At 37.9% G+C, this 57,671-nt stretch carries 50 protein-coding genes and 1 pseudogene (2 of these 51 cut by a window edge); 19 read left to right on the top strand and 32 right to left on the bottom strand.

From position 1 onward, the window contains the following. The 3 genes in view from Q4597_RS17975 to Q4597_RS17965 are tightly spaced (at most 24 nt apart) and all read left to right on the top strand, a layout consistent with a single transcriptional unit that may run on beyond the window. Positions 1–119, top strand: partial view of an efflux RND transporter periplasmic adaptor subunit gene (locus Q4597_RS17975; RefSeq protein ID WP_303407457.1) — the 3' end only. It extends 964 nt beyond the left edge of the window; the window shows 119 of its 1,083 coding nt (coding positions 965–1,083); the start codon falls outside the window, past its left edge; it ends in the stop codon at positions 117–119. A 24-nt stretch (positions 120–143) separates the two neighbouring features. After that, positions 144–3,392 (top strand): efflux RND transporter permease subunit, encoded by a 3,249-nt coding sequence (locus tag Q4597_RS17970; protein WP_215912687.1) that lies wholly within the window; start codon positions 144–146, stop codon positions 3,390–3,392. Positions 3,393–3,395: 3 nt separating this feature from the next. Beyond that, on the top strand, positions 3,396–4,823 hold the full coding sequence (locus Q4597_RS17965) for a TolC family protein (protein WP_303407456.1): 1,428 nt from the start codon (positions 3,396–3,398) through the stop codon (positions 4,821–4,823). Positions 4,824–4,907: 84 nt separating this feature from the next. Here the strand turns inward: Q4597_RS17965 and Q4597_RS17960 are convergent, their stop codons facing one another. Together Q4597_RS17960 and Q4597_RS17955 are read right to left on the bottom strand one after the other, a co-directional pair. Then, a complete protein-coding gene (locus Q4597_RS17960; protein ID WP_303407455.1) occupies positions 4,908–5,822 on the bottom strand; it encodes an SMP-30/gluconolactonase/LRE family protein in 915 nt (304 codons plus the stop codon). Next, complete coding sequence (locus Q4597_RS17955) at positions 5,822–6,664, bottom strand: sugar phosphate isomerase/epimerase (RefSeq protein ID WP_303407454.1); 843 nt, start codon at positions 6,662–6,664, stop codon at positions 5,822–5,824. The genes Q4597_RS17960 and Q4597_RS17955 overlap by 1 nt, the downstream gene beginning before the upstream one ends. Positions 6,665–6,763: 99 nt before the next feature. Here Q4597_RS17955 and mazG point away from each other — a divergent pair, with 99 nt between their 5' ends. The 5 genes from mazG to Q4597_RS17930 all read left to right on the top strand — a co-directional run bounded on the left by mazG (position 6,764) and on the right by Q4597_RS17930 (position 11,442). Next, positions 6,764–7,546: a nucleoside triphosphate pyrophosphohydrolase gene (gene mazG, locus Q4597_RS17950; protein ID WP_215912691.1), complete on the top strand. Its 783-nt coding sequence runs from the start codon at positions 6,764–6,766 to the stop codon at positions 7,544–7,546. A 70-nt stretch (positions 7,547–7,616) separates the two neighbouring features. Beyond that, the gene (locus tag Q4597_RS17945) at positions 7,617–8,987 is read left to right on the top strand and encodes an MATE family efflux transporter (RefSeq protein WP_303407453.1); all 1,371 of its coding nucleotides are present in this window, start codon (positions 7,617–7,619) and stop codon (positions 8,985–8,987) included. 1 nt (position 8,988) lies between these two features. Then, positions 8,989–9,216: a hypothetical protein gene (locus tag Q4597_RS17940; RefSeq protein ID WP_215441783.1), complete on the top strand. Its 228-nt coding sequence runs from the start codon at positions 8,989–8,991 to the stop codon at positions 9,214–9,216. 5 nt (positions 9,217–9,221) lie between these two features. Continuing rightward, positions 9,222–9,797 (top strand): phosphatase PAP2 family protein, encoded by a 576-nt coding sequence (locus Q4597_RS17935; RefSeq protein WP_303407452.1) that lies wholly within the window; start codon positions 9,222–9,224, stop codon positions 9,795–9,797. Beyond that, positions 9,787–11,442, top strand: coding sequence for a glycosyltransferase family 39 protein (locus Q4597_RS17930; protein WP_303407451.1), 1,656 nt, complete (start codon positions 9,787–9,789; stop codon positions 11,440–11,442). The genes Q4597_RS17935 and Q4597_RS17930 overlap by 11 nt, the downstream gene beginning before the upstream one ends. A gap of 17 nt (positions 11,443–11,459) precedes the next feature. Here Q4597_RS17930 and Q4597_RS17925 read toward each other — a convergent pair whose 3' ends face one another. Genes Q4597_RS17925 through Q4597_RS17915 form a run of 3 tightly spaced genes read right to left on the bottom strand, consistent with a single transcriptional unit; the run spans position 11,460 to position 14,070 of the window. Next, positions 11,460–12,422, bottom strand: a complete 963-nt coding sequence (locus Q4597_RS17925) for a glycosyltransferase family 2 protein (RefSeq protein WP_215441786.1) — start codon at positions 12,420–12,422, stop codon at positions 11,460–11,462. A gap of 41 nt (positions 12,423–12,463) precedes the next feature. Further along, positions 12,464–13,507: a methylmalonyl Co-A mutase-associated GTPase MeaB gene (gene meaB, locus Q4597_RS17920; RefSeq protein WP_303407450.1), complete on the bottom strand. Its 1,044-nt coding sequence runs from the start codon at positions 13,505–13,507 to the stop codon at positions 12,464–12,466. A gap of 2 nt (positions 13,508–13,509) precedes the next feature. After that, positions 13,510–14,070 carry a DUF2911 domain-containing protein gene (locus Q4597_RS17915; protein WP_303407449.1) on the bottom strand — a complete coding sequence of 187 codons (561 nt, stop codon included), beginning with the start codon at positions 14,068–14,070 and terminating at the stop codon, positions 13,510–13,512. A gap of 154 nt (positions 14,071–14,224) precedes the next feature. Here Q4597_RS17915 and Q4597_RS17910 point away from each other — a divergent pair, with 154 nt between their 5' ends. Continuing rightward, complete coding sequence (locus Q4597_RS17910; protein ID WP_215441789.1) at positions 14,225–14,650, top strand: organic hydroperoxide resistance protein; 426 nt, start codon at positions 14,225–14,227, stop codon at positions 14,648–14,650. Positions 14,651–14,707: 57 nt separating this feature from the next. On the opposite strand, the gene Q4597_RS17905 is transcribed toward Q4597_RS17910, so the two are convergent. The 3 genes from Q4597_RS17905 to Q4597_RS17895 form a co-directional block, all read right to left on the bottom strand. Continuing rightward, on the bottom strand, positions 14,708–15,613 hold the full coding sequence (locus Q4597_RS17905; protein WP_303407448.1) for an aldose epimerase family protein: 906 nt from the start codon (positions 15,611–15,613) through the stop codon (positions 14,708–14,710). A gap of 185 nt (positions 15,614–15,798) precedes the next feature. Beyond that, on the bottom strand, positions 15,799–16,398 hold the full coding sequence (msrA, locus tag Q4597_RS17900) for a peptide-methionine (S)-S-oxide reductase MsrA (protein WP_303407447.1): 600 nt from the start codon (positions 16,396–16,398) through the stop codon (positions 15,799–15,801). 207 nt (positions 16,399–16,605) lie between these two features. Continuing rightward, positions 16,606–17,619, bottom strand: a complete 1,014-nt coding sequence (locus Q4597_RS17895; RefSeq protein ID WP_303407446.1) for a malectin domain-containing carbohydrate-binding protein — start codon at positions 17,617–17,619, stop codon at positions 16,606–16,608. A gap of 521 nt (positions 17,620–18,140) precedes the next feature. Here Q4597_RS17895 and Q4597_RS17890 point away from each other — a divergent pair. Beyond that, entirely contained in the window at positions 18,141–18,380 is a 240-nt protein-coding gene (locus tag Q4597_RS17890; protein ID WP_303407445.1) for a hypothetical protein, read from the top strand. A gap of 653 nt (positions 18,381–19,033) precedes the next feature. After that, positions 19,034–19,273: a hypothetical protein gene (locus tag Q4597_RS17885; protein ID WP_303407444.1), complete on the top strand. Its 240-nt coding sequence runs from the start codon at positions 19,034–19,036 to the stop codon at positions 19,271–19,273. 512 nt (positions 19,274–19,785) lie between these two features. Here the strand turns inward: Q4597_RS17885 and Q4597_RS17880 are convergent. The 11 genes from Q4597_RS17880 to Q4597_RS17830 all read right to left on the bottom strand — a co-directional run bounded on the left by Q4597_RS17880 (position 19,786) and on the right by Q4597_RS17830 (position 33,973). After that, on the bottom strand, positions 19,786–21,000 hold the full coding sequence (locus Q4597_RS17880; RefSeq protein WP_303407443.1) for a sensor histidine kinase: 1,215 nt from the start codon (positions 20,998–21,000) through the stop codon (positions 19,786–19,788). A gap of 130 nt (positions 21,001–21,130) precedes the next feature. Next, a complete protein-coding gene (locus tag Q4597_RS17875; RefSeq protein ID WP_303407442.1) occupies positions 21,131–22,522 on the bottom strand; it encodes a Gfo/Idh/MocA family protein in 1,392 nt (463 codons plus the stop codon). An 80-nt stretch (positions 22,523–22,602) separates the two neighbouring features. Further along, on the bottom strand, positions 22,603–23,811 hold the full coding sequence (locus tag Q4597_RS17870; RefSeq protein ID WP_303407441.1) for a sensor histidine kinase: 1,209 nt from the start codon (positions 23,809–23,811) through the stop codon (positions 22,603–22,605). Between the two features lie 245 nt (positions 23,812–24,056). Then, positions 24,057–25,049: a sensor histidine kinase gene (locus Q4597_RS17865; protein WP_303407440.1), complete on the bottom strand. Its 993-nt coding sequence runs from the start codon at positions 25,047–25,049 to the stop codon at positions 24,057–24,059. 515 nt (positions 25,050–25,564) lie between these two features. After that, positions 25,565–28,927, bottom strand: a complete 3,363-nt coding sequence (secA, locus tag Q4597_RS17860; protein WP_303407439.1) for a preprotein translocase subunit SecA — start codon at positions 28,925–28,927, stop codon at positions 25,565–25,567. 198 nt (positions 28,928–29,125) lie between these two features. Beyond that, positions 29,126–29,350 carry a DUF2795 domain-containing protein gene (locus Q4597_RS17855; protein ID WP_013994285.1) on the bottom strand — a complete coding sequence of 75 codons (225 nt, stop codon included), beginning with the start codon at positions 29,348–29,350 and terminating at the stop codon, positions 29,126–29,128. A 171-nt stretch (positions 29,351–29,521) separates the two neighbouring features. Then, on the bottom strand, positions 29,522–30,106 hold the full coding sequence (locus tag Q4597_RS17850; RefSeq protein ID WP_303407438.1) for a cob(I)yrinic acid a,c-diamide adenosyltransferase: 585 nt from the start codon (positions 30,104–30,106) through the stop codon (positions 29,522–29,524). 54 nt (positions 30,107–30,160) lie between these two features. Continuing rightward, positions 30,161–30,319 carry a hypothetical protein gene (locus tag Q4597_RS17845; RefSeq protein WP_289041253.1) on the bottom strand — a complete coding sequence of 53 codons (159 nt, stop codon included), beginning with the start codon at positions 30,317–30,319 and terminating at the stop codon, positions 30,161–30,163. Positions 30,320–30,346: 27 nt separating this feature from the next. Beyond that, a complete protein-coding gene (locus Q4597_RS17840; RefSeq protein ID WP_303407437.1) occupies positions 30,347–30,850 on the bottom strand; it encodes a hypothetical protein in 504 nt (167 codons plus the stop codon). 62 nt (positions 30,851–30,912) lie between these two features. Then, a complete protein-coding gene (locus tag Q4597_RS17835; protein ID WP_303407436.1) occupies positions 30,913–32,790 on the bottom strand; it encodes an ABC-F family ATP-binding cassette domain-containing protein in 1,878 nt (625 codons plus the stop codon). Positions 32,791–32,794: 4 nt separating this feature from the next. After that, the gene (locus tag Q4597_RS17830; protein WP_215441804.1) at positions 32,795–33,973 is read right to left on the bottom strand and encodes a DUF4105 domain-containing protein; all 1,179 of its coding nucleotides are present in this window, start codon (positions 33,971–33,973) and stop codon (positions 32,795–32,797) included. A gap of 103 nt (positions 33,974–34,076) precedes the next feature. On the opposite strand from Q4597_RS17830, the gene Q4597_RS17825 reads away from it, so the two are divergent. Further along, complete coding sequence (locus tag Q4597_RS17825) at positions 34,077–34,820, top strand: phosphatidylcholine/phosphatidylserine synthase (protein WP_289063130.1); 744 nt, start codon at positions 34,077–34,079, stop codon at positions 34,818–34,820. Positions 34,821–34,822: 2 nt separating this feature from the next. On the opposite strand, the gene lptB is transcribed toward Q4597_RS17825, so the two are convergent. From lptB to Q4597_RS17810, 3 genes are all read right to left on the bottom strand, one after another. Beyond that, a complete protein-coding gene (lptB, locus tag Q4597_RS17820; RefSeq protein ID WP_194524294.1) occupies positions 34,823–35,563 on the bottom strand; it encodes an LPS export ABC transporter ATP-binding protein in 741 nt (246 codons plus the stop codon). 90 nt (positions 35,564–35,653) lie between these two features. After that, positions 35,654–36,508 carry a twin-arginine translocase subunit TatC gene (tatC, locus tag Q4597_RS17815; protein WP_303407435.1) on the bottom strand — a complete coding sequence of 285 codons (855 nt, stop codon included), beginning with the start codon at positions 36,506–36,508 and terminating at the stop codon, positions 35,654–35,656. After that, a complete protein-coding gene (locus tag Q4597_RS17810) occupies positions 36,508–37,473 on the bottom strand; it encodes an SIS domain-containing protein (RefSeq protein WP_303407434.1) in 966 nt (321 codons plus the stop codon). The genes tatC and Q4597_RS17810 overlap by 1 nt, the downstream gene beginning before the upstream one ends. A 256-nt stretch (positions 37,474–37,729) precedes the next feature. Between Q4597_RS17810 and recQ the strand changes: the two genes are divergently transcribed. Then, a complete protein-coding gene (gene recQ / locus Q4597_RS17805) occupies positions 37,730–39,940 on the top strand; it encodes a DNA helicase RecQ (protein ID WP_215912711.1) in 2,211 nt (736 codons plus the stop codon). A 79-nt stretch (positions 39,941–40,019) separates the two neighbouring features. Here the strand turns inward: recQ and Q4597_RS17800 are convergent, their stop codons facing one another. From Q4597_RS17800 to Q4597_RS17770, 7 genes and pseudogenes are all read right to left on the bottom strand, one after another. After that, positions 40,020–41,072 (bottom strand): LD-carboxypeptidase, encoded by a 1,053-nt coding sequence (locus tag Q4597_RS17800; RefSeq protein ID WP_303407433.1) that lies wholly within the window; start codon positions 41,070–41,072, stop codon positions 40,020–40,022. Positions 41,073–41,161: 89 nt separating this feature from the next. Next, positions 41,162–42,493: a carboxypeptidase-like regulatory domain-containing protein gene (locus tag Q4597_RS17795; RefSeq protein WP_303407432.1), complete on the bottom strand. Its 1,332-nt coding sequence runs from the start codon at positions 42,491–42,493 to the stop codon at positions 41,162–41,164. Between the two features lie 192 nt (positions 42,494–42,685). Continuing rightward, on the bottom strand, positions 42,686–43,417 hold the full coding sequence (gene rluF / locus Q4597_RS17790) for a 23S rRNA pseudouridine(2604) synthase RluF (protein WP_303407431.1): 732 nt from the start codon (positions 43,415–43,417) through the stop codon (positions 42,686–42,688). A gap of 89 nt (positions 43,418–43,506) precedes the next feature. After that, positions 43,507–44,730 (bottom strand): DUF3999 family protein, encoded by a 1,224-nt coding sequence (locus tag Q4597_RS17785; protein ID WP_303407430.1) that lies wholly within the window; start codon positions 44,728–44,730, stop codon positions 43,507–43,509. After that, positions 44,714–46,989: pseudogene (locus tag Q4597_RS17780) on the bottom strand (DUF2339 domain-containing protein). The gene Q4597_RS17785 and the pseudogene Q4597_RS17780 overlap by 17 nt, the downstream one beginning before the upstream one ends. A 246-nt stretch (positions 46,990–47,235) precedes the next feature. Then, a complete protein-coding gene (locus tag Q4597_RS17775) occupies positions 47,236–48,378 on the bottom strand; it encodes a serine hydrolase (RefSeq protein WP_303407429.1) in 1,143 nt (380 codons plus the stop codon). Positions 48,379–48,415: 37 nt separating this feature from the next. Further along, a complete protein-coding gene (locus Q4597_RS17770) occupies positions 48,416–48,667 on the bottom strand; it encodes a hypothetical protein (RefSeq protein WP_215441814.1) in 252 nt (83 codons plus the stop codon). 265 nt (positions 48,668–48,932) lie between these two features. Between Q4597_RS17770 and Q4597_RS17765 the strand changes: the two genes are divergently transcribed. From Q4597_RS17765 to Q4597_RS17740, 6 genes are all read left to right on the top strand, one after another. Further along, complete coding sequence (locus Q4597_RS17765) at positions 48,933–49,823, top strand: peptidyl-prolyl cis-trans isomerase (protein ID WP_303407428.1); 891 nt, start codon at positions 48,933–48,935, stop codon at positions 49,821–49,823. After that, entirely contained in the window at positions 49,774–51,264 is a 1,491-nt protein-coding gene (locus Q4597_RS17760) for a peptidylprolyl isomerase (protein ID WP_408065845.1), read from the top strand. Before Q4597_RS17765 ends, Q4597_RS17760 begins: the two co-directional genes overlap by 50 nt. A gap of 4 nt (positions 51,265–51,268) precedes the next feature. After that, positions 51,269–52,222 (top strand): MoxR family ATPase, encoded by a 954-nt coding sequence (locus Q4597_RS17755; protein ID WP_303407427.1) that lies wholly within the window; start codon positions 51,269–51,271, stop codon positions 52,220–52,222. Between the two features lie 184 nt (positions 52,223–52,406). Continuing rightward, positions 52,407–54,680 (top strand): aconitate hydratase, encoded by a 2,274-nt coding sequence (locus tag Q4597_RS17750; RefSeq protein WP_303407426.1) that lies wholly within the window; start codon positions 52,407–52,409, stop codon positions 54,678–54,680. Positions 54,681–54,757: 77 nt separating this feature from the next. Then, positions 54,758–55,315 carry a TlpA disulfide reductase family protein gene (locus Q4597_RS17745; protein ID WP_303407425.1) on the top strand — a complete coding sequence of 186 codons (558 nt, stop codon included), beginning with the start codon at positions 54,758–54,760 and terminating at the stop codon, positions 55,313–55,315. A gap of 89 nt (positions 55,316–55,404) precedes the next feature. Further along, entirely contained in the window at positions 55,405–55,869 is a 465-nt protein-coding gene (locus tag Q4597_RS17740; protein WP_303407424.1) for a TlpA disulfide reductase family protein, read from the top strand. A 4-nt stretch (positions 55,870–55,873) separates the two neighbouring features. Here the strand turns inward: Q4597_RS17740 and Q4597_RS17735 are convergent, their stop codons facing one another. The 3 genes in view from Q4597_RS17735 to Q4597_RS17725 are tightly spaced (at most 11 nt apart) and all read right to left on the bottom strand, a layout consistent with a single transcriptional unit that may run on beyond the window. Beyond that, a complete protein-coding gene (locus Q4597_RS17735; protein ID WP_303407423.1) occupies positions 55,874–56,329 on the bottom strand; it encodes a sterol desaturase family protein in 456 nt (151 codons plus the stop codon). Beyond that, entirely contained in the window at positions 56,330–57,169 is an 840-nt protein-coding gene (locus Q4597_RS17730; RefSeq protein WP_215441822.1) for a phytoene/squalene synthase family protein, read from the bottom strand. An 11-nt stretch (positions 57,170–57,180) separates the two neighbouring features. Next, positions 57,181–57,671, bottom strand: the final stretch of a protein-coding gene (locus Q4597_RS17725; protein WP_303407422.1) for an NAD(P)/FAD-dependent oxidoreductase. It continues 967 nt past the right edge of the window; 491 of the gene's 1,458 nt are visible here — the last part of the coding sequence; its start codon lies beyond the right edge, outside the window; its stop codon occupies positions 57,181–57,183.

The raw sequence follows: 57,671 nt of genomic DNA, 5'->3' as shown, positions 1-57,671 counted from the left end.
CCAAAAACGATAAAGTAATGCTGGAAGGTATTCGGTTGGTAAAGGAAGGAAGTCACATAGAGCCAGATTTCATGGCGCCTAAGAAACAATTGGCCCTTCTTGATCTCTATGCAGAGTAATATCCAATCTTAAATACCAAAAATATGTTCAGTAAATTTATAAAACGGCCAGTTCTGGCTATTGTAATTTCGGTAATTATTGTTTTTGTGGGACTCTTGTCCATTAAGCAATTACCTATATCACAGTTTCCACAAATTGCCCCTACAACGGTAAATATTTTTATAGCATACCCAGGAGCAAGTGCGGATGTATTGGTGAAATCTACCCTAATACCTATTGAAACGGCAATCAATGGTGTGCAAGACATGCGTTACATTGCGTCTGATGCCACCAGTGCCGGAGAAGGTACCTTACGTATCATTTTTGAGCCTGGTACCGACCCGAACGAAGCGGTTGTTAGGGTAAAGACCCGGGTGGATCAAGTAATGCCTTTGTTACCGCCATTGGTGCAAAGAGAGGGGGTTATTATTACCCCGGTACAACCAAGTATGTTAATGTATGTGAATCTTTTTAGTAGCTCTAAAAAGAACGATGAAAAGTTCCTGTACAATTATGCGTATACCAAAATAGTTCCGGAGCTTCAACGTATAAAAGGCGTTGCCAGTGCAAAGATATTGGGTAGTAGAAAGTATGCCATGCGGGTTTGGTTAAAACCTGACCGTATGCGGGCGTACAATATTTCCGCAGAAGATGTCCTCGAGGCTATGGATGAGCAAAGTGTTATTGCGCGGCCCGGTCGTTTAGGGCGTAGTTCGGGTAAAAAATCCCAAGCGTTGGAATATGTGCTCACTTATGAGGGTAGGTATAATGAGGCAGACCAGTACAAGGATATTATTATAAAGGCAAATGAAGATGGTGAAATACTTACTTTAAAAGATATTGCGGATGTAGAATTAGGGAGTGAATTTTTTGATATTTATTCTAATTTGGACGGGAAACCCTCGGCATCGGTAGTTCTCAAGCAAACTTTTGGAAGTAATGCCAGTGATGTAATAGATTCCGTAAAGGATAAATTAAAAGAGCTAAAGGAAAACTTGCCGCCGGGCATAGACTATCAAATAAGTTATGATGTTTCTAACTTTTTGGATGCCTCAATAGAGCAAGTTGTGCATACCTTACGTGATGCTTTTATCTTAGTGGCCATTGTTGTGTTTCTTTTCTTGGGCGATTGGCGTTCCACTCTTATTCCTATCATTGCGGTGCCCGTTTCTTTGATCGGGGCATTCTTTATCATGCAGCTTTTTGGACTGTCAATTAACTTAATAACTCTCTTTGCCTTGGTATTGGCAATTGGTATTGTGGTAGATGATGCCATTGTTGTGGTAGAGGCCGTTCATGCAAAGATGGAAGAAGAACACCTAAACCCGTATCAAGCGGTTAAACAGGTGATAGGTGAAATTGGAGGAGCTATTATTGCCATTACCATGGTTATGGTATCCGTATTCGTTCCTATTTCTTTTATGACAGGGCCTGTTGGGGTATTTTACCGCCAATTTAGTATTACCATGGCCGGTTCCATTATTATATCCGCCATTGTTGCGCTTACACTTACTCCGGTGTTGTGTGCCATGATATTGAAGAACAATCACGGAGTGCCAAGAAAAAAATCACTTGTTGATAGGTTTATAGATTGGTTCAATAGAGGGTTTGAAAAACTCACGGGCAGATATGTAAACGTACTTAAATATATAGTGAATAGGCGAGTGGTTACTTTTGGAATTCTGATCGCTTTTTGTGCGGGTATATTTTTCACGAACGAAACCTTACCTGCAGGTTTTATACCAAACGAAGATCAGGGTACCATTTATGCCATTATTCAAACGCCACCAGGAGCCACATTGGAGCGGACTAATGATGTAGCTCATAAACTTCAGGCAATGTGCGAAGAAATGGATGCTGTAGAGTCCGTATCATCATTGGCCGGTTACGAAATTATGACCGAAGGTCGTGGTTCCAATGCGGGTACCTGTCTTATAAACTTAAAACCATGGTCGGAAAGGCATGAGTCGGTACATGAAGTAATGGAAGAACTTGAGGAAGAAAGTAAGAACCTTGGGGCAGTTATTGAGTTTTTTGAACCGCCCGCAGTACCAGGTTTTGGTTCTTCCGGTGGATTTTCTATGCGTCTTTTGGATAAAACGGATAATACAGATTATCATGAATTTGAAAGAATAAACAATGAATTTATGGATGCCCTAAGCAAAAGGGAAGAACTTACCGGGCTCTTTACTTTTTTTGCGGCCAATTACCCTCAGTATGAACTTGTGGTAGATAATAAGGCGGCAATGCAAAAAGGGGTGTCTATTGGTAAAGCCATGGAAAACCTGAATATTCTAATTGGTAGTACCTATGAACAGGGTTTCATAAAGTACGGACGTTTCTTTAAAGTGTACACACAGGCCGCTCCGGAATATAGGCGTATGCCATCTGATCTTGAACAGCTTTTTGTAAAGAACGAAAAAGGGGAGATGGTACCTTATTCGTCATTTATGAAACTTGAAAAACGTTTAGGTCCAAATGAAATTACGCGTTATAATCTATATAATTCCGCAGCTATAAGGGGTCTGCCGGCTCCAGGCTATACCAGTGGAGATGCAATTAAGGCCATTCGTGAGGTAGCGGAAGAGAGTTTGCCCAATGGCTTTGATATTGCTTGGGAAGGCCTTTCCTATGACGAAGCGGGCAGAGGTAACGGCTCAATTTACATATTTCTAGTTGTACTGATTTTCGTTTACTTGGTATTAGCGGCTCAATATGAGAGTTTCCTATTGCCATTGGCGGTTATTCTATCCCTTCCTGTTGGTATTTTCGGGTCTTTTCTACTCCTGAAAGCTATGGGATTGGCAAATGATGTGTACGCTCAAATTGGTTTGATCATGTTAGTTGGTCTTTTGGGTAAAAATGCGGTATTGATCGTAGAGTTCGCAGTTCAGAAAAGACGTGAAGGCGCTACAATACTTGATGCGGCCATTGAAGGTGCAAAAATGCGTTTCAGGCCTATCTTAATGACTTCTTTTGCCTTTGTAGCCGGGTTGATCCCACTAGTTATAGCAACTGGTGCCGGTGCCATTGGTAACCGTACCATAGGTGGTTCGGCTATGGGTGGTATGCTATTGGGTACACTTCTAGGGGTTCTTGTAATTCCCGGGTTGTATTTTGTTTTTGCAAAAATGGCAGACGGTCGTTCATTGATAAAAGATGAAAACAGCGAGCCTTTTACAGAAGGGCTGATCAGAACTTCGGAAGAGGAAAATGTTACTCAAGAGCAAGTAAGCCAGCTGCGTAGAATGCTCAAGAAAATCCTATCGCGAAAGAAAAATCCAAAAAATTAAAAGATGATAAAACATATTAAGACCCTGGTCTCCATTTGTGCGGTACTGCTAGTGCATTCTTGTGTGCCAACTAAAACGGTACGTGAAGCTGATGCCTCCGTTCCCGAGCAGTATTCGGGGGAGATGAATGATACGGTAAATACGGCCACGGTAAAGTGGAGAGATTATTTTAAGGATGAAAATTTGACGTCCCTCATTGATGTTGCATTGCAGAACAACCAGGAGCTCAACATTGTGTTACAGGAAATAGCAGTAGCACAAAGCGAGGTGAAGGAGAAGAAAGGGGAATACCTTCCTTTTGTTGACCTGAAAGCTGGTGGCGGACTCGAAAAAGTGGGTCGGTATACGAGTCAGGGTGCAAGCGATGCGAATAATGATATTAGGCCTGGAGAGGAATTTCCGGAGCCTTTAGGCGATTTCTTACTTGAAGCGCGAGCTGATTGGGAGATAGATGTGTGGCATAAACTTAGAAATGCAAAAAAAGCCGCGGTCATGCGGTACCTCTCTTCGGTGGAAGGCAAGAATTTTATGGTAACCAATCTCATTTCCGAAATAGCTAATGCCTATTATGAATTATTGGCCTTGGACAATCAAATGGCTATCGTAAAGCAGAATATTGGTATTCAGAGCAATGCTTTGGAAATTGTGAAACTTCAAAAGGCCGCCGCTAAAGTAAATGAGTTGGCCGTTAAGAAGTTTGAGGCCGAAGTTTTGCATACCAAGAGCCTTCAGTTTGAGATTCAACAGGAAATTGTTCAGAAGGAAAACGAAATCAATTTTCTTTTAGGCCGATATCCACAACCTATAGCAAGGAATTACAGCGGGTTTGAAACCTTGGTTCCGAAAACGGTTCAGCTTGGGTTGCCTTCTCAGCTGTTGGCCAATCGTCCTGATATAAAACAGGCAGAACTGGATCTAATGGCTGCCAAACTAGATGTAAAAGTGGCCAAGGCCAGATTTTATCCTTCTTTGGGCATATCTGCGGGAATAGGTTTTCAATCCTTTAAAACGGAGTATTTATTGGAAAGCCCAGAATCTTTGATTTACTCTGTATTTGGTGAATTAACAGCGCCTCTCATCAACAGAAATGCAATAAAGGCGGCATATACAGGTGCCAATGCAAAACAGTTGCAAGCGGTCTACAATTATGAACAGACCATTTTAAATGCTTATGTTGAGGTAGTAAATCAATTAGCGAAAATAGATAATCTGGAAAAGAGCTATGATTTAAGGTCAAAAGAGGTTGATGCTCTAACCGCATCTATAGATATCTCAAACCGACTTTTTAGATCTGCCAGAGCGGATTATATGGAAGTACTTATGACCCAGCGTGACGCGTTGGAAGCAAGAGTAGAGCTTATTGAAACCAAACAAAAGCAGATGAGTGCCGTGGTAAATGTATACCGTGCTCTTGGTGGCGGGTGGAATTAGCGTTTAAAATCCCCTACTTATTTTTACCTGTAAAAGCCATTTCACACTAGTGTGAAATGGCTTTTTTTTATAACATACCTGGGACTATCGTACGCCGTTTACGTTCATTTCTAAGGTATAGGCAGAGTCCATTGCGGTAATGAACAGTGTTTTTTGTTCGGGACCTCCAAAAGTTACATTGGCTGTCCAGCTCTCTGGAACATCAATATGTTCTATTTGTTCGCCTTTTGAGTTGAACACAGTAACTCCGTCTCCGGTAAGATAAACGTTTCCTTGGTTGTCCAAGGTCATGCCATCGGAGCCCATATCGGTAAATAACTTTTTGTTGGTTAGGTTTCCGTTCGCTTCAATGGTATAAGAGTAGGTTTTTTTGGCTCCATTGTCGGAAACATATAAAGTTTTGCCATCCGGCGAACCTATAATTCCGTTGGGTTGTTCAAAATTATCATCGGCTACAATGCGCGGAACGGAATTCCCTTTTGGTAAATAATATACACGCCGGGCAGATTGTTCCGGCTCGGTATGTTTCCACCAAGATCTTTTATAAAAAGGATCGGTAAAGTAAATACCCCCATTTAAATCTACCCAAAGGTCATTAGGGCCGTTCAGCTTTTTTTCTTCGTAGTCATCAATTAGAACGGTCACTTTTTTATCCGGGGCTATGCTCCAGAGCTCGTTCTTTTCATCGGCTGCAGCCAAAAGATTGCCATCATGGTCAAAATAGAGTCCGTTGGCACGCCCGGAGGGCTTCATGTAGTCGGAAACGGTATTAGTTATGGCATCCCATTTCACGATACGGTCATTGGGCTGATCCGTAAAATAGATGTCACCATTTTTATCAACTGCCGGACCTTCCGTAAATTTATATTCATCGGAGACCAAAGTTAATTCGGCATCTTTAGCTATGATATTTTTGGATAAATTTTGCTGCCCCTTACAGGAGGATAGTGCCAGTATAGCGGCAACTGAAAACAGTAAGGGTATAGATATATTTTTCATTAGTATAGTGTTTTTAGAAAGTTCATGTTATGCTTCATACTTTTCATAGGAGTGCTGGCATATTCTTCTTGTTCTATAAAAATATGTTCAACACCGGAGTTTGATTTGTGTTTCATCATAGTGGCAATATCAAGACTGCCTTTACCAAATTCCGTACTTACCTTTTCGTGCATGTTCATATCCTTTAAATGCCATAACTGAAACCGTTTAGGGTACTTTTTAAAATAGTGCAATGGGTCTTTTTGAGCAACAATAACCCATCCTAAGTCCAGCTCCATATGAACAAGGTCTGGATCAGTGTTGTCCATGAGAACATCATAGAGTACTTCGCCTTTATGGGATTCAAATTCGTACTCGTGGTTGTGGTACCCAAATTTTAGACCAAGTTTTTTACAGGCTTTTCCGGCTTGGTTGAATGCGTCGGCCACTTTTTTGTAATTATCAATATTTTGCCCTTTGCTAGGTAGGGAAGAACAAATAACATACTCTTGACCTGATTCCACAGCTTGCCGCATGGTATCGTCAAAATTTTTGTCCAAAGCAACGTGTCCACTACAGAGTTTCATGCCCAAGCTATTACAGGTGTTTTTCATTTCCTTTGGAGAAAGCCCGTAATAGAGTCCCTCTTTGCTTCTTGCCGATTCTATTTTTTTAATACCGATAGCCGCAATTTGTTCCAAGGTTCCCTTGGCATCTTTGGCCATTTCATCACGAAAGGTATAAAGCTGTACGCCATACGCTTCATCAGGTATTTTGGAAAAGCCCATTGTTGGCATTATTAAGCTTCCGGCAGTGGCCAATCCGGACTGCTTTAAAAATTTTCTTCGGTTTATATTGGTCATAATCGGGTAGGGATAAATCTTAGTAAAGACTTCTAAAATACTCTAAATTTTCGACACGTTAAAGGGAGGGTCTTTGTACTTTTACGCAAATTTTCAGCCATGAATACAAGACAGCAGAAATTGGAAGCGTTTGATCGTTTGTTGACCATAATGGATGAACTACGTGAGCAGTGTCCGTGGGATAAGAAACAGACCATGCAAACCTTACGTCATTTAACTATTGAAGAGACCTATGAACTTGGCGATGCTATTCTTGAAGATGATTTGGAAGAGGTTAAAAAAGAACTTGGCGATGTATTATTGCACATTGTTTTTTATTCAAAAATTGGAAGTGAGACCAATGACTTTGATATAGCCGATGTTTGTAACGAAATATGCGAAAAGCTCATTAACAGGCACCCCCATATTTATGGTGATGTAAAGGTTACCAATGAGGAAGATGTAAAACGGAACTGGGAAAGCATAAAACTTAAAGAGGGAAAGGGCAAAAAGAGTGTCTTGGAAGGCGTGCCCAAAGGTTTGCCGGCCTTGGTTAAAGCAAGTCGTATTCAAGAAAAAGTGGCAGGTGTTGGTTTTGACTGGGAAAAGCCGGAACAGGTTTGGGAGAAAGTACAGGAAGAACTTGCCGAGTTACGGGAAGAGGTAAAATTAAAGAACCAAGATAAGATGGAAGCCGAGTTTGGCGATGTCATGTTCGCCATGGTAAATTACGCAAGGTTTTTAAAGATAAGCCCGGAAAATGCATTGGAACGGACTAATAAAAAATTTATAGGTCGCTTTCAATATCTGGAATCCAAAGCTAAGGAAATGGGAAAGGAACTAAAGGAAATGACCTTAGCGGAAATGGATGTTTTTTGGGACGAAGCCAAGCTATCCGAATAAACTTTCCAAAAACAAAGTCTCTTAATTAGGTAAGATAAATTAAATCCTTACCTATAAAATACATTCAGTTTTGTTTCAGCAATACACTAAAGAATTCAAATATAACATTCAGCTCTCAGTACCTGTAATATTAGGGATGTTGGGGCATACATTTGTTCAGTTGGCCGATAATATTATGGTAGGTCAACTAGGAACGGCAGAGTTGGCGGCAGTTTCATTGGGTAACAGTTTTGTTTTTATAGCCATGTCATTGGGTATAGGATTTTCAACCGCAATAACACCTTTGGTTGCGGAGGCGGATGGTGCCGGGAACAAGTCCGATGCCAAAAGTGCCCTAAAACATGGTCTGGTGTTGTGCACCGTTTTAAGTTTGATGCTGTTTGGGGTCATATTACTGGCCAAACCATTAATGTATTCTATGCGGCAATCGGAAGAGGTGGTTGCCTTGGCTTTACCCTATCTGGATTTAGTAGCTTTTTCCTTGGTTCCGTTGGTTGTATTTCAGGCGTTCAAACAATTTTCAGAAGGATTGTCGCAAACTAAATACCCTATGTACGCTACAATTATGGCCAATGTGGTGAATATTGTAATTAATTATTTGCTGATTTTCGGCTCCTTTGGTTTTCCTAAAATGGGTATTGTAGGAGCGGCAATAGGTACTTTGGTTTCCCGCTTTTTAATGGTGGCCTATATCTGGTATTTGTTAAAAAGTAAAAAGAAATTCCATGATTACGTAACCGGATTCAATTTTAAGAATATTGAAAGAAAAGTAATCAAAAAAATTATCGATTTAGGTTTTCCATCGGCATTGCAAATGTTTTTTGAGGTAGCTATTTTCACTGCGGCAATATGGCTTAGTGGTGTGTTGGGTAAGAATGCACAAGCGGCCAACCAAATTGCATTAAACTTAAGCAGTATGACCTTTATGTTCGGAATGGGGCTAGGTATTGCCGCTATGATTAGAGTGGGAAACCAGAAGGGTCTGCGCAATTTTGTGGAATTGAGGCGTATTGGTCAGTCTATATTTTTTCTAACCTTATTATTGGAGATTGTATTTGCTGCGCTATTTCTGTTAGGTAGGCACTGGTTCCCTACCTTGTATCTGGATTTGGATGATGCCTTAAACGTGGCGGATAATACAGAGGTTATTGTTTTGGCCGCTGAATTATTACTAGTGGCAGCTTTCTTTCAAATATCCGATGGAGTACAAGTGGTAGTTCTAGGAGCGTTACGTGGTCTTCAAGACGTTAAAATACCCACGCTCATAACTTTTATAGCCTATTGGGCCATAGGTTTTCCTGTAAGCTACTTTTTAGGTTTATATACAGATTTAGGAAGTACCGGTATATGGATAGGTTTGTTGACCGGGTTGAGCGCATCGGCGGTTATGTTGTATATTCGCTTTAATTATTTGACTAAAAAGTTAATAGTAAATTCATAAGATGGAATTCCCAAAGTTTTTGTTAGGTGATAATACGGATTATCCTACAGCTATATTTGTTGTACATACAGAGTACCCTAGGTTTATTATCAACCTGGAAAATGATGAGGTAGAATGGTTAGAGGATTTTTCAACTGAAGATGAAAAGGAGTTGGAGTCCGAAGCACAAAGCCTTATAGAACAGGCGGGTGAATTTTATGACCGTGAGGTATCTAGATACGAAGAGTAGCTATCATGTGGCAAGAACTTATTCAGCAAGATAAAGAGCTTTTCCTTTTTTTAAATAATTTGGGAACCTCATCCTGGGATGCTTTTTGGTTGTTTATCTCTAATAAATTTAGTGCTATTCCCTTATATGCGGCCCTATTGTTCTTGGCGTATAAAACATACGGACTTAAAAAAACCTTGGTGCTTTTGGTTGCCGTTGTCCTGTTGATAGTAGTAACGGACCAGTTGGGCAATTTCTTTAAATACGGTGTGATGCGTTTACGACCTTGTCATGACCCTAGTTTAGACGGATTGGTAAGATTGGTAAAGTCATCCTGTGGTGGTAAATTTGGTTACTTTTCTGCGCACGCGGCAAATAGTTTTGCGGTAGCTTTTTTCTTTACGTTACTACTAAAACATAAGTATGCTTTTATTGGATACGTTCTTATATTTTGGGCCATTTTGGTAGCTTATAGCAGAATTTACTTGGGAGTTCACTTTCCATTGGATGTGCTTACGGGCGCCTTTATAGGATTGTTTTTTAGCTGGTTGTTTTCAAAGTTATATATATTTGCAATCGAGAAATACTTGAATGATATCTAACTTCAGATACATATTTTTATTGGTGCTGATTGTTCTGGTTTATATAGCCGGTATGTTCGTTACCCTTTTTGAGAACGATTCTGCCCAATTTGCCGTAATGGCAATGCGAATGGTTCAAGAGAACGATTTTATAAATCTCATAAAAGGCGGCACGGAGTATTTAGATAAACCCCATTTGCATTTTTGGTTAGCGGCTATATCTTTTAAAATATTCGGGTTGTTTGAATGGGCTTACAGAATACCTGCAATACTGGTAACTTTGGTTGGGGCGTATAGTTGTTTTGGCTTAGGAAAGCTTCTTTACAATACGAACACGGGTAAGTTGGCAGCGTTGATATATATGACCGCACAAACTATTGTGCTGTCCGTCATAGATGTGCGTACAGATGCGGTTCTTACCGCTTTTACCATCCTATCTATTTGGCAATTTGCAACCTATATTGAAAAGCGAACGTTAGTTTCTATACTTATTGGAGGATTGGCAGCTGGTATGGCATTTTCAGCAAAAGGTCAGATTGCCCTTTTTGTAATTGGGGTATCCATTATTTGCCATTTAGCTTATACCCGTAAATGGGAAAGCATTCTTAGTTGGAAAGTTCTGGTAGGATTGGTGTGTTTTGGAGTTGCTACGGTACCTATGTTGTATGCGTACTACCATCAGTTTGATATGCATCCTGAAAAGGTGATTAGAGGAGCGGCCAATCGTAGTGGTATTCTTTTCATTTTTTGGGAGCAAAGCTTAGAACGTACCGGGGGAACTATGGGAAAGGCTTCTAAGGATTATTTTTTCTTTTTCCATACTTTTTTGTGGGTTTTTATTCCTTGGACCATTCCGGCAATCTTTGCTATTGGCGCTCGGTTTAAAACCCTGTATAAATTAAAATTTAGATATAATAGCAAGGTTGAGTTTTTAACATTGGGTACTATTACCATCTTTTTTGCGGTAGCGAGTCTATCCCAATTTAAATTACCTCATTACCTGAATATAACCATTCCGTTATTCGCAGTGCTTACGGCATCTTACATAAATGATTTGATCAGATATGATCAAAAGAAGATTTTGAGAATCCTTTTAGGCTCGCAATACTTTGTATTGAGCATAGTCTTTACTGCCGTTCTATTTATATGTTTTTTCGTATTTAAATTTGAAAGTTTTTTGGCACCAGTACTTTTGACCCTTTTGCTAATGGTCATCATTTATTTCTGCCTAAAAAGAGAAGCACGTTTTCTACGGATTATAACCTTGTCGGTTTATAGTTCTTTACTGTTAAATTCTGTGCTGAACCTACATTTTTATCCGGAGTTGCTAAAGTTTCAGGCAGGTTCTAGTATGGCAGAGGTTGTTTCGGAGGAAAATATTCCTGTAGACCAAATTTACAAAGTATCCAATTTTCACACGTGGTCGTTGGATTTTTATAACCAATATCCGGTGCAGTACGCTTCCGTTAAAACTCTTGAGAACAAAAAAGATATTTGGCTTTACGTGAATGATACCGATTTACGGAGCATTCAAGATGCCGGATTTGATTGGGACCAGCAGTTTACGGAGAATGATTTTAGAATCTCTAGGTTGTCCAAAAGTTTTTTAAATCCTTCAACCAGAAAGCGGACTTTAAAAAAGATGCATCTGGTACATATTCATTAGACTTTCTATCTTAAAGATTAGGGTTGAACTTGGTCCGCTATGGTAACATCCTTTACTCTGTATGGTCTTTTCTTCTGTGACTCGTAATAGGTACGTATTAATAGTTCCATGACGATACCTATTGTAAAAAGTTGAATACCTGCCAAAATGAACATCATACCAAAAGTCAATAATGGACGTGAACCAATGTCTTCTCCCATTCCAAATTTTACTACCAGAAGATAAATGTTTGTAATAATTCCAATTAAAATTAGAACAACACCAAAGATTCCAAAGAAGTGAATTGGCCTCTGAAAGTACTTTCTTATAAATAAAAGCAGCATAATGTCCGCAACCACCTTAAAGATGCGTTCTAAGCCATATTTAGAGCTGCCGGCATGCCTAGCATGATGTTTTACCGGTACCTGTTTGATACGGGCTCCTTCAAAATGAGCGAGTAGGGTAATGAACCTGTGCATTTCGCCATACAGATTAAGGTCTTTTGCAATATCCTTGGTAAAAACTTTTAAAGCGCAACCGTTGTCTTTAATATCCAGTTTGGCCGTTCGACGTATTAATGCATTGGCAATTTTTGATGGAATTTTTTTAACAAAGGAATCTTTTCTTTGGGCACGAATACCTGTAACTACATCATAATCGCCATTAACCACATACTCTAGCATAGAGGGAATATCGCTAGGGTCATTCTGCATATCGCCGTCCATAGTAATGATATACTCTCCTTGAGCATAATCAATACCGGCCGCCAATGCTAAACTTTGACCGTAATTTCGTTTAAGACTAATAAGATGAACTTTATCATCCTTCATCTCCTTTATAACCTTACGAGTACCGTCAAAAGAAAAATCGTCTATGTAGACAATTTGATAATTGTATCCGGCTAAGCTTTCGTGAATTTTTTTTGTGAGCAGAACAACATTTTCCGACTCGTTAAAAACAGGAATGACAATTGATAAGAGAGATGTGGTAACTAAATCCATTAGGCTATAAGAAATTAAGCTCACAAAATTAAGCTAATTATTTAAGAGCGGCTTTTAAAAATTGCTATCAATTGGTCCGCAGCTTGAAAAGGTGAGATTTTTTTGGAAATTATCTGTTCAATATAGTGGTTTATTTTGTTTGATATTAAGGAGTCTTCAAAAAAATCCGATTTCAGCTTTGCTTCAATAGTTTCGTAGAGCCAGTTTTTATTCTGTTGTGTTCTTTTTTTATTGAAATAGTCCGTTTTTCTACTTTGATAAATATAATTCTCAATATTTTCCCAGACCTCTTTAATACCGGTGTTTTCCGTTGCGGAGCAGCAAGATACCGTAGGTCTATATCCATTTTCTTTAGGTGGATATAACTGTAAGGCATTTTCAAACTCACTTTTGGCAATAAGTGCTTTAGGCAGGTTGTCTCCATCGGCTTTATTGATGGCAATACCATCTGCCATTTCAATTATTCCTCTTTTAATACCTTGAAGTTCATCGCCTGCACCGGCCAATTTTAAAAGTAAAAAGAAGTCTACCATACCGTGTACAGCGGTTTCGCTCTGTCCAACTCCAACAGTTTCTATAAGAATAATGTTAAAACCGGCAGCTTCGCACAGAATGATGCTTTCTCTTGTTTTACGGGCTACTCCTCCCAATGAATGTCCGGAAGGTGAGGGGCGGATAAATGCGTTAGAATCTTTGGTTAAAGATTCCATTCTAGTTTTATCTCCTAAGATGCTACCCTTGCTTTGGCGACTGGTAGGGTCAACCGTAAGTACGGCAACTTTATTTCCATTGGAAGTTAATAGTTGGCCAAAAGTTTCGATAAAAGTACTTTTTCCCACACCGGGAACTCCTGTGATACCTATACGTATGCTTTGGATTGGTTTCTGAAGACAAAGGGCAATGACCTTATTGGCTTCCGTAATATGTTTTTGGTGGTTACTCTCAATTAAGGTGATTGCTCGACTAAGTGCAGTTTTGTCCCCTTGGCAGAGGGCTTCGGCCAGTTTACTAGGGTCAATGGTACTTTTCCTTTTTTTCCGAATTTCAGAAATACCTTTTGCATCTATATTTTTATGGTTCTCCACACTTATTTACTAATAGGTACCTTAACTAGTGTTTTATCCCACATGATGCGCATATAGAGCTGTCCTGTATTATCAAAGTCTATAGTAAAATGCTCTACGGTTTCCGCTAATTGTTCGGTTGGGATTTCAATTTCGATAACATCTTCTTCAAGAATACGTGTAGTCTCTTTGCCTCCACTTAATATACTCACCCCCCAATCAGGTATATTATTATTGAATATTACCGACCACGTTTGCCTACCGGGTCTTGTCCATAGAGAATAAACCCCAGAAGAAAGGTTTTTACCGTCAATTTTAATATCCGATGCAGTAGAAAATGTAGTGGGCTCATTTGCTCCCGTACGCCAAACTACATCATAGGGCACAAGCTCGCCAAATATAATTCTATCCTTTTTAGAAGGGCTAGAATAGTTTACGGACAAATCCATTCCGTTATTTGTGTATACGGCTGTCTTTTCCGGACTATGCTTTTTGGTCTGTGTTCTCATGTAGGGTCCAACAACAAAAAAGAATAAAAGACCTACTATAGCAAATACAATAAGAATCCATTTCGTAAATTTCATTGTAACGGCATTTGTTACCCCAAGTTACGAATTAGGGGTGTAATCCATTCTTTTTTTAACCGTAAAGATGCTTTTCACATTAATTTAATAATCCATTTTATTTTTTCACAAATTCATAGCTTAACTTCATGAAGTAATCATAAACTTATACGTAATGAAAACTATTTTTAAAGCGGAAGCAACGAATACAGGAGGTAGAGCAGGTCATGTGAAAAGTGATGACGGAGCTGTAGATTTAGATATAAAAATGCCAGGTGCGGACGGAAAAACGGACGGTAAATCTACAAACCCTGAACAGCTCTTTGCTGCGGCATATTCCACATGTTTTGCTGGGGCACTTCAGGCAGTTGCCAAAGAACAAGGTGTAGAGGATCTTGGGGATTTTAGCGTAACAGCTATTATTGGTTTTAACAAAGACGAGGACGGTTTTTTCATAGATGCCACTCTAGACTGTTTATTACCAACTGTAGATAAGCAAAAAGGCGAGGAGTTAATCAATGCTGCGCATGAAATATGCCCTTATAGTAAGGCTACAAGGGACAATATTACCGTAGAACTTAATTTAATGGTTGAAGCATAATTGCCAAGACTAAATGTAAAAGCCCTGAAAATTTTAATTTTCAGGGCTTTTTTTCTGCTATTTAACCGAAAAATGATATTTGGATATATTTTGATATTTCTCACCAGGTCTTAATACCGAACTTGGGAAGTTAGATTGATTGGGGGCATCTGGAAAGTTCTGAGTTTCAAAACAGATTCCCGGAAACTCTGGAGGCGTATAAACAATAAGCGCTGGTTGGTTGGTTTGCACAGTCATTGTAATTCCTGATCTTTTAGATCTAACGCGGGCGGCAAGATTAGTTTTAGGGTGAATGGCAAAGGGAATATCCAATAATGAGTTACCTATGGGCCTTTCTTCAAGAAAGTTATAGGGAGTTCCTTTAACGGACACAAATTTTCCGGTAGGTAACTGATTTTGGTTAGTCTCGGTAAAGTGCGTGCAGTTCATCTGTAATAAATAATCTGCTATGCTATCTCCATAATCTAATTTAAAGTACGAATGATTGGTGAGATTAAGCACTGTGGTACGGTCTGTTTCCGCTTTATGCTCTATAACCAATGCGCTGTCTACTATTTTATAAGTAACCGTTACTCTTAGGTTTCCAGGATAGCCTTCCTCTAAATGTCCACTAGTGTATGATAGTTTTACAAAAGGTTCCGGGCCGTTATTGACTTCTTCAAACTTCCAGGTTTTCTGGGCAAAACCTTGCTTCCCTCCGTGTAAATGGATTCCATTAATAGTATGTAACGGATATTTTTCTCGGTCTAAGATAAATCCGCCGTTAGAAATTCTTCCGGCATATCTACCTACACAAGCTCCTAGGCATTTCTTATCGTTTTTATATGCACTGGGGTAGTTAAAGCCAACCACAACATTTGTATAATTGCCATCATTGCCTTTTACCAATAATTTCTGAATAACAGCACCGTAATCCAAGACAATTAAGATGATGTTTTTTGTCTGTATTGTAACCTGTTTCAAATGTCTCTAATTAAAATTAGTGCAAAATTATGTGTTTTTTAGAACACAGGGGTATACTTTGAAGCTTATAATAGTATAAGTTTAAAATAGATATTGAAACCGTTCAATTTTTTTGATTTTAGCAATTGGAACAGGATGGTTAAGAATAGATAAAATTAGGTGGATTATAAAACAAAACTTAGGTCTTAATGGTCATCTTCCTTTAAATATTCTTTGAAATTTGCTTTAAACCGATTTAATCTTGGAATGGATACATTGGTGATGTACGAGTTGTTAGGATGCTTTTTTTCATAATCTTGGTGATAATCTTCGGCATCATAAAACTTGGTGAATTGGGTTACTTCTGTTGTAATTGGAGCACCTTCATAAACATTTTGGTCTGTGAGAGCCTTTATGTAAGCTTCAATAATCTGTTTTTCTTTTTCATTTTTATAAAATGCAACAGAGCGGTATTGAGCACCACGGTCAGGCCCTTGTCTGTTTAGTGTGGTAGGGTCATGGGAGCCAAAAAACACCTGTACTAGAGCGGTAAATGAAATAACTTTTGGGTCATAATAAATTTTAACGGCCTCTGCGTGACTTGTCATTCCTCCACCAACTTGCTCATAAGTTGGATTCTTTTCGGTACCACCTGAATATCCGGAAACTACTTCTTCAACCCCTTTTACACTTTCGAAAATGGCTTCAACACACCAAAAGCAGCCACTTGCGAAATAAGCAGTTTCAAACTTTTCTAAATCTTGGTTTGTTGGTTTTACAATTTCTTTTTCAACCGTTGATTCCATAGCGGTTTTTTTCTTCTCAACATGTGATTGACAAGAGGTGACTATTAATAGGGATATAGTTGAGATTATAGATTTAAAAATCATTTTTCTGTTTTTATGAAATTAGTATAAAATAGATACGTTTCCTTACTGACAAAGGTTCAAAAAAATAGGTCTTCAAGGAATATTTCCCGAAGACCTATAATTTTATAGCTAAAGCTTTTGTTCTTAAGAACCGATAGTTCCTGTACCAAAAACTTCTATTGCAGATATTTTTGGTTTGTTAATAGTGGCCTCCAACATGATATTTAATTCACCATCTGTAACTTCAATATCGTACATTTTACTTCCGGCAGACGCAGCTCCGTGCTCTTTGAATAAATCATAGCCTGTAAAGATTTCTTTATCTTCCATTAGGATATTGAAAATTCTGCTTCCTTCTCCTCCTTCAAACCCTTGTGGGTTCTCAACTCCCCAGTAGATTTCCGCAAAATAAAGCTTTACCGTATATGTACCGTTCGTAACCGGTATATCATATGAGGTAGGCCCTTTAAACATTGGTCCATCTGCAGAAACTCTTTCAGTGAGGTAAATGGCATCCATTTCTGTGTTATCTATTTCAGTAACGAAAGGATTAGTAAACACTTCACTATTCTCACCAAAATATTGATCCTCTAAAAAGGTGATATCTCCAAAAGTTACTTCTGGACCACCACAATTAATTCTAAGAAGAGTAGGTCCAGCTGGTTCAGTTGACTGCTCCGCTTCCTGTGCAGGATTAGATTCATCAGGGTTAAAGGTAATATCCACTGTGCTGGTGATAGCTACATCGTCTAATTTTCCAGATACAGTAATGGTTTCTTCAACATCGCCACTAACTGTAGCGGTATAAGTTCCATCAGCATTATCTGTAACTGCAGAAACAGTAGAAGAACCCGTAGCTGCGAGTACTACCGTACCTCCGCTTTTGGTAAGTTTTTTTCCATCGGAATCTGCTAATGTAACAGTTACTGTAGATGTACTGATACCATTTGCATGGGCTGCTGCGGTAGCATCTATAACTGTATTCTCATTTGTTGGGTCGGCAACTTGTTCTGGCTCTGGTTCCGGATCCGGATCTGGGTCAGGCTTTTGTTCGGTATCAGTTCCACCATCATCGCTACTACATGCTACCGGTACCATAATGAATGATACGAACAAAGCTGATAGTAACAACCATCTTGTAATTAAATTACGTCTCATAATTCAGTGATTTTAAATTAATCCATTTTCTTTTTCAAAAGAGGGTGCAAATTATATATTTAGGAGTATCGTTCCAATAATATTAACTAATAATCGACAAAAGTTGTGTGTTGATCGTTCGTTCAACGATCTGTTTGTAGGATAAGTAGTATTTTTTTTGGGGGAGGTTTCTATTTTCGGTAGGTGCTGATATATCAATGGGTCGTTCCAAGATTTACCCATACTAATTATAAGTCTACCGAAAAACAATTTTAAAATCTAGCTCTTAACTGATATTTTTAATTTGATATTTTTTCTCTCAACAACTAATTGGTAAGCCTTTCTTGGTCAATAGTTTCATCCTAAATCCGATAAAATACACATTGATTCGGTAAAGTGTTTTTTGGTCCAATTACGTTCACCGATGGTTTTTTACAGTTGAACCGAACTTGTGCAGATAACCGAAAATACAGGGTTTTTTGGCGAACGGAACCTCGGTAGAATGGGGCCTGTGGCGTTTTATTTATATAAACGCCCAAGTCATGAAAACTATCGCAACTTTAATTTTTGTTCTTTTTATCGGAGTAACTGCTCAAGCACAAACTGCAACCGAAGAGGTTAAAGTTGCTACCGTTGAAATGAGTATCGTTACAGAAACTTCTACCGAAGAGGTAAGCTTTGAGAACACAATAGAAGTAGCACGTTTATACAAGAGAAACAACGCTAGAGTAACAAAGGCACTTTCTTTCACTACAAAAAGAAACAAAGCTAAGATGGCTTAATCATTGGTTTTTTAATTTGAACTTATCTTTTAAGAAAAGTACTTACATATTTTAAGTTTTCATTTTAGTAGTTAGGACCTACAAAGTTGTAACATAGTACTTATTTCAAATTCCAGGTTACTTAATATATGTTGTTCATTGGTATTAGTACCTACTATATGTTGTAACGCATTGATGTCTCTAGATAGCTTATCAATTTTTTCTTGCAAGAATACAAGCAGTTGACATAGTTGATTGGAATCATCTTCTATATATAGGACAAATTATTAGTACGGCTCAGGGTTTACTTCATCTATTCTTTAAAAAGAAAATAGAACTGATCAATTTGTTATTTATTAAATCAAACAATTCTACTATTGCTGTTATTTTTGGTTCGGGTTTTCATAGGTGATAAATCTAATGATGACCTATAAATGGATTAAAAGTATTGCAAAAGGTGAATTAGGATGATTTTTGCTTGAAGAAGAACATCTCTTTTTCGGATTAAATACACATTGATTCGGTAAAGTGTTTTTTGGTCCGATTACGTTCACCGATGGTTTTTTACACTTGAACCGAACTTGTGCAGATAACCGAAAATACGAGGTTTTTCAGCGAACGGAACCTCGGTAAAATGGGGCCTGTGGCGTTTTATTTATATAAACGCCCAAGTCATGAAAACTATCGCAACTTTAATTTTTGTTCTTTTTATCGGAGTAACTGCTCAAGCACAAACTGCAACCGAAGAGGTTAAAGTTGCTACCGTTGAAATGAGTATAGTTACCGAAACTTCTACCGAAGAGGTTAACTTTGAGAACACAGCAGAAGTAGCACGTTTATACAAAAGAAACAACGCTAGAGTAACAAAGGCACTTTCTTTCACTACGAAAAGAAACAAAGCTAAGATGGCTTAATAGATACGTAATCCATTTCATTATAAAATGGTCTTAGTTTAATGTATTATAACGATTTATATGTGATGATGAATGTTCTGTGATTATATTTAGATTACCCCCGAATTTTAGATGTTAAATCTTTTTAATCTTGCCGTTGCCCTAAGACCTAGGAATGCTTGGTTTACTAAAAGCAATTGTCAATGTTAAAAATTACATTTCTTAAATGGGTCTTGTTTTGGCTTATAGCTCTAATAATATTAAGGTTACTAAGAAAATTAAAACTAGTACCGGCTACCTAACAGGGTGTATTCTATGAGGCAAAATCATCAGTAAACAACATTTAATGTGTTGCTCACAAGGATATAAATCTATTTAGAGTATAATTTTAAAACGATTGCTATGATGTTATTTGTTTTTTTAACAGCTATTGCCTTAATTCTTAGCCATGTAGTATTGTTTCCAAAGACTAAAGGAATACTACGCTCTTTAAAATCTCCAGTAAAAAAATAGTTTTTTGAGTAGCTAGTTTTTTATGCTACACTAGTAATCTGATCTCGTATTTCTTTAAACTTTATAGTGTAGTGGGTTCCTTTTTGACTAAGGTCTCTCATAATAGAACCTTGTAATTGGCGGGATAGGTTGTGTATTAATTTAAGTCCTAGTGATTTTGAATTTTTATGGGTAATGTCTTCAGGAAACCCTTTTCCGTTATCTCCTAAATTAAGAATGAACTCATTGTTCTCGGCTTTTCTAAGTCTTATGTGTATTTCACCTTTATCTTCATCTGCAATACCGTATTTAAGGGCATTGGTTACAGTTTCATTAATGAGCAGGCCTAAAGGTATGGCCGTGTCTATATTCAGCTTTATATTTGGAATATCTATGTTTAGGGTAATGTTACTACTGGTACCTTTTATAGAACGGACTAAATACTCCGCAAGTTCCTGCACGTAAGATTTATATTCAATTTTAGAAAGGTCTTCTCGCATATAGAGCATTTCATGAACTATGGCCATGGTAATTACTCTATTTTGACTACTTTTCAAAAGGCTTTTAACATCTTTGTCTATAATACTTCTAGATTGCAGGCTTAGCAAACTGGAGACAGTCTGTAAATTGTTCTTAACTCTATGGTGGACTTCTTTTATTAAGGTTTCCTTTTCACGTATTTTCTCTTCGAGTTCATTCTTGGTTTTATACAAGTTATGATGCGCATGGAGCAAGTTTTTACCAAATACGCCACCTAATAGGTAAACCGAAAACAGAACACTTAAAAGAGCGAACAGGTTTTTGGAAGAGTCCGGGACCACATTTTTTACAAAACTAAAGTCGGCAATACTCTGGACATAAATGAGCGTAATAATTAACAAATTTAGGTATAGATAGAGTGTGCCATAAGCTTTTGTTGTAACGTAACCCGCAATTACAATAAGGGCAAGAACAAAAATAAACGGACTATTTATTCCTCCCGTATAGAGCGTTATGACACTTGCTCCGGCCAAAGTCATCATGGATACAATGTTATAGGTAAGGGTAAGCCTTTTATGGTATTTGTAGGCTAATGTATTTATAAGGTTTAGAATGCCAAAAGAGAGAAAGATATAGGGGATTACTTCCTTTATGTCTAGAAAAAAGAAACAAAGAACAGCAAAGATTAAAGAAAAAACAGAAGAATAATAATTGACTTTTAATACCAGTCTAACCTTGCTTTTTAATCTTTTTTCTAAATCGGTACTCTGCTGCATATAAAGCTAATTTGTATTTCTCTTTAATTGTAAGGAATATCCGCTTGGTTAGGTAAATCTAAATATGTTTTACCGCACAATCAAAGAAGTAGGTTAAATACTACCCTTGGACCATAGCATTTAACATTTTTTATCGTTTTTTTTGAGGTTTTAAATTAGTGAGGTGAGAAATGTCAATGGCTTTTCCCTCTTCAATACTACGCCTAGCTCCAATACCAATAAGAATGGACATAGCCCCATCTCTAATACCTGCTGTTCTACCAAAGGGGTCTTCCGCTTCCGATGTTTTAAAAATTTTGTCTTGCAGCCGTTTGTCTCCACCGCCATGGCCTTTTTTCTCCATAGCAACCTCTACATTTTCATGTTCTTTCCAAAGTTTATGAACTATAATAGATTCATAGGATAATTCCTCCTCTTTACTTTGTTTCATTTCATTGGCATGCTTTTCAGCTTCGGAGATGGTGGGGCTATCGTGATAAGGAATGTCTTGTGAAGCCTCAATTCTTCCTTTTGTGCCATTAAAGGCTACACGCCAACCTTCAAAGGGCGAGTAGGTGGTAAGTGAATAATTAAGCGTAGTATTATCCGCATATTTTACTTGAGCGGACATTTTGTCATAAATATCAATGTCATTTCTAAACAAACAATTATCTCTAAGGTACCCATCTTCATGTTCATGGTCTGCATATAGCTCTTTCATAAATTTATCTTCATTGATATCCCAATAAAAATCACATTCTTTGGTATGATTGCAACTACGGCAATTCTTCCCTCTAAATGGTCCATTTTTTCCATAGAACTCTAAATCTCCATAGGCAAAAACTTTGCTTGGTTCGGAATCTATCCACCAATTTAGTAGGTCAAAATGGTGTGTTGATTTATGTACCCAGAGTGAACCACTACTTTCCATTTCACCATGCCATCTCCTAAAATAAGAGGCCCCATGGTAAGTGTTAAGGTACCAATTGAAATCTACGGAAACCAAATCCCCAATAGTCTTGTTCATCAAAAGTTCCTTTATTTTAGTGGCATACGGGCTCCACCTATAGTTGAAGCCTACTATTAAATTCTTGTCCGATTTTTTTTCGGCATCTAAAATGGCCTGGCATTTTGTTTCATCTATGGTGAGTGGTTTTTCAGTTAGAACATCGCACCCCATTTCCAAACCTTTAATTATAAAATGATGATGTGTAGAATCTTTTGTTGTTACTATAACTAAGTCCGGACGGGTATCTTTTATCATAGTATCAAAGTCCGTAAAAACAGGACACTTAACCCCAATATATTTTTTAGCGTACGCCAGTCGACTTGAATTTATATCGGAAAGACCAACAAATTCAATAATATCAGAATACTGGTCTACTAATCTTTTTCCCCAAAATGTGATGCCTCTTACACCAGTTCCAACAAGTACAACTTTTAGTTTTTTAGAAGTGTTAAAGCTAAACGCATGGAGGGGAACGGCGGTGCTAGCGGCAAGCATACTAATAGACGACAGGAATTTTCGGCGGGAATTATTCATTTTTTGGTTCTTTATAATGGTGGCGGTTCTTAAAGATATTGATTTCTAGGGAATTATTGGGTAAGTGTGTTTTGAACCTATCATCCGTTTATACTAGGTAGATGACGTTCCCTGTCTTTAAATGTAATGTGGTATCCCGTTCCTTTTTCGGTTTTAATTCGGGATACGGAACCTCTTAATTGGCGACCTAGGTTGTGCATCAATTTAAGGCCAAGAGATGTGGTTGTCTTGTGATTTATATCTTCAGGAAAACCTATGCCATCATCTGTAATATCCAAAGAATAGCTATGGTCTTCATCATTATCTTTTTTTAGGGTGATTTTTATGTTTCCAGAACTATTCTCAGGAAACCCATATTTTAAAGAATTGGTGACCGCCTCATTGATTAAGAGTCCTAAGGGAATAGTAGTATCTAGACCTAGATTTACATCTGGCATATCTATGGAAACCGTAACATCTTGATTTTTACGGTTTGCAGATTTAACTAGGAAGTCGGTAAGTTCTTTTAAGTAAGGTTTAAATGCAATTTTAGCAATATTATCCCTCATATAAAGCATTTCATGAATCATAGCCATAGAGTTTATCCTATATTGACTACTAATAGCTAGTTCTTTTATTTTATCGTTCGTAGTATTTTTAGATTGTAAGCTTAAAAGGCTTGAAACGGTCTGTAGATTATTTTTTACCCTGTGGTGAACAGTTCTAAGAAGTATTTCTTTTTCTGCAATTCCTTCCTTTATTTTGGCTTTTGATGTAATTAGTCTTTCGTTGGTTATTAAAAGGTGCTTCCCAAAGACCCCCAATAAAAGGTATGAACAAAAAACAATACTAATTAAACTAAAATTATCCTTGGCATTTTCCGGTATCTCATTGGTTATGGTACCATACTCACTTATACCATAAATACATAAGATGGAAAAAAGTACAATTGCTAAGTAGATTTTACCAAAAATATGTCCCGCCATGTAACCGCCTAAAATTATAATGCTGAATACAAAAATAAACGGACTGTTTATGCCGCCACTAAAAATGGTAACAATCAATACACCCATAAGGGACAAAAGAGAACCTATTAATGAGCTAATCAATAATTTATTGAATTTTTTATATAACCGCGTGTTGATCAAGTTCAATAGGGCATATAAAATAAAGGTAATAGGTATGTATCCTACAATTTTGAATAGATACATTAACAATATGCCAACTATAAATGAAAGTGTAGATGAAGCATAGGCAAAGTTGATTAACAACCTACTTTGGTTGTCCAATCTACTTTGGATCTTATTCATATGAGGCATTTCTATTTTTATTGAAGCCGAAGCAGAAAACAGGAATAGAGGTGTTAGAATATGGCTCAAATAGCTAGTAAGCTAGGAGTGGATTCTAAAAAATCTAATACTTAAAAAAGGTAAATTAGGGGCTTCAGGTAGAAAACTACAATTTTATTATGAAATGTCTGTCATTTAATGAAAGAAAAAACTAATTTAGAATAAGGAAAAATAATTTTAGGATAAACCGGTGAACAATATAATAATTATGGTTTAAACTGACTCGAAATATCTTGAAATACTAATTTATAGGTAGTGCCTCTATCAGTGGGGAGACGTTCAATTTTTCCTTGTAATTGTCTAGCAAGATTGTGTATTAATCTAATACCTAGTGTATTCGAGTTTTTGAAGTCATAGTTTAGTGGAAAACCAAGGCCATTATCGCTAATTTTGAGAATATATTTATTCTGATATCTTTTCTCCAGTTCAATAGTTATTTTACACTCATCTAAATTTTTAAATCCGTATTTAATTGAGTTCGTTACGGTTTCATTAATTAGTAAACCCAATGGTATGGCCGTATCTATACTAAGTAATGTGTCCGGAATGTCAGTAGAAACTTCTATCTTTCTATCCTTGCGTTCAACCGTTTTTAAAAGATGTTGTGTAAGTTCATTTACGTATGATCCGAACTCAATTTTTGATAGGTTGTCCCTAACGTATAACATTTCATGAATCATTGCCATGGCCGTGACCCTATTTTGGCTACTTCTAACCAATTCTTTTATTTGTTGGTTGGGTGTATTTCTAGCTTGTAAATTTAAAAGGCTAGAAACAGTTTGTAGGTTGTTTTTAACTCTATGGTGAACTTCTCGCAGAAGATTTTCCTTTTCGTCCACACTTCTTTCAATTCTGGCTTTTGAACGGTATAATTTATGATGGGTGTTCAACAAGTTTTTGCCTAAAACACCTCCTAATAAATAAACGGAAAACAATATGCTTAACAAACTGAACAAGTCTCTTGCATCATCTGGCACCTCATTAATTATGAAATCAAAATTAGCATAGTCAATAAAGTATATAGCAACAATGGTGCTTATAATAAGATAAAGATAAATTTTTCCAAAAATCCTTGTAGAGATGTAGCCGGCAAGTACTATGAGTCCTAATATAAAGATGAACGGACTATTTATTCCTCCGCTGAATAGAGTTATTACAATGGTACTTATGAATGATAACACCGAAGTGCAGATTGCCATAGCAGTTAAGTTCTTGTGTCTGCTAAAAGCGGCTATGTTTATTAAATTCAGAAAAAAGTAAAAATAAAAAACATAAGGTATAGTGCCGTGCATGTCAAATACGTACGTGCATACCAAACCTATAATTAGACTAAGAAATGACGAGATATAGTTAAACTTGAGTAGTAACTTTGTCTTGTCATTGATCCTGTTAAGGCGTATTTTGGGCTTTCGCATCTATCCTTTTTGGGTATTCATCTAAATAAAGAAGTGAACCCGCGTGTTATATGCGACACTTCAACAGAGGTACAACAAGCTTTTATTTTAAAGCAAGTGTATTTCTGGAAGTTAAATTCGGAATAAATTAGAGTTATAGTTGCTTAATTTACTGCAACTTAACCTTTGGGGTAATTTATTCTAGCCCTGCAATAGTAGACACAATTGTTTTTAAGTGACCTTTTACTCGTTAATCGGGCAAAAAAAAACGGCAACTTAGAGACAAGCTGCCGTTTTAATGCTGTTATATGTACTAATTTTTAGTTTTCGGTTAGTACCCAATCACCGTTTTCAATAAGTGGTTCTGCCTGCTTATACTTAACAACTTTGCTTTCGCCGGACATAACGTTCTTAATGGTAACCCTATCGTTACGGCCAATTTTTGGTCGTTCGCGAACTATGGTTTCCGTAACTTGTGGACGTTGGCCCTGTGTTTGACCTGCTGCTCTATTTTGAGCCGCCAATTCATCGCTATTAGGAATTTCTTCTTTACTTGTCTGAAGATTTTCCTTTGGTCTACTTACGTTTCTGGCTTCCTGAATCTGGTTTGGGTTCTCACTTGGCAATTCCCCTTTAAACAAGAAAGAAACAACTTCTTTATTTACCTTGTTTATCATCTCTTTAAAGAGTTCAAAGGCTTCAAATTTGTAGATTAGAAGTGGGTCTTTCTGCTCATGAACGGCCAACTGTACAGATTGTTTTAACTCATCCATCTTACGCAAGTGCGTTTTCCAAGAATCATCAATAATGGCCAATGTTATATTTTTCTCAAAATCCGATACCAATTCCTTACCATTACTTTCGTAAGCACTTTGTAAATTGGTAACCACATTAAGGGTTTTTATACCATCTGTAAAAGGCACTACAATACGCTCAAACTTATTGGCACTGTCTTCGTAAACCTTTTTGATAACCGGAAATGCAGTAGCTGCATTACGTTCCATTTTTTCTTGGTAATACTTATATGCCGTGTCATATACCTTATTGGCAATGTCCTGCACGCTCATTTTACCAAAATCACCTTCTGAAATAGGAGAAGTGATAGAAAAGTATTTTATCAGTTCAAACTCAAAGTTTTTGTAATCGTTTGCCGCTTTATTGGTATCTGTAATAACTTCACAGGTGTCGTACACCATGTTAGCGATATCAACCTTTAGACGCTCTCCTTGTATAGCGTGCCTTCTTCTTTTGTAAACGACTTCACGCTGGGCGTTCATAACATCATCATACTCCAAAAGACGCTTACGTACACCAAAGTTGTTTTCCTCAACTTTCTTCTGCGCACGCTCAATAGATTTGGTCATCATGGAGTGCTGAATAACTTCACCATCTTCCAAGCCCATTTTATCCATCATTTTAGCAACACGGTCAGAGCCGAAAAGGCGCATTAGGTTGTCTTCTAGTGAAACATAGAACTGAGAACTTCCTGGATCTCCCTGACGACCGGAACGACCTCTTAACTGTCTATCAACTCGTCTAGAATCATGTCTTTCCGTACCAATAATGGCCAGACCTCCGGCTTTCTTTACTGCTTCACTAAGTTTAATATCCGTACCACGACCGGCCATGTTGGTTGCAATAGTAACCACACCGGGGTTACCTGCTTCAGCAACAACATCTGCTTCTTTTTTATGAAGTTTTGCGTTCAGTACGTTATGGTTTACTTTTCTAATGGTAAGCATTCGGGACAGCAACTCGGAAATTTCCACCGAAGTTGTACCGATCAAAACCGGTCTGCCTTCTTGTGAAAGTTTGGTGACTTCATCAATAATGGCATTGTATTTTTCACGCTTGGTCTTATAGATCAAGTCATGTCTGTCATCTCGGGCAATAGGTCTGTTGGTTGGTATTTCCATAACATCCAACTCATATATTTCCCAGAATTCACCTGCTTCGGTAACGGCCGTACCGGTCATACCTGCAAGTTTATTGTACATTCTAAAGTAGTTCTGCAAAGTAACCGTAGCAAAGGTTTGGGTAAGCGCCTCAATTTTCACATTTTCTTTGGCTTCTATTGCTTGGTGAAGTCCGTCTGAATATCTACGACCGTCCATTATACGACCGGTCTGTTCATCAACTATCATCACTTTGTTGTCCATAACCACATATTCCACATCTTTTTCAAAAAGTGTATATGCCTTTAAAAGTTGGCTCATGGTATGGATACGTTCACTCTTTACTCCAAATTCTTTAAAAAGCTCTTCTTTAAGTTCGGCCTCTTTTTCAATATCCAGGTTCTGGTTTTCTATTTTTGCAATTTCTCCACCAATATCCGGCATTACAAAGAAATCTCTGTTCTGCTCGCCTGAAATATAATTCACCCCTTTTTCGGTAAGCTCTATCTGGTTGTTCTTTTCATCAATAACGAACAATAGATCTTCATCTACAACAGGCATTTCCCTGTTGTTGTCCTGCATGTAATAGTTCTCTGTTTTTTGAAGTAGTTGTTTAACGCCTTCTTCGCTTAGGAACTTAATAAGGGCCTTATTTTTAGGTAGCCCTCTATGCACACGAAGCAAAAGGAACCCTCCATCTTTGGTGTTACCTTCTTGAATCAGTTTTTTGGCCTCGGCCAAAACACCGGTCAAATGTTGTCTTTGTTTACTTACAATATCCGCAACTTTAGGTTTAAGCTCATTAAATTCATGGCGGTCACCTTCAGGAACCGGACCGGATATGATTAATGGGGTACGTGCATCATCTACTAAAACAGAATCCACCTCATCTACAATAGCGTAGTGGTGTGGGCGTTGTACAAGGTCCTTTGGCGTGTGCGCCATATTGTCCCTTAGGTAGTCAAAACCAAATTCGTTATTGGTACCATAAGTTATATCTGCATTATACGCCGCTCTTCTTCCTTCGGAGTTAGGACGGTGATGGTCTATACAGTCTACAGAAAGACCGTGGAACTCAAAAATTGGAGCCATCCAGGCGCTATCCCTTTTTGCTAGATAATCGTTAACGGTAACCAAATGCGCTCCATGACCGGCCAAGGCATTAAGATATAAGGGCAGTGTTGCCACCAAGGTTTTACCTTCACCAGTTTGCATTTCAGCAATTTTACCTTGGTGCAATGCAATACCTCCAATTAGCTGAACGTCATAATGAATCATGTCCCAAGTTACTTGCTTACCTGCGGCGTTCCATGAGTTTTTCCAAATGGCATTGTCACCATCTAGGGATACATAATCTTTTGAGCCTGATAGTTCCCTATCGTATTCTGATGCGGTAACCTGTATGGTTTCGTTCTTGGCGAAACGCTTGGCGGTTTCTTTTACCACGGCAAATGCTACCGGTAGAATTTCGCTAAGTGTTTTTTCGGTTACTTTATAGGATTCTTCTTTGAGTTTATCTATTTCAGCATAAATGTCTTCGTTCTTATCAATATCCGTAGACGTTTTTACTTCTTCCTCTAGCTCGCTTATTTTTTTGGTGAATTCACTAATATCCTCCGCTATTTTGAGCTTAAAGGTTTTGGTCTTCTCACGCAATTCGTCGTGGCTTAGTTCCTCTAATTGCTGTTCAAAAGACCTTATTTGTTCTACAAGAGGCTTCAGCTCTTTAACGTCTTTCTCTGATTTATCACCTACGAATACTTTTAATATCGAATTTAAAAAACTCATTTCTAGCTGTTTTGTATTAGACCGCTTTTAAGATATTGATTGCGGTAGGGCATTATTTCTGCAATGCACCCGTGGTGTATTTCTTCGCAAAAGGTATTCCAGTTTAAAACCTGTGTACATTTTACTTAAATACCTGCCAAAATTACATAAAAAAAAAGCCTCGATAGAGACTTTTTTGTTTCAATTAACGTAATATTTCTAATATTCGTCCTCGTTCCAGAGATAATCTTCTTCTGTAGGGTAGTCTGGCCAGATTTCTTCAATGGATTCATAAATCTCGCCACCTTCTTCCTCCATAGACTGAAGGTTCTCGACGACCTCTAGGGGCGCACCGGTACGTATTGAATAATCAATCAATTCGTCTTTTGTTGCGGGCCAGGGTGCATCACTCAAATAGGATGCTAGTTCTAATGTCCAATACATTTCAGTTGTTCAATTTAATTTTTTGCAAAAATAATTTTTAAATACACATAGCCAAGGAAATAGGGCTATTTTATCGTCATTATTTTTGTTTTAATAGTTTGATAACGAAGAATTAAAGAAATTATTAGAGAATTACAAATTAAACTGAAGCAAATATTTAAATTTTGTGCTTTATTTATCCTTTTCCCTATTCTCTGGAATCCATTTTATTTCTTCGGCTTGTAAATTTTCTGACAATTTTCGTGCCAGTACAAATAAATAGTCGGAGAGCCTGTTTAAAAATAACAAGACATTTACATTAAATGGTTCATTTTCGTAAAGAAGCGTGCTCATACGTTCCGCTCTCCTGCAAACCGTTCTAGCAATATGACAGTATGACACGGTGGTGTGGCCGCCTGGAAGGATAAAATGCGTCATTTGAGGCAAAGCTTCATCCATAACATCAATTTCTTTTTCAAGCAACTCAATGTCAGAAGGTTCAATTTCTGGAATGTTCAGCCGTTTTTTTCCGTTCTTTAGAATGGCTTTCTCTGGGTCTGTGGCTAAAATAGCCCCAACAACAAACAGATTTTTCTGAACTTCGGTTAAAGTTTCTTTAGACCTTTTGTCTATTTTTTGATCCCTGATCAAGCCAATCCAAGAATTGAGTTCGTCTACAGTGCCATAACATTCTATTCTTACATGATGTTTTTTAACCCTCGTGCCCCCAATTAGGGCAGTAGTGCCTTTGTCACCTGTTTTGGTGTATATCTTCATTTTGAGAATTTACTAGGGTTTGTGCTGCGAAAAAAAAATGATTGCTAATTGATTCTATTCTTTTTCCTCTTTTTTGGTCCTTTCCTTCCGTTCATAATTGCCCATGAATTTCCGTGATTTCCGATCTTTGGATTTCCGGCGATTGGTCATGGATATGAGAACGTATATTACCGCTACGACCCCTAGGATTATATAAATTGTATTGTTGTACATAATTGCAATTTAATCTAAAATAAGCGTTTAAATCCGAATCTTAAAATGCTCTTTGGCCTGTTCTTTTCTGAAGAAAACCGCGCCGCAATAAAACATATCTACCGTTACAGTTACGTTTTTATGATTTTTCACAGCTTTCCAAATGGCTTCACTTTCATCTGATTCATATATGCCGTCCAATAAAAACATAGTTTTGTTGTGGGCGATTTTTTTCTCCACTAGAAGGTTAATTGCCTTACCCATATTGGTTTTGGAGAAGTAGACTACATCCGTATTTGTAGAGGACTTTTCTATATGCTGAAAATGATTTTGAACAATCTCTTCCACCTTACCGGAATCATCTAAAAACATAATTCGTTCGGTTTTGAAATAGGCGATGCTCTTACAAAGAACATTTATGGATTTTAACCTACTGAACTTCTTTTTTCCGTACAGGCACTTTGTTACGTAACTATAAACAAAAGGGGAGTGCACCCCATGTTGATTGGTTGCGGAAAACAAGAAAGTTATGTGTTTCAGGAATTTTTGCACGAAAAACCGTTTGTGATTTTATAATTAGAAAAGACCACTAGCGCTATATTTTATAATTACGATTATTCCTCCATTTGTGCGGAAAGCTCAAACCAACGCTCTGTTTTGGCTTCAATAGCCTCATTAACCTCTTTTAAGTCTATGGATAATTTATCTATTTCCTCACCGCTAAGGGAACTATCGGCAAATTTGTTCTGCACTTGCACTTTTTTAGCCTCCAGTTTCTGGATGTCCTTTTCTAAATTTCTATATTCCTTTTGTTCTAAATAGGAGAGTTTGTTTTTTGAGTTGTTTTGTTTAGCATCGTTTTTACTCGCTGTTTCTTTTATTGCGGCTTTTTCTTCACGTACCTCTAAAACTTTACTGTCTTCATAAGTTCTGAAATCTGAGTAGTTTCCAGGGAAATCTTCAATAACGGCATTCCCTCTAAAAACAAAGAGATGATCTACAATTTTGTCCATAAAATAACGGTCGTGAGAAACCACTATCAAACATCCGGGAAAGTCTAAAAGAAAACTTTCTAGTACGTTTAAGGTTACAATATCCAAATCATTGGTAGGTTCATCAAGAATAAGAAAATTAGGATTCTGAATCAGAATAGTACACAGGTAAAGTCGTTTTCTTTCGCCTCCACTTAATTTCTCAACAAAATCATATTGTTTCTTTCTGTCAAAAAGAAAACGCTCCAATAGCTGTTGTGCAGAAATCTGTCTCCCTTTCATAAGTGGGATAAAATCACCAAAGTCGCGAATTACATCTATTACTTTTTGCCCTTCTTTTATGGTTATTCCCTTTTGGGTGTAATATCCAAATTTAATAGTGTCACCAACTATTACTTTACCTGCATCAGGTTGGTCCGATCCGGTTACAATATTTAAGAAGGTAGATTTTCCGGTTCCGTTTTTTCCAATAATACCAATCCGTTCTCCTTTGGTAAAGGTATAGTCAAACTTATCTAGAATAGGCTTGTTAGGATATGATTTCACTAATTTGTGGAGTTCCAGAATTTTACTTCCTACACGCTCCATATTAATTTCAAGCTGAACCTGGTGCTCCTTTCTACGTTGGCTGGCTTTTTCCTTTATGGTGCTAAAATCATCTATTCTAGATTTTGATTTAGTGGTACGCGCCTTGGGTTGTCTTCGCATCCACTCCAGCTCTTTTTTGAACAAACGTTCGGATTTATGCTGTTCAGTGGCCTCTTGCTCAATACGGGCCTCTTTTTTTTCTAGATAGTAAGAGTAGTTGCCTTTATAGGGGTAGAGCTGGCCGTTATCTAATTCTATGATTTCATTACAGACCCGTTCTAAAAAATAACGGTCGTGCGTAACCATAAACAAACTCATGTTTTCCCTGGCAAAATATTCTTCCAACCATTCAATCATTTCAAGGTCCAAGTGATTGGTAGGTTCATCAAGAACCAGTAAGTCCGGTTTGTTGATAAGAGCATCCGCTAAGGCCAAACGCTTTTTTTGACCTCCCGAGAGCAGACCAACGTTGGCGTCTAGGTTATCTAATTTTAACTTAAAAAGGATTTGTTTGTAAAGGGTCTCAAAATCCCAAGCATTAAAACGGTCCATTGCTTCAAAAGCAATTTGGTATGCATCTGCGTCTTCAGGGTTTTGAAGCGCTTTCTCATAGGCGTTTATGACCTGAAGTATTTCATTGTCCGAAGCAAAAATGGTTTGTTCTACCGTTAATTTTGGGTCTAGGTCCGGTTCTTGGTCTAAAAATGAGACACGAATATCTTTGCGGTAGTTTACTTGCCCGGAATCCGGGCTGTCCAATCCGGACATTATATTTAAGATGGAAGTCTTGCCCGTACCATTTTTGGCGATTAAAGCAATTTTCTGGCCTTTATTGATACCAAAGGAAAGGTCTTGGAACAAGACACGCTCTCCATATGATATTGAAATATTCTCTACAGTAAGTAAGTTCATGCAATTATGCGATTTTTGGCTTGTGATATGACCAGAATAAAAATAAATATCGTGCAATAAGGGCTGCCCAGATAGCCAATATTAAGGGCGAAAAAAGTTGAATGCCCAAGGTCCATAAAACGCCGGACACTACAATTAAAGCAGCTAGAAAAATAGCATACTTGGCCACCCAATTAGGTCCTCTCTTTTGAGCAACTACAAAGGCAATGATTAGGTTGGGAGGGAAGGCCCATAATATGTTAAAGTTACCGGCAGTGGCACTATGGTCTGTAAAGAACCATAAGAAAATGATAAGTAAGCCTATTAATCCTGTGGTAAAAAAGAGCGTAAAGTCTAACCATCTTCTACGGGTGTTGTTCTTAAAATCAAAATAAGTTAAAACCAGTATAATGATCAAAATAACAATAAGCCACAGTTCAGGAGAAAAAAAGAAACTAGAGCCATTATCCGCAGGTTTGGCGTCCAGTAAAGTTTTTGATTTAGCTACCAAGGGTTCCCCGTTTAATTGAGCAACATCTAGTTGTTTCATTATGTAATCTGGCAAGAACATGTGTTCTTTTGGTGTAGCAACATCATCTATGACAGAACCTAGGGCTAAATCAATTCCAAAACCGGACCATGAATTTATTTTAACCTTCTGCCGTATCAACTGGCGATGTGAATATAGCTGTTGCTGGAAGTTTTTGTCAAAAACGAGCTTATCTCCGTATACTTCTTTTAGGATATCCCAAATTTTTGTAGCGCAATTGTTGTAGAAAAAATCATATTTATAATCCCTATTTTCCGGAAGGTAATTAGTTTCCAAAAAATTAAAGAGCTGTTGGCGTTCGGCAAGGTCAAGTTTTAATTCTTGACTTTTTACCCATCTATTTTCATACTCATATTCCTTAAGGAAGTAAGGAAAACTTTGCCTTGCAAGTGTATAATCCAGTTTTCCACGGGCAAACTTCATGTAAAAATTGGGCGTGGTAAAGTCAAAAGTGCCATAGTTGTATATGGCATTTATTCCTAAACTGGAATCTTCTACGCGAACGGCACTATGTCCAAATGTTGAATAAAGTTCACTACCTGGGCCACAAGTTATAACACTTATTTTGGATAGGGGAGTCAATTCAGGCGCTTGGGCCATGCCCAAAATCGAAAAGCCGAAAAGTAATAGGAGGAGTATTTTTTTCAATTGCATTTCTGTTTTTTACTGAATTTTGTTGCGCAAATATCCGAATAAATTATGGTCTGACCTGATTGATGTTAAATTGTGTTATTTTTACCGCAAATCAAATGATTTCATGAAAAAATATATTCCTAATTTCATTACGCTGTTGAACGTTTTTTGTGGATGTGTCGCTGCCGTCTTTGCAGTGTCAAACCAGCTTGAAATGGCGGCTCTCTTTGTTTTTTTAGGAATCTTCTTTGATTTTTTTGATGGCCTGGCAGCAAGGGTTTTGAATGTGCAAAGTGAATTGGGCGTACAGTTAGATTCTTTGGCTGATATGATAACGAGTGGTCTTGTTCCCGGAATTGTTATGTTCCAATTGCTTAAAATGGCCATGAGTGGCGGTTGGTACAGTGGTGATGGTGCCTCCTTTTCTTTTCTTTATTTAACGGATTTTGTTCCGTTGATCGGTTTTCTTATTACCCTAGGCTCCGCTTACAGATTGGCAAAGTTTAATATTGACGAGAATCAGGTTTCATCTTTCGTTGGCTTGCCAACGCCTGCCAATGCTTTATTGATCCTTTCCTTGGCTTTAATATTGCAATATCATGAAAACGAAGCGTTAAGCGAATTCATACTTAATCCTTGGTTTTTAATCTTTATGACCTTCTTAAGCACATATTTGTTGAATGCTAATATTGAACTATTCGCCCTTAAATTCAAAACTTGGAGTTTTAAGGACAATGCAGTGCGTTACATTTTTCTAATTGTAAGCGTGGTGCTTCTCATAGCCTTAAGGGTTTTGGCCGTGCCGCTTATAATCGTTTTCTATGTGGCTGCTTCATTGGTATCCAACTTATCGGCAAAGAAAAACTAATGCTAGAAATCCAACTTCTTTTTGCGAAGTTCAAAGTTCTGGCCTAAGTAAACTTTACGTACCATTTCATCTGCGGCCAAATCTTCTGGAATTCCGGATTTTAAGATACCGCCTTCAAACATTAGATACGATCTTTCTGTAATGGCCAAAGTTTCCTGTACGTTATGATCGGTAATAAGAATACCAATATTTTTGTCCTTTAACTGGGCTACAATACGTTGAATATCTTCAACCGCTACAGGATCTACACCGGCAAAAGGTTCATCCAGCAGAATAAATTTTGGGTCGGTGGCCAGGGCTCGAGCTATTTCGGTACGTCTACGTTCACCACCCGAAAGTAAATCGCCTCGGCTTTTGCGAATATGGCCCAAACTAAACTCTTCAATAAGCGACTCCATTTTCATTAGTTGCTCCTTTTTGCTGAGTTTGGTAAGTTGTAGTACGCTAAGAATATTCTTTTCAATACTTAACTTCCTAAAAACAGATGCCTCTTGCGCCAAGTACCCTATTCCATTCTGGGCTCTTTTGTACATAGGAAAGTTGGTAATGTCCGTACCATCTAGATATATGTTGCCGCCATTAGGCTTAACGAGACCTACGATCATGTAAAAAGAGGTGGTTTTTCCTGCCCCGTTAGGACCAAGCAGACCAATGATTTCTCCTTGGTTTACTTCCAAAGAAATACCCTTTACAACTTTCCGGCCACGGTAGGCCTTCATTATATTTTCAGCTCTTAATTTCATCTTAGAGGTTTCGTGTTTTGGTTCTGAGGTCAAAAATTAATGGCCATCAAAAAAATAAAGAAACGGGAAACTTTTTAAATAGCCTTACGTTTACCTTTTCTTTAACCCTTTTTCCTTTGCTTTTCTCTCTTTTTTAGCCTCGTTTTTCAATACTATTTTTGAAATATAAATACTCACTTGGTATAATACAAGGACTGGTACAGCTACAATAATCTGACTAGCTACATCGGGAGGGGTAATAACTGCAGAAAGAATCAATACCACAACTAGGGCTATCTTTCTGTATTTTTTCATTATTTCAGGGGTAACCAAGCCTACTTTGGTCAGGAAGTAGATAATAATGGGCAGTTCAAAAAGAACCCCACAGGCTATTACCGCGGATCTTACTGTGCTAATATAGGAGTCAAGGTCAAATTCGTTTAGGACAATCTCGCTGACCTGATAGGTGCCCAAAAAGTTAATGGATAAGGGGGCTACCACATAATACCCAAAAAGTACGCCCATAAAAAAGAGAAAGGAGGCAATTAAAATAAAGCCTCTTGAATGTTTTCTTTCGTTAGGGTGAAGCCCTGGGCTAATAAACTTCCAAAGCTCATAAAGAACGTATGGGAAACCAACTATAAAACCTACCCAGATTGCCGTCCAAATATCTGCGGAGAACTGCCCGCCCATAGTACGGCTTTGTATGGTAAATGGGAGTTTTTCAGCACAGAATGCGGAATCAAACCCTAATGAAGTGGCTATATCACAGAAGAACCTGTAAGTTGGGAAATCCATTTTTGAAGGCCCAAAAATAATAGTGTCAAAGATGAAACGACTCATAACGAACGCCACTGAAGCCAATATTACTACGGCAAGGACCGATCGTATCAAATGCCATCTTAGTTCTTCTAAGTGGTCTAAAAACGACATTTCGTCTGGGGACTTCGTATTTTGCTTTGCCATTATAATATACCTTCGTTGATCAAGTTGTGCAAATGTACAACACCCACGTATTTTTTACCCTCTACACCCAATAATTGTGAGATGCCTTTTTCTTGCATGAGCTCTAAGGCTTCAATTGCCAAAACATCTACCGGAATGGTCTTGGGGTTTTTACTCATTATATCTTTTGCGGTGAGTCCACTAATATTATCGTACTTGTTCAGCATGCGTCTAATATCTCCATCTGTTACAATGCCAACTAGGTCATCGCCATTAGTAACAGCGGTAACGCCCAACATCTTTTCAGAAATTTCTACTATAACTTTTTTGACCTCGGCATTAACATCTACTTGAGGTTTTTGATTGGCCCCAACAATGTCCGTAACCCTAAGGTACAAACGTTTGCCTAACGAGCCTCCAGGGTGGTATTTTGCGAAATCCTTACTGCTGAACCCTTTCAATTTCAGTAGGCAAATAGCAAGCGCATCTCCTATGACAAGTTGGGCAGTAGTACTCGTGGTAGGTGCTAAATTGTTTGGGCAGGCTTCTTTTTCTACATAGGTGTTCAGAACAAAGTGCGCTTCTTTTGCCAAATAGGACTCGGTATTACCGGTCATGGCAATTAATTTGTTGGTTCCTCTTTTGATAAGTGGAACCAACATTTTTATTTCTGGAGTATTGCCGCTATTGGAGATGCATATGACCACGTCATCTTCCTGAATGGTTCCTAGGTCTCCATGAATGGCATCACCTGCATGCATGAAAATAGCGGGTGTACCGGTAGAATTTAAGGTAGCTGTAATTTTAGAGGCAATTATGGCGCTTTTGCCGATTCCGGAAACAATAACCCTTCCTTTGGACTCAAGAATGCAATTAACCGCATCCGAGAAATCTTCGTTTAGTAAAGTGCTTAAATGGAATATGGAAGCACTTTCGGTTTCTATCGTTTTTTTGGCTACGGCAAGAATAGATTTGCTATTGTTCAAACTATGAAAAGGGTTAAGATTCTATTGTTTTTATGTGCTTATAATCGACAAATACGCTCGTTTTGAATAAAACTATCCTAAAACCGGAATAGTTTCTAAAACTTTGTTTTATATTTAAGATTACAAAATTACATAATCTTGACGTATAGCTAATTTAATACCCTTAAATATATTTTGACTAAATTAGAGTCCCCCGCAACGAAAAGTATGATATTTCAGCAATTAAGATACAATTACCTAAAGTTTTTTACGAGATATGGCAAAAGATAATAATGTTTTGAAAAAAACTGAATTGCATGCCTCGTTAAAAAAATATTTCGGTTTTTCTGAGTTTAAAGGTCTACAGGAAGGTGTTGTAACCAGTCTTTTGGAAGGAAACAACACGTTTGCGATTATGCCTACAGGTGGCGGTAAGTCACTATGTTTTCAGCTTCCGGCTTTAATGAAGGAAGGAACGGCTATTGTGGTTTCTCCTTTAATCGCTTTAATGAAAAATCAGGTAGACGCTATTAGAGGTATTTCTTCGGAACACGGTATAGCCCATGTACTCAATTCCTCTTTGACAAAAACGGAGGTACGGCAGGTAAAACAGGATATTACGAACGGTGTAACAAAACTACTTTATGTTGCTCCGGAATCTTTAACAAAAGAGGAATATATAGAATTTCTTCAATCTGTAAACTTGTCCTTTGTTGCGGTAGATGAGGCACATTGTATTTCTGAATGGGGCCATGATTTTAGACCGGAATACAGAAATTTAAGGACTATAGTCAATAGATTGGATGACGGTATTCCAATAATAGCGCTTACGGCAACAGCTACTCCAAAAGTTCAAGAAGATATTATTAAGAATCTTGGTATAACGGACGCCACTACGTTTAAAGCTTCGTTCAATAGACCCAATCTTTTCTACGAGGTACGGCCAAAAACCGCCAATGTAGATTCGGATATTATCCGTTTTGTAAAGAAAAATACAGGGAAATCAGGTATTATCTATTGTTTGAGCAGAAAGCGCGTAGAGGAGTTAGCGCAGGTGCTTCAGGTAAACGGAGTTAGTGCCGTTCCTTATCATGCCGGTTTTGACGCAAAGACTCGATCAAAATATCAAGATATGTTCTTGATGGAGGATGTAGATGTTGTAGTTGCTACCATTGCTTTTGGAATGGGTATAGATAAACCAGATGTACGTTTTGTAATTCACCATGACATACCTAAAAGTATTGAAAGTTACTATCAGGAAACGGGTAGGGCAGGTAGAGATGACGGTGAGGGGCATTGTCTGGCTTTTTACTCGTACAAGGATATAGAGAAACTTGAAAAATTCATGTCCAATAAGCCTGTTGCAGAACAGGAAATTGGTAATGCTCTTTTGCAAGAAGTTGTGGCATATGCAGAAACCTCTATGTCTCGCAGAAAATTCATGCTCCATTATTTTGGGGAAGAATTTGATGAAATTAATGGGGATGGGGCCGATATGGATGATAATACCAGAAACCCAAAAGAAAAACAAGAGGCGAAAGAAGATGTTGTTAAACTTATTAAGGTGGTAAAGGCTACCCATGAAAAGTTTAAATCCAAAGAAATCGTACGAACCCTTTTAGGAAAGGTGAACGCGTTGATAACATCGCACAAGACCGATGAAAAGGAAGAATTTGGTATTGGTTCCGATAAAGATAAAGAGTACTGGATGGCACTTATACGCCAGACCTTAGTTGCTGGTCTCCTTAAAAAGGAAATTGAACAATACGGAATTTTACATGTAACGGAGAAGGGAAAAGCGTATTTAAAGTCTCCTGAGTCCTTTATGATGACCGTAGACCATACGTATACGCAAGAAGGGAACGACGCTATTGTGAGTGCGGCAAAAGCAGGTGTTTCAGATGAAAAACTGCTAAAACAGTTAAAGGATTTGCGTAAAAGTCAGGCAGATAAGCTTGGTGTTCCTCCATTTGTGGTGTTTCAGGATCCATCCTTAGAGGATATGGCCATGAAATATCCTATTTCCCTAGAAGAACTTACCACCATTTACGGTGTGGGAGAGGGGAAAGCTAAAAAGTACGGAAAACCGTTTGTTTCGTTCATTGCTAGTTATGTTGAGGAAAACGAAATCATACGACCAGACGATTTGGTGGTAAAAAGTACTGGAGCAAATTCTGCTCTTAAGTTGTACATTATCCAGAATGTAGACCGAAAACTTCCCTTAAGTGATATTGCGTCGGCAAAGGGAATTGAGATTCCACAACTTATTAAAGAGATGGAACAGATTGTCTTTAGCGGAACAAAATTGAATCTTGATTATTGGATCGATGAGGTGTTGGACGAAGACCAGCAAGAAGAAATTCACGATTACTTCTTGGAGGCCGAAACCGATGACTTGGAAGAAGCTATGAAAGAATTTGATGGTGACTACGAAGACGAAGAGCTACGCTTATACCGGTTAAAATTTATTAGTGAAGTAGCTAATTAACTATATACATAAGCTTTATAATAATAAGGCAGACTAGAAAACTACATAGTATTTCTTCTCTGCCTTATTTTTTGTGGAATTACAAAACGGCCTTTTCCAAAAGTTGAAATTTCATTGTTGTAGCATTCATAGCAGCTTTGGTTCCAATTGGAAATGTAAAGTTGTTTTCTACGTGACCAAAACTCATGCCGTACATTGCCGGAATCCCTAGTGGTTTGATTCGGTCCATGATGACTTCTTTTAAGGAAAATGAAATTGGATTGGTAGACTCGTTGCAACCGGCGCAAACGCCAAATAGAATACCTGCCGCTTTATTGAACGTCTTGCCTTCTATCAACTGAGTGAGCATTCGGTCTATTCGGTAAGGAGCTTCTTCTACATCCTCAATACAGATTATGGAATCTGTAAAGTTTATTTCATCTGCAGTGCCAATTAAGGCATTAATAAGGGTTAAGCTTCCGCCAACAACTTTTCCTGTGGCACTGCCTTCCGTAATAGTATAACGCTCAAACTCCGGATTGGTGGTCAATTCAGGTTTTAGAAGTTTTATATTCTCTATTTCTAATTTTTCTTTGGGAAACATGACAATGTTTTCTAGTTGACGAATGCTGTACGGGTCGTTTAACGTGGAGCCCACGGGCCCATGAAATGTAACCAGTCCCGTTTTTTGGTGAATACCGTTAAGCAATGCGGTAATATCACTAAAACCAATAAAAGTTTTGGGGTTCCTAACGATATTTTCATAATCTATCATTTTCATGATACGGGTACAGCCATAACCACCTCTTGCACACAAGATGCCATTAATTTTAGGGTTGGAGAACATTTCGTTTAGGTCCGTTGCTCGCTCCTCATCTGTATTGCTCAAATAGCCGTAATTGCCCAAAACACGGTTGGTATGGTAGGGTTTGAAACCCATAGATCTTAAAGTTTTTTTTGCTTCCTCCAGTACCGAAGCATGAATGGCGTAACCAGGAGCTATTAAACCGATGGTATCTCCTTTTTTTAGTCTTTTAGGTTTTATTAAAACGGGTTCTTGAGAAGAAATGGGGTTAGCTCTGCCTAAATTTGGTAGTAATGCCGCCGCTGAGGCACTTACTGCTGTACCTATAAATTGTCTTCTATTGGCCATATGCTTGGGTTTGATGGTATGAATTTAAACAGAATCATAAAAAAAATCGGCCATTTGGCCGATTTTATAAATAAAGTTTTGCTTAGCTCTTAAGGTGTTGAGGTGCCGCCATCTGCATTGGCTCTTCGTAACTGCCGTTGTATTTTTTTTATGGCGGACTCAATAGATTTTTCAGGTTCTATAATATTGTATTGGCCCCAAAAATCAGGATCCGCAAAACCAATGGCCTCATCGCTTAAAATAATGGATGTTTTAATTCTATCCTTGGCTTTGGGAAATTCGGTAACCAAATTTTTCTTCCAGTCGGTAACGGCCATTTCACACGTCATACTGTAAACCGAATTAAAGAGGCGTTTGTCCCAATTGATTTTAAATTCTAACAGAACATTGCTGTAGCTATAGTACCATTTTCCATTTTTTTCACGATAATCTACCCGATAGGCAACATCTGTGGGCCATACCTGTGCGTTTCTCGGCTTTCTGCGAACGAATAACTTTGCCGCCAAATCTTTATCCGTAATATTAAGACTGTATATGGCACTGGTAAGAATCTTGTTCTCTGCATCAATATAAAGTTTGCCTTTGTACAGAGGGTCTATGACCTGTGTACTCTGTTCAAAATTGATGACATACACTAGTTTGTCATTTACCCGCGTAGAATGGTCAAATTTAAAAACATAATGGTCAAGTGTCTCCTGAGAGAAAATATATTCAGGATATTTCATGATATCAACAAAAAGCGCATTAAATGGGCCGCCTTGTAGCTTAAGGGCCACAGTGTCCAATTTGTCGTAGTCCGTACTTTTTCTAGCCTTGTATAGCTTTACACCATCTTTTTTAAAGGAGTTGTAGGGTGTTTTGTAAATATTTACCACAGCCTCAGAAAGCGATACATTTTTTCTGCGTTTTTTTATAGTTTCTCTATAGAAAGCGGTCATTAGCGTAGGGTCATCAAAATAATTTTCACCTTTCTTTTTAAGCACTTCGCGTACCAGCTCTTCTGCATCTTTGGGAACCGCAATATTAACTTCGGGTAGTTCCGTAACAGAGCTAGTCATTATAATTTTATTTTTCTCTTTGTTGAGCTGGGATAGAGGTATGGTCTTGGTGCTGTACCCTAAGAAAGAAACTATCACATTTGCATTGGAAACATCCTTGGGAATTTTTAAGGAGAATTCTCCTTCTGTATTGGTTATAGTGCTAATATTGGATTCCTCTATGGCCAGCGAAGCAAACACCAACGGTTTTTTTGTTTTGGAATCAATGACCTCCCCTTTGTAAAGGTTATATTCTATTTCTTGCTCCGTGTTGTCCTGAAAGAAAGCCGAAGCCTTATGGGGACCGATTACCATGCTCAGGAGCATAGTTAACAGTACGGCAACTGCAAGTTTTTGAGTGTTCTTTTTCTGTTTTGGTATCATGACGTTATGTTTTGAGGGCATATTCTTTTTTCATTCTCTCTAAGTTAATGATTTTTAGTTAAATACATGTTCTAAAATCAACTTAAATTATAGTAGTGGTTTAGTCTCCGGTGAGTAACTTAAATTACAGGTTTCTACTCTATAACATAAAAATGTCAATGGAACGGACCGCTTGAAAAGAGAAGAACTGATCTAGAAGTGCGTTTTTGACGAAGAGGATACGAGTCTGTTTATTTCTTCCAATTCCGTATCTGTAAGGTCTCTCCATTTGCCGACCGGAACATCTAATTTTACGTTCATGATACGTATTCGTTTCAGCCTCTGGACGTTGTAGTCCAAATACTCGCACATACGTCTAATTTGTCTGTTCAGACCTTGGGTAAGTATAATCTTGAATTCATATTTGCCAATCTGCTCTACCTTGCATTTTCGTGTTACGGTATCTAAGATAGGCACGCCATTTTGCATTCGCTCTATAAAATCAGAAGTAATGGCCCGGTCTACGGTTACGAGATATTCTTTTTCATGGTGGTTTCTGGCACGAAGAATTTTGTTTACAATGTCTCCATCGTTGGTCATAAAGATAAGACCTTCACTAGGTTTATCCAATCTGCCAATAGGAAAAATACGTTTAGGATACTTAATGTAGTCAATTATGTTATCCTTTTCAACTCTAGTATCTGTAGTGCAGACAATACCAATAGGTTTGTTAAAGGCTATATAAACGGGTTTCTCCTGGGGTTCCGAAATTAATTTACCATCTACTCTTACCTCGTCTCCTTCGGTAATTTTTGTGCCCATTTCCGGTACTTTTCCGTTAATGGTGACCCTGCCTTGGTCTATGAGTTTATCCGCTGCACGACGCGAGCAATAGCCAACTTCACTTAGGTATTTGTTAATTCGGGTCTGTTTGGGTTCTTGCACGCTTTTCTCTTTTAGAAATGCAAATTTACAGGATTCTAAAATGGTATGCTAACAAGTTTTTTTTGATGCGAAGTTTATACGGGTTCTTTTTAACGCTTCGCCATCATCCGTAAGGTAAACCAACCTAAAACCACTATTATGGTTCCCATAATTAACCATAACCATAGTTTGTTTTCAAAAAGAGGACTTTTTGAAGCTTGTTTGGTTTTTTTGATTTTATGGATATCCCCCAATTTTAAAGTAGGTGCATGCGGTGGAATGGAATGTGTTATCTGCTGAATATCATATTTGGGGCTATGCGCATTTTTGTTGCCGTAGACCAAGTAATAATGCGCCTCGGTAGAAAAACGGGCCAATAACGTATGCGCATACCCTTTTGCTATTGCGGATTCTATCTCCAATGCTTCATTATCGTTATTCTGAATGGTGATTCTTAGCTTTTCCGCTAGCGTACTGGCAAATTTAAAACCTGTGGTATCTACAGATGCTAGAGTTCCGTTAAACAAGTTTCTGTAAGTATATTTTATGCCTTTCTCGGTTTGAATACTATCGGATATATATTGAAGCTTCACAGAACGGTAGTAATCTATTTTGTCCGCTACTTTTAGTTTTAGAAAACTAAAGGGCAATCTTTGGTTCAAATCTATATCTATGATGGTCTCCTTACCTTTTTGGTCTATATTCATAAAGGTAATAGGGTAGGTGTTGTATAAAGCATCTACGGAACCGTCCAAACTTATTATGGCCTTTTGTAGTTTGGGGTTTTCATCACTTTTGACCAATAGCCGATAATATTTGTACTTGGACTCGGGAAAAGTTAAAGTACTGTATGTATAACTGGTCTGGTTGTTTTGGATGGATAAAATACGATAATCATCCAAGATTTTAAACCACTCGTTTTGGGTTTGACTTCCTTCTAGAACAATATGCCAGTTAAAATTGGTTTCATTAAATTTTAAATCGATTTTATTGATAGCCTCCGTAGTAGGAACTTCATAGGTAAAGTAATACCCAATTTTGGTAGACGCCGTATTAAGCGGTTTAAAGGCGATTTCTTTTTTGTTGTTTTTTTCGGAAGTAACCTTTAGCATATAGGGAGCTTCTATGGTGTCCGTCTCGGTAACGCCATAAATACGAATATCGGAAAGGTCATCTTTGGTGTTGTGAAATACGTGATTGGGTAAAGCAATTGTTTGCCATTCTTTTGAAATACCGTTTAGTTCTTGTTGGTATTCATACGTAGAAAGCTGCCCGAAAGCCATAGTACAAGACCACAATCCAAAGAAAAAAAGAATTTTATTTTTCAGGTTCATCCGAAATAACATTTTTGTATTTATTGTAGAGAAATGAGATGATTAGTAACAGTACACCTAACGAAACAAAAACAATGGTCTTAGAGATGGTATTAAGTGATGCTATGTCATAGAGAAACAATTTGGCCAATGTAACGCCAAATAGAGAAATGGCGCCATGCGCAGGTACTTTCGCTGCTTATTGATTCCAAGTGCAATAAGGAACAGTGCATATACGCCCCAGAGAATACTTAATGCTAATTTGTAGGATTGGTCGGAGCCAGCTAGGTCCATCCAATTTAACAGTTCGCTGCTAAGAATCCAAAGGATTGAAATATGGGTTATTATTTCAATGGGTATTTTTAGATTGATATTCATAAAAGTACGTTTAGAGAGTTTTATGAGGGCAATCCATAAAAGCGCAAAAAATGCAAATGATATATAACGTAGGGCAATGTTCATTACGCCAATTTCGTAATATTCGGAAAGTGCACGGTCTATATAGCTTTCGCGTAGTTCACTTAGTAAGTACAATCCTGCAGTTAGAAAAAACAGACTAGCGGCTACACCCGTAATCAAAGTGCTTAGGCCCAATATTCTATTTTTAATTTTTTTGATGTTCGCAAAGGCAATGATGCTTAGGAATAAAAAAGTGTAATTAAAAAGCCAAATACTACTAAAGTCGTTTAAGTCATAATTGTACTCACTATAACTATACGTATCATCTGGTTTTAGTTCTACTTCCGATGCTGCAAACATGGAGTTCCAATACTGTTCTATTTCTAGAAAAAGGGACATATAAGAAACGAACAGTAAAATAATTGGTATAACAAATGACATGACCAATGGTAGCTTGGAAGCAGGTTTTTCATTTGGTGTAAATCTGTGTTTTTGATTTATCCAATTAATGAAACCAAAAGCAACAAGAAATAGCATTGAGGTTAAAAAGTAGCTATTGAAAATAGGGGTTATATCCGTTTTTGAAAAGTAATTGCTATAGCCAGCGCCCCAATCTTCGGTAAGACTAAGAAGAGCCAAAAACATAAGCGGGTAGGAGAGGTGCTCATAAAACGAAACCTTCTCGGTCCGGCCAATATAGAATAACAATGCGGCCTGTAATGTCCATAACAAAGTAACCCAATTACCGTCTAATTGGACGGGTATGGCAATTGTAATGAATACAAGAACAAGCCCCGCAACTAGATGAAAGAGGTTACGGTCTGCCAGTTTTTTCTTGAAGAGTATGGCACTTACTATAAAATGTACAATAGCATTCGTTAATGTAAAAACTCCAAGGAGGTCCTTGCCAGTTTCGTGGTTGGATAAAAGACTATATCCCAGACCATAGAAAATAAATGAATTTAAGAGCAGCAATACAATATCGCTCTTTAGGAACTTTTCTTTTTTAATTACTTTATACGCTAAAAACGTAGCATAAAATATAACGAAAAAAACGGTTAAATATATGAATGCCATTGAAAAATGATCTTCTGTTGTGTAGGAGAAAATCATCCATGAGCTATAAATAAGATAGGTAAAGGAAAAGGCGGAATAGAAAAGAAGCTTCCAATATTTTTTTAAGGAAATGACCAGGATTCCTATGTTAATGCAGGCCATATAGGCGAATAACGTAGCGGCGCTTCCGGAATCGTTACTTAGTAAAAATGGTACGGCATAAGCGCCAACGAGTCCAATATGGGCAATGACTTGTTTGTTATAATTTAGGGCCGCTACAACCCCAAAAATGGTAAAAATAAGCATTAAAGCAAACGCCATTAATTGCGGAAACAAGCCATAAAAACTGTAAGCGGCAAAGGTTATGAAATAAAGAATGGCCAAGGCGCCGCTTACTAGCACGGCACTATAATTTTCATATTTGGCCTTTAACTTTATTCCAAAGCCTATAAGACCTAACCCTGCTAAATATCCTAGTATGATTCGGGTAAGCGGGCTTATTAATTCGTTTTCTATGGAATAATTGGCGCCAATGGCTACACCAATTACGGTTATAGCAATACCAATTTTATTGATGAGGTTTTCTCCAATAAACTTCTCAAGATTGGATTTGCCTTTTGGCTTTTTTATTTTGTTTGGAACCTCTGGACTGGCAATAGGAGGTTCAATAACGGGTTCAGCCGTTTCCTGAATTATTTGTTGTTCAGTATTTGTAGGTTCTGGAACCGCACTAACTTCCTGAACGGGTTCGGGAATTACTTGTTCTGTGGCCAGTTGGTCAGGACGCAGTTTTTTTAGGCCTTCAATTTCTTGGTAAAGTGCCATCAGTTCCTTGGCAAAACCCTCTTGTTTACTTAGGAGTAGTTCAAGTTTTTGGTTTAACTGGTCAATTCGGTCTTGGTGATTGGACATGTTGTGGTTCCTTTTTGTTGTCCCAATAGAAAATATAAAGCCACAGGACTAACCTATATAACGGAAGATGAAATGATTTATTGATAGGAAGCTAAGATATAAGAGGATATGAGTCCTAATTTAGAACCGGGAAACGACTACTTGGGTATCGGGTAGCGTTTACTGCTTTCTGTTCAGTTCAAAACTATAAAGTTGCCTACCTAGCTCGGCTAGAAACGGAATACCAATAGCATCATATTCATAAGTATTGTCGTTAAAGACCCCATTTGAATTGACCAATACGGTGGCGGTAATCATAAATTCCACATTGTTAATAGTATCCTTGATGTAAGCGCAGTCGGTTAAAGTGCCATAAGCAAAACCCACCTTGTTGTAGATTTCAATGTGGTCCGGAATGTTTTCTTTGGTATCTCCATATATGAAAAATTTACAATACCCATCATAGAAGTCCGTGGCGTTGTAACCCGCATTTCTTGGCACGGTGCGCATAGCGGTCATTAAGAAGTGGTGTTGTTTGTCGCTCAAATTAAAACGTTCGTTCTTGTCAAATTTTTCGGGAAAAATGATTCGCTTTAAAAGAGAACTTTGAGCTTCAATGGGGTAATAATTCTTTAAGCTGAAATCAAATGGTTCAACCATAAGGGAATCGTCTTGGTAAAAACCTGTCCCCTTTTTTATATGAGTAAGTTCTAGAGCTTTGGGAAAGGTGTTAATGGTGGAGGGCAGCATATATGTAGTGCTGTCGTTCTCATAAACAATTAATGGTTTTGTGGCGGTATTTTCTTCTCCGTTGCCCAGTCTTTGCCATGTGCGAACAGGAGAAACACCTTTTCTTTTAAGAATTGCATTGATAGAATCCTGCCCTAAAAATTCAATCAACCTGTTATTTGCATCGTTATCGCTTACTGCGAATATTTGTGAGATAGCTTCTGAAAAAGTCGTTTCCACAGAATCGCCTTCAACGTAAAAACGCGTATCAAGGTCAAGGGAATCCATCTGGTTCAATTGCTCAAGGGCTACTACTGCCGTTGGGAATTTTACAGTGCTGGCAGGGTAGAAGTAGTTGTTTGAATCTACTTGAAAATCAAAATCATCAAAGTAAATTTGGTCCCCTTTTCTATTGATTTGAGTATACCGTATCTGAACTTCATGCTCGTTTAGGTAGTCCATTACTCGCCGTATTTTTGGAGAGTCGGAGTTTAGTATTGCCATTAGCGGGTCTCCTACTTTTTCTTCCTTTTTGGGTGCACAGGAAAAAAGGAGTACGAGACTTAGGGTTATAAAGGCAAACTTATTGTACATGAGCTTCAATACATTTTATAATACTTGGTGTTACGACCTAGTTCTGGGCCGGTTCAACATACACTTCTCCTCTATGGGGTTTAAGGGCATCTCTAACGGATATCATTTCGGTCTCATCTACCACCATAAAGGCTATACTGTGCATTTCGTTAAAATCCTGGGAACCGGTAATATTAAGATTGGTTTTTTCTAGGGCAATAAACTCCTTTAGATGGATAACGTGATGTTCTGCAGTTTTTTGTGCGGCTGGACCTCTAAAATCCCATATCAATTTTATTTTTCTACTCATAAAATTTGTATTGTATCTACTGTGGATGATTAACCGGAATCCTCAATTTAGGTTTTTCACTATAATTCGGGACTAACTTTTTAAACTAATTAAAGCTACGAAAGGGTAAAAGTAATATGGTTGCAACTAACAATGGTCTTTCATTCAAGTAAATTTATATAAACAGAGTGAAATGTGTAGGTATAGGATTACAACTGAAATTAAAAAGTCTGTTAAGAGCCTAGTGGTCTATTGCCTACCGTAACGGATTTGCTATTTTTGCCCCATGAGATTAAAAATAACACCATTACGCTATCTGGTTCGTTGCTGGGCCGTTATGGCAACTTTATCCCTTTTTGTGGGCTGCGGTTCTTTTTTGGCGAAAGATGAACCTGGATATTTGGCACGTGTTGGTGAAAACTATTTATATCGCGAAGATGTGGCCAAATTGTTGGCCAAAGGTATTTCTAAGGAAGATAGTGCTTCATTCGTGACCAACTATATTAACAATTGGGCTTCTAAACAGTTGTTGCTGGAAAAGGCAAAAATTAACCTTCCCGAAGAGAAACTAGCGGCATACGATGTTCTGGTTTCGGATTACCGTACGGATTTGTATACCAGGGCGTATAAAGAAGCACTGGTTCAACAAGGTGGAGATACTGTAATAAGCGCTTCTCAATTGAACGGATTCTATGAGCGGGAGAAGGAAAATTTTAAATTGAAGGAAAAAATTGTGAAACTTAGGTTTGTAGAGTTACCTACTCAATTTTTGAATAAGGACGATGTGATAAGTAAACTAAAACGTTTTAAAAAGGACGATATTAGTTATTTGGATTCTATTGGGGTACAGTTCAAGAAATTAAACTTTAACGATTCTATATGGGTAAGTGCCACTAGAATTATTGAGGAAATCCCACCACTTACCTTTGAAAATGCCAATAAACACCTAAAAAAATCACAATTTTTTGAGTTGGAGGATGCAAACGGGGTATATTTGGCAAAGGTTACCGATGTTCTAGATGTTAATGACGTCGCTCCACTATCTTTTATTGAACCTACCATTAAGCAGGTTTTGCTAAGTAGAAGAAAACTCGATTATTTACGAAAACTGGAAACAGAAATTATAGATGAGGCTATTAAAGAAAAAGAATTTGAAGTTTACGAGCAAGGTGAATAAGTATATTGCCATTTTGGGTTGCTTCTTGATCGCGGGAAGTGCTTTTGCTCAAGAAACTGAAGAGGTTACCGAAAGTCAAGAAGAAGTTACGGAACCAGCTATGGATGCTGAGGCTAGTGCGGAAATGGATTCGGTTAAGCCTACAAACTTCAAAAAAATTAAGCTAGATGGTATTTCTGCAGTTGTCGGGGACTATGTTATCTTAGAATCGGATATAGAAAAAACCCTTATCGATTTAAAAAGCCAAGGAGTTTCAACTGCGGATGTTACCCGTTGCGGACTATTAGGTAAATTGATGGAAGACCGTTTATATGCCCACCAGGCCGTGCAGGATAGTCTTTTGGTTTCGGATGATGAAATTGCGGCTACTACCGATCGTCAGATTCAGTCTTTCGTGCAACAGACAGGCTCTATGGAGAAACTGTTGAAGTTCTACAAAAAAGAAGATGAGGCCAGTTTACGTGAGGATATCAATAAAATTAATAAACTGAGAATGCTTTCCGAAAAAATGCAATCCAGTATTGTTGAGAAAATTGAAATTACACCAGAAGAGGTTCGTCAGTTTTTTAATAAAATTCCGGAAGATGAACGTCCTGTTTTTGGTGCGGAAATGGAAATAGCACAAATCGTGAAATCTCCAAAACCTACAGAAAAGGAAGTTCAGGATGTTTTGGATAAGCTTAACGAGATAAAGGCAGATGTAGAGGATAACGATGCAAGCTTTAGCGTAAAGGCTATTTTATATTCACAAGATCCAGGTTCAAAGTCAAAAGGTGGTTTTTATAGTATAACTAAGGATACCGGGTTTGATAAGACATTTAAGGATGTAGCTTTTAGTTTGGCGGAAGGCGAGGTTTCTGAACCTTTTGAGACTCAATTTGGGTATCATATTATCTATATTGAAAAAATTAGAGGTCAAGAATTGGACTTGCGTCATATTTTGGTGCAACCTAAAATATCTCAAACCGCTTTGGATGAGGTAAAGCAGGAGTTAGATACTATTCGTAAGCATATTATGGAGGGTAAGTATACCTTTGCTCAGGCAGCCCTTAATTTTTCGGATGAAAAAGAAACAAAGTTTGATGGTGGCCTTTTAAGAAACCCTACCAATTTTGATTCTAGGTTTGAGTTAACAAAAATGGATCCAACATTGTACAACCAAGTACGGAACCTTAAGGATGATGAAATTTCATATCCTTTATTGGAGGAAGACCCAAGAGGTGGCGGTCCTAAATATAAAATCTTAAAGGTTACCAACCGTTATGATGAGCATGTAGCCGATTTTTCTAAGGATTATATTAAGATCCAACAGTTGGCAAAAACCGAAAAGCAGTACAAAGCCATTAAAAAATGGATGGACAAGCATATAGAGGATACCTATATTAGCGTAAACGAAGACAACAGAGACTGCGATTTTGCCAATAACTGGGTAAAGGAATAAATGCATGTCAGACGTTCAGGCAATCAACAATCTTGTAGAAAAACACCAGGCGCTTAAAAAGGAAATTGCCAAGGCCATTGTAGGCCAAGATGTGGTAATAGACCAAATTCTTTTGAGTATTTATACCGGTGGGCACTCTTTGTTGATCGGGGTTCCTGGTTTGGCAAAAACGTTAATGGTGAATACCATAGCCCAGACATTGGGGTTGGATTTTAAACGTATTCAATTTACTCCTGATTTAATGCCAAGTGATATTCTTGGTAGTGAGGTCTTGGACCAAAACAGAAACTTTAAGTTTATAAAGGGGCCGATCTTCGCAAATATTATTTTGGCGGATGAGATTAACAGAACACCACCAAAGACGCAAGCAGCCCTGTTGGAAGCCATGCAGGAACGTTCCGTAACCATTGCAGGTCAACAACATAAATTGGAGCTTCCTTATTTTGTTCTTGCTACGCAGAATCCTATAGAACAAGAAGGTACATACCCGCTTCCAGAAGCGCAGTTAGATCGTTTCATGTTTGCTATTGAGTTAAAGTACCCTTCCGTTGAAGAAGAAATAGAGGTTGTTAAAAGTACTACTTCGGACCGGTCAGTAAATATCAAGGCATTATTTAACGCACAGGAAATAATTGATGTGCAGCAATTGGTGCGTCGTATACCCGTTCCGGACAATGTGGTGGAGTATGCCGTTAAATTGGTGAATTCAACCCGTCCAAATTTGGATACGGCAAGTGATTATGTTAAACAATATATAGATTGGGGAGCAGGACCAAGAGCTTCGCAGAATCTTGTTTTAGCAGCAAAAGCTCATGCGGCTGTTCACGGTAAGTTTTCGCCGGATGCCGAAGATGTCCAAGCTGTTGCCACCGGTATTTTAAGGCATAGACTTATTAAAAACTACAAAGCAGAGGCCGAGGGTATTTCCGAAGAAACCATTATTGGTAAATTACTCTAGTTAAAAATTAACATATCTGCTGTAAATTTGCAGGTTTTCTGCCTTTAATGCCTTCGTTAGTGTAACCGAAAGGCAATCTACTGATCAATTTCTAAAAAAGGTGTGAATCCTAAGGCAAAAGTTTTATTTACGCTTCTTATTTTCTTAATTTTACGGGATTACAATAACTTAAACAAATTAGATAATGGCATTTGATATTGATATGATCAAAGGGGTGTACGCCAATATGGCCGAACGTGTTGAGAAAGCGCGTGAAATTGTCGGCAAACCGCTTACCCTTTCAGAGAAGATTTTATATTCCCATTTATGGGACGGTAACCCTAGCAAAGCATTTACAAGGGGAAAAGACTATGTGGATTTTGCTCCAGATCGTATCGCTTGTCAAGATGCTACTGCGCAGATGGCCCTTTTGCAATTTATGCAGGCCGGAAAGCCAAAGGTAGCAGTACCAACTACAGTACACTGTGATCACCTTATACAGGCTAAAAACGGTGCTACGGCAGATTTAAAATCCGCAAATACAACCAGTGCAGAGGTATTTGATTTCTTGGAATCTGTTTCCAATAAATATGGAATCGGTTTCTGGAAACCAGGTGCAGGTATTATTCACCAAGTTGTTTTGGAAAACTACGCATTTCCTGGTGGAATGATGATCGGTACGGATTCGCATACGGTTAATGCAGGTGGTCTAGGTATGGTGGCTATTGGTGTTGGAGGTGCAGATGCAGTTGATGTAATGGCAGGTATGGCCTGGGAACTTAAGTTTCCAAAATTGATCGGAGTAAAATTAACAGGTAACATTTCTGGCTGGACAGCTCCAAAGGATGTTATCTTAAAAGTAGCCGAAATACTTACCGTTAAAGGAGGTACCGGTGCTATTGTAGAATACTTTGGAGAAGGGGCCAAGAACCTTTCTTGTACTGGTAAAGGTACTATCTGTAACATGGGTGCTGAAATAGGGGCTACAACTTCTACTTTTGGATATGATGAGTCTATGGAGCGTTATTTACGCGCTACGGATAGAGCAGATGTTGCCGATGCAGCAAATGCGGTTAAGGAACATTTAACTGCCGATGCAGAGGTTTATGCAAATCCAGAGCAATATTTTGATGAGGTTATAGAAATTAACTTATCGGAATTAACACCATTGCTGAACGGACCTTTTACTCCGGATTTATCTACGGGAGTGGGAACCGATATGACTAAAAAAGCAACTGAAAATGATTGGCCACTTCAAGTAGAGTGGGGATTAATCGGTTCATGTACCAACTCTTCCTATGAAGATTTATCAAGAGCTTCTTCAATTGCGCAGCAAGCCTTGGACAAAGGAATAAAAATGAAGTCGGAATTAGGTATTAACCCTGGTTCTGAGCAAGTTCGTTATACTGCTGATAGAGACGGTATCTTACAGGTTTTTGAAAAATTGGATGCTAAAATCTTTACAAATGCTTGTGGGCCATGTATCGGTCAATGGGCAAGATATAACGATCCAAAAAATGCACCTAAAAACAGTATAGTTCATTCGTTTAACCGAAACTTTGCTAAGCGTGCAGATGGTAATCCAAATACGCATGCCTTTGTTGCATCACCTGAAATTACGGCTGCAATAGCTATTTCCGGTCGTTTGGATTTTAACCCTATTACGGATACTTTGATCAATGAAAATGGTGAGGAAGTTAAATTTGACGAGCCAACAGGATGGGAGTTGCCACCAAAAGGATTTGCTGTTGAGGATGCAGGATTCTTAGCGCCAGATGAAGATGGTTCCGGTGTAGAAGTTATTGTTGCTCCGGATTCTGAAAGATTACAGTTATTAGAACCTTTTACACCAATTAAGGACGAAAGCCTTATGGGTGCTAAGCTTTTAATCAAAGCATTCGGAAAGTGTACAACGGATCATATTTCTATGGCAGGACCATGGTTACGTTTTCGTGGACATTTAGATAATATTTCCAATAACTGTTTAATTGGTGCTGTAAATGCATTTGGCCATAAAACAAATATGGTTAAAAACCAGTTAACAGGAGAATACGGTGGTGTTCCCGATACAGCACGAGCTTATAAAGCGGCAGGAGTTAGATCGGTGGTAGTAGGTGACCACAACTACGGTGAAGGTTCTTCTCGTGAGCATGCGGCTATGGAGCCAAGACATTTAGGTGTTGCAGCTGTAATCGTAAAATCTTTTGCGCGTATCCACGAAACAAACCTTAAAAAACAAGGTATGTTAGGATTGACTTTTGCCAACGAGGCAGATTATGATCTAGTACAGGAAGATGATACATTCAACTTTGTAGATATTGCCGAGTTTGCACCGGATAAGCAATTAACTTTAGAGTTGGTACATGCAGATGGTAGCAAAGATGTAATCAAATTGAACCATACGTATAATCAACCTCAAATAGATTGGTACAGAGAAGGTTCTGCATTGAACGTTATCAAAAAGGAAAATGCAGCCTAATTCCTATTGAAATAGTATATTAAAACTCCCGTTAATTAACGGGAGTTTTTTAGTTTTATAACTATCCAACATTTTTTATGAAAAGAAAAACTTTCTTTACACTCATTATCATGGCCTTTGTGCTTTCTTTTTTTGTTACACCTGTGGGATATTGGGGAAAGGTTTGGCTTATGCGTTTGTTTGCTTCTCCCCCCGAAATTGTAGCTGTAGATGAAAGGATAAAAATAGATGGGTACGATTGGAAGCTTAAGGATGCCAACTGGGATTTCTTTAACCTGAATGAATCCAAAGGAAAGGTTTTGTTTATTCATTTCTGGGCTTCCTGGAATACGCCAAGTGCAGCAGAACTAAACGGTATTCAAACATTATATGATGCTTACTCGGATAGAGTTGATTTTTATATCGTTACAAATGAAGAACGTGAGCCGGTAGAAGAGTTCATGGCTAAGAATAAATATACATTTCCTGTAACCTACAGAATTGTGGGAGAGGGGGCTCCTTTTGAGATACCAAAGATACAAGGGACCTATATCATTGATGATAATGGAGAAATTATAGTTAACTCTCAGGAAACTCATGATTGGGATAGTGCTACAGTAACCCAACTATTAGATTCAATTACGGCTAAATCCTGAAGTTATCGTTCAAATATATATTTCTTGGGCTACTCCTTATAATTATTTGTGTCCTATTTACGCCTATAGGGCCTAAACTTAGAGCTTATGTGGGAAGAATTGTTTCATATAGTTCAGTAAAACTGAAAGCCGAAAAGACGATTCCTGAAAGTACATATAGTTGGGAAGTAAAAGACTTGGATGGAAAGGCATACCTTTTCCAAAACACTAAAGGGAAAATCGTTTTCATTAATCTTTGGGCCACATGGTGTAAGCCATGTTTAGAAGAATTGCCCAGTATTCAAGCTTTATATGAAGATTACCAAGATAAGGTAGACTTTTTGCTCGTTAGTAAAGAAGAGTCTAAGAGGGTCAATACATTTGTTTCCAAGAAATCTTATCAACTGCCTTTCTATTTGGCTGAAGGTCAGATACCTCAAATATTTAAATCTGCGACCTTACCAACAACCTATATTATAAATAAGCAGGGTAAAGTGGTTAGAGCGGAAAACGGTGCAGTTAATTGGAATAGCGAAGAAATTAGACAGTTTCTTGATCAACTTTTAATGGAGTAGCAGATTATGACCTGTTCTTGAAATACTTAAAGGGAACGATTAGCATACCAAAACATTCCCCATCTTTTTTACCTAAGTGTTTATGATGCATTTTGTGAGCTCTGCGTACACCCTTGGCATACCAGTGGTTCGCATTTCTAAATAGTTTAAACCGTTGGTGAATAAAAATGTCGTGGACTAGAAAATAAGCTATGCCATAAACCAATATACCAAAGCCTAAGGGCCAACCGTACCAAAAAGATGTCTCTGCACCTAAGTAAAAGAGTACGATGCTTACGATGGCGTAAAAAACGAAAAAAGTATCATTCTTTTCAAACCATGAATCATGGTCTTTTTTATGATGATCGCGGTGTAAATTCCAAAGAAAGCCGTGCATAATATATTTATGGGTAAACCATGCCATAAATTCCATAAAGGAAAATGTGCCAACAAATAGGAGTATCCAAATAATCACTTTCATTTAAACCAAGTTCAATTTATAATTCACGTACGATTTGGCCAATACACCAAACTTCTCGTAGTTGGGAACACGAATACGCACTTTTCTAATCTCCAAAGAGGGTGTACGCTGCAGTTTTTTCAGTAATCTGTAATAATACTTATAGGCTGTGTAGACGCCAAATTTGGCTTCATTAGGTAACTGAAGAATACCTGAGTAGGCCAGTTCAAAATCTGCTTTAATTTCATTTACGATTCTTGTTTTTGATTCTTCGTCCAACATAGCTAAATCCGTATTTGGAAAATAGCTTCGGTTTAAATCTTCAAAATCGCTTTTTAAATCTCTGAGAAAGTTCACCTTTTGAAAAGCGGACCCTAATGCCATAGCTGTCTCCTTGAGATTATTGTATTTCTCCATATCGCCTTTTACAAAGACCTTTAAACACATGAGTCCCACTACATCTGCAGAGCCATAAATATACGCTTTGTACTCCTCATCTGTCCTATAGACATTCTTGTAGAGATCCATTCGCATACTTTTCATAAATGCTGCGACCAGTTCGTAAGGCAGGTCATATTTGTGATAGGTATGCTGAAATGAGTTGAGAATAGGATTAAGGCTTATTTTTTGTTCCAAAGCATCCTTTAGGCTTGCTTCAAACTGATTAAAAAGTTTTTCCTTGTTGTATTGATCAAACGTATCAACAATTTCGTCCGCAAAACGTACAAAGCCATATATGTTATAAATATCCGCTCTAATGGTAGGGGATAACATTTTGGTAGCCAATGTGAACGAGGTGCTGTAGGACTCTGTCACAATCTGACTACACTGGTAAGAAACTTTATCAAATAGGGCTTTCATAGTATTGGCTTTTAGACGTTCTTATTGATTAATTCGGATACAAGTTTGCCCGATATTAAAGCCGGAGGAACGCCAGGACCTGGAACGGTCAACTGGCCGGTAAAATATAGGTTTTTTACTTTTTTACTTTTTAGACTAGGTCTCAGAAAAGCTGTTTGACTGAGAGTATTGGCCATGCCGTAAGCATTTCCCTTATAGGAATTATATTGCTCAACAAAGTCATTTACACAAAAAGACTCTTTAAAGATAATGTTATTTTTTACGCTTTGGTCTGTTCGTTTTTCAAATCTATCTAAAATGATATCAAAATATTGCTCACGTAATTCAGGTGTGTCAGTTAAATTAGGGGCAATTGGTATAAGGAAAAATCCTGTTTCGCAATTCTTAGGAGCCATGCTCAAGTCTGTTACCGATGGGAAATTAGCATAGAACAAAGGGGCTTTGGGCCAACTTGGGTTATCGTAAATTTCCTGTGCATGACGTTCAAAATCGGTATCAAAGA

The organism is Zobellia sp. 1_MG-2023 (assembly GCF_030549125.1).
Classification (GTDB): domain Bacteria; phylum Bacteroidota; class Bacteroidia; order Flavobacteriales; family Flavobacteriaceae; genus Zobellia; species Zobellia russellii.
This window is presented reverse-complemented; position numbering and strand designations above follow the sequence as displayed.

What these genes read in the sequence shown, in the direction of transcription:
- Q4597_RS17970 (WP_215912687.1), top strand. Translation starts at nt 144, where the DNA reads ATGTTCAGTAAATTTATAAAACGGCCAGTTCTGGCTATTGTAATTTCG.
- Q4597_RS17965 (WP_303407456.1), top strand. Translation starts at nt 3,396, where the DNA reads ATGATAAAACATATTAAGACCCTGGTCTCCATTTGTGCGGTACTGCTA.
- Q4597_RS17960 (WP_303407455.1), bottom strand. Translation starts at nt 5,822, where the DNA reads ATGAAAAATATATCTATACCCTTACTGTTTTCAGTTGCCGCTATACTG.
- Q4597_RS17955 (WP_303407454.1), bottom strand. Translation starts at nt 6,664, where the DNA reads ATGACCAATATAAACCGAAGAAAATTTTTAAAGCAGTCCGGATTGGCC.
- mazG (WP_215912691.1), top strand. Translation starts at nt 6,764, where the DNA reads ATGAATACAAGACAGCAGAAATTGGAAGCGTTTGATCGTTTGTTGACC.
- Q4597_RS17940 (WP_215441783.1), top strand. Translation starts at nt 8,989, where the DNA reads ATGGAATTCCCAAAGTTTTTGTTAGGTGATAATACGGATTATCCTACA.
- Q4597_RS17935 (WP_303407452.1), top strand. Translation starts at nt 9,222, where the DNA reads ATGTGGCAAGAACTTATTCAGCAAGATAAAGAGCTTTTCCTTTTTTTA.
- Q4597_RS17930 (WP_303407451.1), top strand. Translation starts at nt 9,787, where the DNA reads ATGATATCTAACTTCAGATACATATTTTTATTGGTGCTGATTGTTCTG.
- Q4597_RS17925 (WP_215441786.1), bottom strand. Translation starts at nt 12,422, where the DNA reads ATGGATTTAGTTACCACATCTCTCTTATCAATTGTCATTCCTGTTTTT.
- Q4597_RS17915 (WP_303407449.1), bottom strand. Translation starts at nt 14,070, where the DNA reads ATGAAATTTACGAAATGGATTCTTATTGTATTTGCTATAGTAGGTCTT.
- Q4597_RS17910 (WP_215441789.1), top strand. Translation starts at nt 14,225, where the DNA reads ATGAAAACTATTTTTAAAGCGGAAGCAACGAATACAGGAGGTAGAGCA.
- msrA (WP_303407447.1), bottom strand. Translation starts at nt 16,398, where the DNA reads ATGGAATCAACGGTTGAAAAAGAAATTGTAAAACCAACAAACCAAGAT.
- Q4597_RS17895 (WP_303407446.1), bottom strand. Translation starts at nt 17,619, where the DNA reads ATGAGACGTAATTTAATTACAAGATGGTTGTTACTATCAGCTTTGTTC.
- Q4597_RS17890 (WP_303407445.1), top strand. Translation starts at nt 18,141, where the DNA reads ATGAAAACTATCGCAACTTTAATTTTTGTTCTTTTTATCGGAGTAACT.
- Q4597_RS17885 (WP_303407444.1), top strand. Translation starts at nt 19,034, where the DNA reads ATGAAAACTATCGCAACTTTAATTTTTGTTCTTTTTATCGGAGTAACT.
- Q4597_RS17880 (WP_303407443.1), bottom strand. Translation starts at nt 21,000, where the DNA reads ATGCAGCAGAGTACCGATTTAGAAAAAAGATTAAAAAGCAAGGTTAGA.
- Q4597_RS17875 (WP_303407442.1), bottom strand. Translation starts at nt 22,522, where the DNA reads ATGAATAATTCCCGCCGAAAATTCCTGTCGTCTATTAGTATGCTTGCC.
- Q4597_RS17870 (WP_303407441.1), bottom strand. Translation starts at nt 23,811, where the DNA reads ATGAATAAGATCCAAAGTAGATTGGACAACCAAAGTAGGTTGTTAATC.
- Q4597_RS17865 (WP_303407440.1), bottom strand. Translation starts at nt 25,049, where the DNA reads ATGGCAATCTGCACTTCGGTGTTATCATTCATAAGTACCATTGTAATA.
- secA (WP_303407439.1), bottom strand. Translation starts at nt 28,927, where the DNA reads ATGAGTTTTTTAAATTCGATATTAAAAGTATTCGTAGGTGATAAATCA.
- Q4597_RS17855 (WP_013994285.1), bottom strand. Translation starts at nt 29,350, where the DNA reads ATGTATTGGACATTAGAACTAGCATCCTATTTGAGTGATGCACCCTGG.
- Q4597_RS17850 (WP_303407438.1), bottom strand. Translation starts at nt 30,106, where the DNA reads ATGAAGATATACACCAAAACAGGTGACAAAGGCACTACTGCCCTAATT.
- Q4597_RS17845 (WP_289041253.1), bottom strand. Translation starts at nt 30,319, where the DNA reads ATGTACAACAATACAATTTATATAATCCTAGGGGTCGTAGCGGTAATA.
- Q4597_RS17835 (WP_303407436.1), bottom strand. Translation starts at nt 32,790, where the DNA reads ATGAACTTACTTACTGTAGAGAATATTTCAATATCATATGGAGAGCGT.
- Q4597_RS17830 (WP_215441804.1), bottom strand. Translation starts at nt 33,973, where the DNA reads ATGCAATTGAAAAAAATACTCCTCCTATTACTTTTCGGCTTTTCGATT.
- Q4597_RS17825 (WP_289063130.1), top strand. Translation starts at nt 34,077, where the DNA reads ATGAAAAAATATATTCCTAATTTCATTACGCTGTTGAACGTTTTTTGT.
- lptB (WP_194524294.1), bottom strand. Translation starts at nt 35,563, where the DNA reads ATGAAATTAAGAGCTGAAAATATAATGAAGGCCTACCGTGGCCGGAAA.
- tatC (WP_303407435.1), bottom strand. Translation starts at nt 36,508, where the DNA reads ATGGCAAAGCAAAATACGAAGTCCCCAGACGAAATGTCGTTTTTAGAC.
- recQ (WP_215912711.1), top strand. Translation starts at nt 37,730, where the DNA reads ATGGCAAAAGATAATAATGTTTTGAAAAAAACTGAATTGCATGCCTCG.
- Q4597_RS17800 (WP_303407433.1), bottom strand. Translation starts at nt 41,072, where the DNA reads ATGGCCAATAGAAGACAATTTATAGGTACAGCAGTAAGTGCCTCAGCG.
- Q4597_RS17795 (WP_303407432.1), bottom strand. Translation starts at nt 42,493, where the DNA reads ATGATACCAAAACAGAAAAAGAACACTCAAAAACTTGCAGTTGCCGTA.
- Q4597_RS17785 (WP_303407430.1), bottom strand. Translation starts at nt 44,730, where the DNA reads ATGAACCTGAAAAATAAAATTCTTTTTTTCTTTGGATTGTGGTCTTGT.
- Q4597_RS17775 (WP_303407429.1), bottom strand. Translation starts at nt 48,378, where the DNA reads ATGTACAATAAGTTTGCCTTTATAACCCTAAGTCTCGTACTCCTTTTT.
- Q4597_RS17770 (WP_215441814.1), bottom strand. Translation starts at nt 48,667, where the DNA reads ATGAGTAGAAAAATAAAATTGATATGGGATTTTAGAGGTCCAGCCGCA.
- Q4597_RS17765 (WP_303407428.1), top strand. Translation starts at nt 48,933, where the DNA reads ATGAGATTAAAAATAACACCATTACGCTATCTGGTTCGTTGCTGGGCC.
- Q4597_RS17760 (WP_408065845.1), top strand. Translation starts at nt 49,774, where the DNA reads ATGAGGCTATTAAAGAAAAAGAATTTGAAGTTTACGAGCAAGGTGAAT.
- Q4597_RS17755 (WP_303407427.1), top strand. Translation starts at nt 51,269, where the DNA reads ATGTCAGACGTTCAGGCAATCAACAATCTTGTAGAAAAACACCAGGCG.
- Q4597_RS17750 (WP_303407426.1), top strand. Translation starts at nt 52,407, where the DNA reads ATGGCATTTGATATTGATATGATCAAAGGGGTGTACGCCAATATGGCC.
- Q4597_RS17745 (WP_303407425.1), top strand. Translation starts at nt 54,758, where the DNA reads ATGAAAAGAAAAACTTTCTTTACACTCATTATCATGGCCTTTGTGCTT.
- Q4597_RS17735 (WP_303407423.1), bottom strand. Translation starts at nt 56,329, where the DNA reads ATGAAAGTGATTATTTGGATACTCCTATTTGTTGGCACATTTTCCTTT.
- Q4597_RS17730 (WP_215441822.1), bottom strand. Translation starts at nt 57,169, where the DNA reads ATGAAAGCCCTATTTGATAAAGTTTCTTACCAGTGTAGTCAGATTGTG.